This is a genomic window from Marivirga aurantiaca (assembly GCF_016679925.1).
Lineage (GTDB): Bacteria > Bacteroidota > Bacteroidia > Cytophagales > Cyclobacteriaceae > Marivirga > Marivirga aurantiaca.
The window spans coordinates 57,672-106,884 of sequence record NZ_JAEQBW010000015.1 but is presented as its reverse complement, the minus strand read 5'-3'; the positions used below and the strand labels follow the sequence as shown (position 1 = coordinate 106,884).

49 protein-coding genes (1 of these 49 running past the window's edge) are annotated in these 49,213 nt (G+C 36.4%); 15 read left to right on the top strand and 34 right to left on the bottom strand.

Features of this window, described 5'->3' with window-relative positions:
• Positions 1-229 precede the first annotated feature (229 nt).
• Positions 230-3,442, bottom strand: a complete 3,213-nt coding sequence (locus JKA74_RS19685) for a caspase family protein (protein WP_201432955.1) — start codon at positions 3,440-3,442, stop codon at positions 230-232.
• Positions 3,443-3,631: 189 nt separating this feature from the next.
• Here JKA74_RS19685 and JKA74_RS19680 point away from each other — a divergent pair, with 189 nt between their 5' ends.
• Entirely contained in the window at positions 3,632-4,990 is a 1,359-nt protein-coding gene (locus tag JKA74_RS19680) for a M28 family peptidase (RefSeq protein ID WP_201432954.1), read from the top strand.
• Positions 4,991-5,343: 353 nt separating this feature from the next.
• Positions 5,344-5,940 carry a fasciclin domain-containing protein gene (locus tag JKA74_RS19675; protein ID WP_236587958.1) on the top strand — a complete coding sequence of 199 codons (597 nt, stop codon included), beginning with the start codon at positions 5,344-5,346 and terminating at the stop codon, positions 5,938-5,940.
• Positions 5,941-6,102: 162 nt separating this feature from the next.
• Here the strand turns inward: JKA74_RS19675 and JKA74_RS19670 are convergent, their stop codons facing one another.
• On the bottom strand, positions 6,103-6,576 hold the full coding sequence (locus tag JKA74_RS19670) for a DUF4494 domain-containing protein (protein ID WP_201432953.1): 474 nt from the start codon (positions 6,574-6,576) through the stop codon (positions 6,103-6,105).
• A gap of 86 nt (positions 6,577-6,662) precedes the next feature.
• Between JKA74_RS19670 and JKA74_RS19665 the strand changes: the two genes are divergently transcribed.
• On the top strand, positions 6,663-7,826 hold the full coding sequence (locus JKA74_RS19665; protein ID WP_201432952.1) for a THUMP domain-containing class I SAM-dependent RNA methyltransferase: 1,164 nt from the start codon (positions 6,663-6,665) through the stop codon (positions 7,824-7,826).
• Positions 7,810-8,835, top strand: coding sequence for a hypothetical protein (locus JKA74_RS19660; protein WP_201432951.1), 1,026 nt, complete (start codon positions 7,810-7,812; stop codon positions 8,833-8,835). Before JKA74_RS19665 ends, JKA74_RS19660 begins: the two co-directional genes overlap by 17 nt.
• On the opposite strand, the gene JKA74_RS19655 is transcribed toward JKA74_RS19660, so the two are convergent.
• From JKA74_RS19655 to JKA74_RS19610, 10 genes are all read right to left on the bottom strand, one after another.
• Positions 8,832-12,260 carry a two-component regulator propeller domain-containing protein gene (locus tag JKA74_RS19655; RefSeq protein ID WP_201432950.1) on the bottom strand — a complete coding sequence of 1,143 codons (3,429 nt, stop codon included), beginning with the start codon at positions 12,258-12,260 and terminating at the stop codon, positions 8,832-8,834. The genes JKA74_RS19660 and JKA74_RS19655 overlap by 4 nt on opposite strands.
• Positions 12,261-12,368: 108 nt before the next feature.
• Complete coding sequence (locus JKA74_RS19650) at positions 12,369-13,241, bottom strand: nucleoside phosphorylase (RefSeq protein WP_201432949.1); 873 nt, start codon at positions 13,239-13,241, stop codon at positions 12,369-12,371.
• A gap of 168 nt (positions 13,242-13,409) precedes the next feature.
• Positions 13,410-14,381 (bottom strand): oxygen-dependent tRNA uridine(34) hydroxylase TrhO, encoded by a 972-nt coding sequence (trhO, locus tag JKA74_RS19645; protein WP_201432948.1) that lies wholly within the window; start codon positions 14,379-14,381, stop codon positions 13,410-13,412.
• A gap of 101 nt (positions 14,382-14,482) precedes the next feature.
• Complete coding sequence (locus JKA74_RS19640) at positions 14,483-15,124, bottom strand: NeuD/PglB/VioB family sugar acetyltransferase (protein WP_201432947.1); 642 nt, start codon at positions 15,122-15,124, stop codon at positions 14,483-14,485.
• Between the two features lie 93 nt (positions 15,125-15,217).
• A complete protein-coding gene (locus JKA74_RS19635; protein ID WP_201432946.1) occupies positions 15,218-16,471 on the bottom strand; it encodes a hypothetical protein in 1,254 nt (417 codons plus the stop codon).
• On the bottom strand, positions 16,471-17,772 hold the full coding sequence (locus JKA74_RS19630) for a DUF2851 family protein (RefSeq protein ID WP_201432945.1): 1,302 nt from the start codon (positions 17,770-17,772) through the stop codon (positions 16,471-16,473). Before JKA74_RS19630 ends, JKA74_RS19635 begins: the two co-directional genes overlap by 1 nt.
• Before the next feature lie 35 nt (positions 17,773-17,807).
• Entirely contained in the window at positions 17,808-18,890 is a 1,083-nt protein-coding gene (locus JKA74_RS19625; protein ID WP_201432944.1) for an aminotransferase class V-fold PLP-dependent enzyme, read from the bottom strand.
• On the bottom strand, positions 18,883-20,073 hold the full coding sequence (locus tag JKA74_RS19620; RefSeq protein ID WP_236587955.1) for an MFS transporter: 1,191 nt from the start codon (positions 20,071-20,073) through the stop codon (positions 18,883-18,885). The genes JKA74_RS19625 and JKA74_RS19620 overlap by 8 nt, the downstream gene beginning before the upstream one ends.
• Before the next feature lie 131 nt (positions 20,074-20,204).
• Positions 20,205-20,855, bottom strand: coding sequence for a response regulator transcription factor (locus JKA74_RS19615; protein WP_201432943.1), 651 nt, complete (start codon positions 20,853-20,855; stop codon positions 20,205-20,207).
• Positions 20,848-22,260, bottom strand: coding sequence for a response regulator (locus tag JKA74_RS19610; protein WP_201432942.1), 1,413 nt, complete (start codon positions 22,258-22,260; stop codon positions 20,848-20,850). Before JKA74_RS19610 ends, JKA74_RS19615 begins: the two co-directional genes overlap by 8 nt.
• A 708-nt stretch (positions 22,261-22,968) precedes the next feature.
• On the opposite strand from JKA74_RS19610, the gene JKA74_RS19605 reads away from it, so the two are divergent.
• The 9 genes from JKA74_RS19605 (at position 22,969) to JKA74_RS19565 (ending at position 33,553) form a co-directional block, all read left to right on the top strand.
• On the top strand, positions 22,969-24,870 hold the full coding sequence (locus tag JKA74_RS19605) for a methyl-accepting chemotaxis protein (protein ID WP_201432941.1): 1,902 nt from the start codon (positions 22,969-22,971) through the stop codon (positions 24,868-24,870).
• Between the two features lie 4 nt (positions 24,871-24,874).
• Entirely contained in the window at positions 24,875-25,396 is a 522-nt protein-coding gene (locus tag JKA74_RS19600; RefSeq protein WP_201432940.1) for a chemotaxis protein CheW, read from the top strand.
• Positions 25,389-25,841: a chemotaxis protein CheD gene (locus tag JKA74_RS19595; RefSeq protein ID WP_201432939.1), complete on the top strand. Its 453-nt coding sequence runs from the start codon at positions 25,389-25,391 to the stop codon at positions 25,839-25,841. The genes JKA74_RS19600 and JKA74_RS19595 overlap by 8 nt, the downstream gene beginning before the upstream one ends.
• A gap of 109 nt (positions 25,842-25,950) precedes the next feature.
• Positions 25,951-26,307, top strand: a complete 357-nt coding sequence (locus JKA74_RS19590; protein WP_201432938.1) for a response regulator — start codon at positions 25,951-25,953, stop codon at positions 26,305-26,307.
• Positions 26,307-27,344 carry a chemotaxis-specific protein-glutamate methyltransferase CheB gene (gene cheB / locus JKA74_RS19585; protein ID WP_201432937.1) on the top strand — a complete coding sequence of 346 codons (1,038 nt, stop codon included), beginning with the start codon at positions 26,307-26,309 and terminating at the stop codon, positions 27,342-27,344. Before JKA74_RS19590 ends, cheB begins: the two co-directional genes overlap by 1 nt.
• A gap of 12 nt (positions 27,345-27,356) precedes the next feature.
• The gene (locus JKA74_RS19580; protein WP_201432936.1) at positions 27,357-29,195 is read left to right on the top strand and encodes a chemotaxis protein CheA; all 1,839 of its coding nucleotides are present in this window, start codon (positions 27,357-27,359) and stop codon (positions 29,193-29,195) included.
• A 12-nt stretch (positions 29,196-29,207) separates the two neighbouring features.
• Positions 29,208-29,813, top strand: coding sequence for a hypothetical protein (locus JKA74_RS19575; RefSeq protein WP_201432935.1), 606 nt, complete (start codon positions 29,208-29,210; stop codon positions 29,811-29,813).
• Positions 29,803-32,718 carry a PAS domain S-box protein gene (locus JKA74_RS19570; protein WP_201432934.1) on the top strand — a complete coding sequence of 972 codons (2,916 nt, stop codon included), beginning with the start codon at positions 29,803-29,805 and terminating at the stop codon, positions 32,716-32,718. The genes JKA74_RS19575 and JKA74_RS19570 overlap by 11 nt, the downstream gene beginning before the upstream one ends.
• Entirely contained in the window at positions 32,708-33,553 is an 846-nt protein-coding gene (locus tag JKA74_RS19565; RefSeq protein ID WP_201432933.1) for a CheR family methyltransferase, read from the top strand. Before JKA74_RS19570 ends, JKA74_RS19565 begins: the two co-directional genes overlap by 11 nt.
• A 99-nt stretch (positions 33,554-33,652) precedes the next feature.
• On the opposite strand, the gene JKA74_RS19560 is transcribed toward JKA74_RS19565, so the two are convergent.
• Positions 33,653-33,919: a (2Fe-2S) ferredoxin domain-containing protein gene (locus JKA74_RS19560; RefSeq protein ID WP_201432932.1), complete on the bottom strand. Its 267-nt coding sequence runs from the start codon at positions 33,917-33,919 to the stop codon at positions 33,653-33,655.
• 262 nt (positions 33,920-34,181) lie between these two features.
• Complete coding sequence (locus JKA74_RS19555; protein ID WP_201432931.1) at positions 34,182-35,771, bottom strand: acyl-CoA carboxylase subunit beta; 1,590 nt, start codon at positions 35,769-35,771, stop codon at positions 34,182-34,184.
• Between the two features lie 232 nt (positions 35,772-36,003).
• Here JKA74_RS19555 and JKA74_RS19550 point away from each other — a divergent pair, with 232 nt between their 5' ends.
• Together JKA74_RS19550 and JKA74_RS19545 are read left to right on the top strand one after the other, a co-directional pair.
• A complete protein-coding gene (locus JKA74_RS19550; RefSeq protein WP_201432958.1) occupies positions 36,004-36,936 on the top strand; it encodes a Ppx/GppA phosphatase family protein in 933 nt (310 codons plus the stop codon).
• The gene (locus tag JKA74_RS19545) at positions 36,936-38,027 is read left to right on the top strand and encodes an Ldh family oxidoreductase (protein ID WP_201432930.1); all 1,092 of its coding nucleotides are present in this window, start codon (positions 36,936-36,938) and stop codon (positions 38,025-38,027) included. Before JKA74_RS19550 ends, JKA74_RS19545 begins: the two co-directional genes overlap by 1 nt.
• On the opposite strand, the gene JKA74_RS19540 is transcribed toward JKA74_RS19545, so the two are convergent.
• The 20 genes from JKA74_RS19540 to rplE all read right to left on the bottom strand — a co-directional run.
• Positions 38,017-38,625 carry a hypothetical protein gene (locus JKA74_RS19540; RefSeq protein WP_236587953.1) on the bottom strand — a complete coding sequence of 203 codons (609 nt, stop codon included), beginning with the start codon at positions 38,623-38,625 and terminating at the stop codon, positions 38,017-38,019. The two genes, JKA74_RS19545 and JKA74_RS19540, sit on opposite strands and share 11 nt — an antisense overlap.
• The gene (locus tag JKA74_RS19535; protein WP_201432929.1) at positions 38,591-38,881 is read right to left on the bottom strand and encodes an FtsB family cell division protein; all 291 of its coding nucleotides are present in this window, start codon (positions 38,879-38,881) and stop codon (positions 38,591-38,593) included. The genes JKA74_RS19540 and JKA74_RS19535 overlap by 35 nt, the downstream gene beginning before the upstream one ends.
• 138 nt (positions 38,882-39,019) lie before the next feature.
• Positions 39,020-40,294: a phosphopyruvate hydratase gene (eno, locus tag JKA74_RS19530; protein WP_201432928.1), complete on the bottom strand. Its 1,275-nt coding sequence runs from the start codon at positions 40,292-40,294 to the stop codon at positions 39,020-39,022.
• Positions 40,295-40,301: 7 nt separating this feature from the next.
• The gene (gene carA / locus JKA74_RS19525; RefSeq protein WP_201432927.1) at positions 40,302-41,396 is read right to left on the bottom strand and encodes a glutamine-hydrolyzing carbamoyl-phosphate synthase small subunit; all 1,095 of its coding nucleotides are present in this window, start codon (positions 41,394-41,396) and stop codon (positions 40,302-40,304) included.
• 146 nt (positions 41,397-41,542) lie between these two features.
• Positions 41,543-42,172, bottom strand: coding sequence for a 50S ribosomal protein L17 (gene rplQ, locus JKA74_RS19520; RefSeq protein ID WP_201432926.1), 630 nt, complete (start codon positions 42,170-42,172; stop codon positions 41,543-41,545).
• 5 nt (positions 42,173-42,177) lie between these two features.
• Positions 42,178-43,167: a DNA-directed RNA polymerase subunit alpha gene (locus JKA74_RS19515; protein ID WP_201432925.1), complete on the bottom strand. Its 990-nt coding sequence runs from the start codon at positions 43,165-43,167 to the stop codon at positions 42,178-42,180.
• Positions 43,168-43,195: 28 nt separating this feature from the next.
• A complete protein-coding gene (gene rpsD / locus JKA74_RS19510) occupies positions 43,196-43,801 on the bottom strand; it encodes a 30S ribosomal protein S4 (protein ID WP_201432924.1) in 606 nt (201 codons plus the stop codon).
• Between the two features lie 24 nt (positions 43,802-43,825).
• Complete coding sequence (gene rpsK / locus JKA74_RS19505; protein ID WP_201432923.1) at positions 43,826-44,218, bottom strand: 30S ribosomal protein S11; 393 nt, start codon at positions 44,216-44,218, stop codon at positions 43,826-43,828.
• A 10-nt stretch (positions 44,219-44,228) separates the two neighbouring features.
• A complete protein-coding gene (gene rpsM, locus JKA74_RS19500) occupies positions 44,229-44,606 on the bottom strand; it encodes a 30S ribosomal protein S13 (protein WP_201432922.1) in 378 nt (125 codons plus the stop codon).
• Positions 44,607-44,608: 2 nt separating this feature from the next.
• Positions 44,609-44,725: a 50S ribosomal protein L36 gene (gene rpmJ / locus JKA74_RS19495; RefSeq protein ID WP_188461156.1), complete on the bottom strand. Its 117-nt coding sequence runs from the start codon at positions 44,723-44,725 to the stop codon at positions 44,609-44,611.
• Positions 44,726-44,732: 7 nt separating this feature from the next.
• Entirely contained in the window at positions 44,733-44,951 is a 219-nt protein-coding gene (gene infA / locus JKA74_RS19490) for a translation initiation factor IF-1 (protein ID WP_013455172.1), read from the bottom strand.
• Positions 44,952-44,960: 9 nt separating this feature from the next.
• Entirely contained in the window at positions 44,961-46,280 is a 1,320-nt protein-coding gene (gene secY / locus JKA74_RS19485; protein ID WP_201432921.1) for a preprotein translocase subunit SecY, read from the bottom strand.
• 1 nt (position 46,281) lies between these two features.
• Complete coding sequence (gene rplO / locus JKA74_RS19480; RefSeq protein ID WP_201432920.1) at positions 46,282-46,728, bottom strand: 50S ribosomal protein L15; 447 nt, start codon at positions 46,726-46,728, stop codon at positions 46,282-46,284.
• Between the two features lies 1 nt (position 46,729).
• Positions 46,730-46,912, bottom strand: coding sequence for a 50S ribosomal protein L30 (rpmD, locus tag JKA74_RS19475; RefSeq protein ID WP_201432919.1), 183 nt, complete (start codon positions 46,910-46,912; stop codon positions 46,730-46,732).
• 5 nt (positions 46,913-46,917) lie between these two features.
• Positions 46,918-47,436 carry a 30S ribosomal protein S5 gene (gene rpsE, locus JKA74_RS19470; protein WP_201432918.1) on the bottom strand — a complete coding sequence of 173 codons (519 nt, stop codon included), beginning with the start codon at positions 47,434-47,436 and terminating at the stop codon, positions 46,918-46,920.
• A 4-nt stretch (positions 47,437-47,440) separates the two neighbouring features.
• Entirely contained in the window at positions 47,441-47,791 is a 351-nt protein-coding gene (rplR, locus tag JKA74_RS19465) for a 50S ribosomal protein L18 (protein WP_201432917.1), read from the bottom strand.
• 8 nt (positions 47,792-47,799) lie between these two features.
• Positions 47,800-48,354 (bottom strand): 50S ribosomal protein L6, encoded by a 555-nt coding sequence (gene rplF, locus JKA74_RS19460; protein WP_201432916.1) that lies wholly within the window; start codon positions 48,352-48,354, stop codon positions 47,800-47,802.
• A gap of 9 nt (positions 48,355-48,363) precedes the next feature.
• A complete protein-coding gene (gene rpsH / locus JKA74_RS19455; protein WP_201432915.1) occupies positions 48,364-48,762 on the bottom strand; it encodes a 30S ribosomal protein S8 in 399 nt (132 codons plus the stop codon).
• A gap of 92 nt (positions 48,763-48,854) precedes the next feature.
• A complete protein-coding gene (gene rpsN, locus JKA74_RS19450) occupies positions 48,855-49,124 on the bottom strand; it encodes a 30S ribosomal protein S14 (RefSeq protein ID WP_201432914.1) in 270 nt (89 codons plus the stop codon).
• Between the two features lie 2 nt (positions 49,125-49,126).
• Positions 49,127-49,213, bottom strand: the end of a protein-coding gene (rplE, locus tag JKA74_RS19445) for a 50S ribosomal protein L5 (RefSeq protein WP_201432913.1). The gene runs 471 nt beyond the window's last position; 87 of the gene's 558 nt are visible here — the last part of the coding sequence; its start codon lies off the right edge, out of view; it ends in the stop codon at positions 49,127-49,129.

The window sequence follows — 49,213 nt, the reverse complement described above, 5'->3', positions numbered from 1 at the left end:
ATACAAAAAAAAGCTCATTGAAACACATTTCAATGAGCTCTAGTCAAAATAAGTATATCTATCTTAATATCAGTTGTTTACAATCAGTTTTAAGGCATTTTACCAACTATTTTTGGCAATTAAATCCAAAAACAGGTTTTTATCTATTCTATATTCTATTATTAGCCTTCTGTTAGTGGGGTCTACTTTTCCAAAGCTTGGAACTTTGGAAAATTTTTCATCCTCAAAATCATTCCTTCAGTACTCCAATAGGAAAATCATTCCCTCTGGAAAAGGTATATGGATATTGAGGATTTCCCTTTAAACGCATATTTAATTCAGGCACTATTTCATCAATAAAGGATTTCATCTCATAAACGCTAATTCTTCCGTCTTTCGGTACAGTATCTGCTTCTCCTCGCAATGCTTTTAACACAGCGTATGTGAACAAGCCATGTCCTAAGTCAGCAAATTCCGAGGCATATTGCTCATTTCCGGCAGCAGACAGTACATGTACACCTGCACTTCGGGACAGCTGTGCAATGGCTTTTTCTTCTGTAGCACCTCTTCGGGCCAACAACTCTACCGACCCACCCGATTGACAAGCATCTATAAAAATAATTTGTTTTAAAGCTTTTAGCCGGGTCAGTTTCTGTTGCACTTCATCGGCACTTAAAGCTTGTTTTTTAAGTGCGCTACCTTCATAAAGTCGTGTGGATTCATGCGGGATAAAATAGAAAGTTTCATCATTCATACTTCCATGACCAGCAAAATATAACACAAATAGATCGTCAATTGCTGCAGTGGCTATAATAGAATCCATTGCAGACAAAATATTTTGCTTGGTGGCATCCCGATCATACAATTCATGCTTCTTAAAGGATGAAAACAAACCTTTTGTCTGCTGGCTCATTTGGCCGACAAAGGCTTCCGCATCGGCACGCGCATAATTAAGGTTGAGTTTCGTATTTTTATAATCATTTACTCCAATAGCTAAAACATGGCATGTTGCTCCCGGCACGTTATTCTGAGTAATTAAATCAATCTCAGCAGGTGCAGATTCCAGTTTTTCCCGATTGACAACTTTTGCCATAAAGCGATTATGTCCTGAAACCAGGGGTTGTACACAACTATAGATTGTGCTGTTATCCTTTTGCTTACTTTTCTTAAAATCTTGCAAGTTGATGGCCACCCTTTTCCCATTATGAAAGAGTTCCATATCTTCTATCCCTTTATCATCACTTACTTTGATATAAATAGCAGCTTCAAGCTCATCACCTGACTTAATTCCTGCTATTTTCACTTCTGGCAAGGATGAGTTCTCCAGCAAGCCCTGAATACTCTTTTTACTCTTTGTCCCGTTCTCTGAAAAAGTATTGGAAATAAGATCAGGCGTAAAGAACTCCTCAAAGAATTGATCAAGTAAATAGGCTTTGTTGTCTTTTGTATAGTGGATATATTTTTTTGCACCATCAGTAGCGTAAAAATAACCGCTGGGATTCCGAACCATCCAATTGGCTTTATCTATAATAATATGTTCCAATATTTCTTTCCCTGTTTTCAGGTCCCAAAATTTGGTAACTCCGTCAAGATCCCCGGAAATTAACAGATTATCACTTTTATGAATGTTTAAAGAACTTACTGTTGCCTGGTGCCCTTCAAATGTTTGTATTATTTTCCCACTCTTCCTGTCCCATATGCGAATTATTCTGTCTTCTCCTCCACTTAGAAAATGATCATTGTGAAACATCCCTGCCCTGATGGTTCCCATCGGATGACTGAATCTTTTGCGCATCATTCCATCATATATATTCCAGCTTATGGCAGTGCCATCATCGGAAAGGCTCATGAACTCTCCTGCTTGATCTGATAATATGATTTCGTTCACATTTTGAGTATGACCGATAAATGTTTTGACCAACTGACCTGTTGCTACTTCATACAACTCCAACTTTTTATCCAGACTTGCTACAATCAGGTACAAGTCGTCATGCGTGAAGGAAACTGCATAGGCAGATGTGTTTTGTTGATAAATATTGGAAACTATTTTCTCTGTTGTCAGGTCCCAAACCAAAACCTGACCATCCCATGAGGTGCTTACCAACTTAGTTTGATCATGACTCCAGCGTACATCAAATACAGGAGACCTGTGTCCTTGCAACAACTTTAATGATTTACCTGACTGCGTTTCCCAAACAATCACATCCCCTTCTCCGCCAGCGGTAGCCAACATTTTTTCATCAGGAGAGAGCTCAAAATCAATCACTGCTTTTTCATGCCCTGAAAATTCTATAAAAGACTTCCCTGATTTCACTTCCCACATCCGAAGGACATTACTTATCTTTCCTTTTAGGAGATAGGCATCATCGGAAGTAAGCACCTGTGAATTTTTGTTTTTGATATAGCGTGCAATATGCGATTCCCAATAGTTATTGGGGTCGTACATGAGGCCTCCCTTGTCCTGATCGTGAAGCAAACCTTCAAATTGCCTGTGGATTTCCCCGGAAGCTATATCAATCATCGTAGCTTTATTATCATTACCAGCGATGATCACTGCATCAGCCTCTTTATTAAAAATTACATCATTAATTTCTGCCCGATGGTTTAAGGTCGCAGTCAGTTTATTGGAAGCTAAACTATAGATAAATACCTGCTCTTGTGTAGCGGCAAGTAATTTCTCTCCATTTTCACTGAAAGCCACCGCCCGTATATCTTCCACTTTTTCTTTTAAAGTGTGAATGACATTTCCTGAAACAACCTCTATTAATTCTAAACTTCCATTATCAGATAACTTTGCTATTTGTTTACTGTTCGGATGAAATGCTACTAAGCTAGGACAGCCTCCACACCAACCTGTTTCCGGTTTAATTTTCTGTTTCAGCCTCCAGGTTTCTGCGTCATAAATTGATAATGTGCGGTTATCTTCCCCTACAGCTAACCATTGGCCGTCATTACTCCAATCTAATGTTACTCCATATCCTGTTCCTTTGTCACTAGCTACAGGAAAAGATAAAAGAGAATCACCTGTGGAGAGCTCATATATTATTACCTCTTTGTCGAACCCACCGGTTGCTACATACTTTCCATCCGGAGATAAAGCGACATCTGTCATGTATTCCTGACTTTTCGAACTCGTCCAAACAGCTTTAGCTGTAGTAATATCCCAAACCTTCACTGTTAAATCCGCTGAAGAAGAGGTTAGCTGCTTAGTTTTGTTATTAATTGAAAAGCCATTTATGGTGCTACTATGTCCAAAGAAGGTGTTAATTTCCCTAGCTGTTTCTACATCCCACAGCTTAATGGTTTTATCTCTGCTGCCGGTAAATAAATACTTACCATCCTGGCTGAGCTGAAGCGCTTTTACCGGCTCGCTATGTCCCTTTTGAAGGGTAATAGATAAAGATTGGGCGAATAGGCTATTCCCATAAGCAAACAAGAAAATTAATAGTAAAGGAGTTCTCATAAGATCTGCAAGATAATAGAAAGGGAAGAAACCTTACTTCCTAAGAATAGAAAATAGCTTCATCTGATCTGAAAATCCCTGGAAATGGTGAGTCACAATATGAAAAGAGCGATTTAACCTCTACCACTCAAAACATTTTTATTTATTCTCTTCTTCACATTTTGTATCTTTCCCTAAAATACCTCATCTATGAAAAATATAATTACAGCTTTATTCCTGATTTTCAGTTTTACATTATCAGCACAAAATACCGCTCCCCCACAAGTAGATCTAAGGATGTACGATGTAGTAGATGCGGTTTCGGCAGATAGATTAGAAAAGGACATTCGTACATTAGCTAATTTCGGTACTAGAAATACTTTTTCAGACACAGTCTCGGAAACGCGTGGTATAGGCGCAGCAAGAAGGTGGATAAAATCTGAATTTGAACAAATATCAAAAGAATGTAATAATTGCCTGGAAGTATTTTATCAGAAAGATTTTGTAACCAAAGAAGGAAACAGCAGAGTACCTCAAGATGCGTATGTAGTAAATGTGGTAGCCATTCAACGCGGAACCGATTACCCAAACAACTTCATTATCATGTCTGGTGATATTGATTCCCGCGCCAGCGATACGATGGACTTTACCACCGATGCACCGGGAGCTAATGATAATGCCACTGGTATGGCCGGGGCAATTGAAGCCGCACGTGTTTTATCAAAATATCAATTCAAACATAGCATTATTTATGTTGGCCTTTCAGGTGAAGAACAAGGCTTGTTTGGTGGTGCCGGACTAGCTAAGTATGCGCAGGAAAAAGAATGGAATATCATAGCTGTTTTGAATAATGATATGATTGGAAATATAGAAGGAGTTGATGGAGTAATCGACAACCGGACTTTTAGAATATTTTCAGAGCCGGTTCCTCCAACTGAAACAGAGAGAGAACGGACTATGCGCAGATATTATGGTGGAGAAGTAGACGGTATTTCCCGTCAATTAGCCCGTTACGTACATAAGCAAACCCAAACTTATATGCCGGAAATGAATCCCATGATGGTTTACAGGTTGGACAGATTTGGCAGAGGCGGTCACCACAAACCTTTTAACGATTTAGGTTTTGCAGGTATTCGTATTATGGAAGCCCATGAAAACTACAACCGTCAGCATCAGGACATCAGAGTGGAAGATGGCATTAAATATGGAGATGTAATTGAAGGAGTAAATTTTGATTATGCAAAAAAATTGACTGCTGTAAATGCCATCAGTATGGCAGGATTGGCCTGGGCGCCACCAGCTCCAAAAAACGTAGGCATTGGTGGCGTAGTACAGCCTTCCGCTAAACTGGAGTGGGATGCTATGGATGATAAGGACATTATTGGTTATAAAATCTATTGGAGATTAACTACTTCCCCTACCTGGGACAACTCCCGCTATGTAGGAAAAGTAAATCAATTTACGTTGGAAGGAATAGTGGTAGACAATTATTATTTTGGTGTAGCTGCGGTTGCTAAGAATGGAAATGAATCGGTGGTGGTATTTCCTGAAAGAGTGATAAGGGATTAGATAGAAAATAAATTTTCAGGTATAGGAATTGAATTTTGGATGCTTCACATAAGCATTTAATACAAAGTTGATTGTAGTATTAACTTTATATAGGATGAATGTGTTTCATTTTAAGTTGAGCACTATTACAAAGCAATAATATTAGTAGCTTTTTATACTCATCTTTCCGCAATCTTGTGGACAATTTCCGCTCCTAAAAAAAAATGTATATTTTATTTCATCGAACATAAGTATTTATTCATCGATGTTTTCAGTTGCTTAATCGATATAATAATTTATAAAATTAATTAATCAACATAATTGAAAATAACCATTTTACTTGTATACATTTGCTGCACTAATCAATTAAAACTATGAGAAATAATAAGTTTACAATCCTGTTAGGGATTTTTGTTGCCATGATACTTGTATCAAGTTGTGGAGATGGTGGGAAAGCTGCTGCTGAAAAAGCTACGGCCGATTCAATCCGTGTTGCTGACTCAACTGCAATGGTTGAAAAAGCGGCTCAAATGAAAGCTGATTCAATCGCTGCCTTACCAAAATCAATTGCTGAAACTGCAGTTAATACTGATCAATTAAGCACTTTGGTTGCTGCTTTAACCCAAGCCGAATTAGTAGAAACTTTTAAAGGTGAAGGAAATTTCACTGTATTTGCTCCAACTAATGAGGCATTTACTGCTGCACAATCAACTGTTGATATGTTGATGAAAGCTGAAAACAAAAGCAAATTACAGAATGTGCTAAAGTATCACGTGGTAGAGGGTGTTACTATGGCATCTGACCTTTCTGACGGTCAGGAATTAACTACCCTTCAAGGCGAAAAATTGAAAGTTACTATAGAAGAAGATAAAGTAATGATCAATGGTGCTGAAGTAGTAATTGCTGATGTAAAAGCTAGCAATGGTGTAGTACACGTTATTAACAAAGTAGTTGTGCCTGCTAAACTATAATCGAATTTATTTTATTTAAAACTTAAAAACTCAGCCATACCGGCTGAGTTTTTTTTATGTCCTTTCTATTAACATTTACTTCCCACTCTATTTCACTTTCATAATAAAAATTCCAATAACAACAGCAATAGTTTCTATTTGCGTACATTGATAAAAAACAACTTAATCTTCCTGCTCTACTTCTTCTTCCGGTTTTTCATTGGCATCAATATCCCCGCTGTAGTTAAAAACCTCTACAATAGTACTTTCAATTACTTCCGGCACCTGGAAAGAAACCAACATATTATTTAAGCTTAAATAGATACGGTCATAGGCATCTTTCACATTATCAGCTGTAACTATCATTTGATTAGTGATTTTCTTTTCCTTACCACTTTCTTCCGCCACATAGTAGGTCACCTTGCATTTGTGCCAGATGCTGGAATCTTCATAATTAAAAACATCAACAATTTTACTTTTGCTAATGCCGGTAATCATAAATTCTCCCCTTACACGCTCGCCCATTTCCTCATACATTCGTGTTTCGGCCTCAGTAAAAGAAACGGCATCTACCAAATAAGGCTCCGTTACTGACTTCAATCTACCGTTTTCATCCTCTTTCTGGTACTTTACTTTACACAAAAACCACTGCTTCATTTTATTTTTGATTAATTTGGAATGCAAATATAAGCCAAATCAAAATCGAATCGAAACCACATTAAAATTTGTTTAACTTTGCCCTCATGGATAAAAGTAAAATAGTATTGCCTTGCCCCCCTTTTATAGCTCCCGTTTTGAGAAAAGAAGTAGAGGCTTTAGGTTATTCCGTTTCACATGAAGGCCCTTTAGATATTTCTTTAATGGGCTCCATGGCTGATTGTATGAAACTCAATTTACATTTGAGATCAGCCAACAAAGTGCTTTTTCAATTGAAATCTTTTCGCGCTACATCACCTGACCAGCTTTACCAGCAATTGTACCAAATTCGCTGGGAAGATTATTTATATGAGGACGGCTATTTATGCATTACCTCCTATGTTAACAATGAAAAAATCCTCAATACCCAGTTTGCCAATGTGCGTGTAAAAGATGCTGTAGTAGATAGAATGGCAGATAAAACCGGAAGCAGACCTGACTCAGGCCCTCTTCGTAACCAGATGGTGTTATTTTTACACTGGATGGATGATCAGGCTGCCATTTACCTGGATACCTCCGGGGAAACCATTGCCAAACATGGCTATAGAAAGATTCCGGGGAAAGCACCGATGATGGAGTCTTTGGCTGCTGCCAGTATTATGGCCAGCAACTGGACTCCTGAACAATGCTTTGTAAACCCTATGTGTGGATCAGGCACTCTGGCTATAGAGGCCGCTTGCATAGCTGCCAAAAAAGCACCTGGAATAAATCGGGAAAAATTCGGTTTCCACTACTTCAAAGGATTTGATGAAAATAAATGGGAAACCCTAAAAGAAGAAGCAATTGCTGCGGAGGTAGTTCCCGAAATAAGAATAATTGCTACTGATCATAGCCGGATGGCAATGCAAGCTGCAGAGCAAAATGCTGAAGCTGCAGGCGTTGCTGAATATATTGAATTCAAGAAGTGCGATTTCCGTGACACTCCTATTCCTGAAGAGGATGGAGTAGTATTTTTGAATCCGGAATATGGAGAGAGATTGGGTGAGGAAGCTGAATTAGCAGTTCTTTATCAGCAAATAGGTGATTTCTTTAAACAGGATTGTAAAGGAAAAACAGGCTATATTTTTACAGGCAACCTCCAGCTAGCCAAGCGGATTGGCCTTCGGACAAAAAGGAGAATACCTTTTATGAATGCCAAAATAGAGTGTCGTCTGTTGGAATATGAGCTTTACCAGGGAACAAAAAAAGTAAAAGATGAAAGTAAATCGTAAGGAAAAAGAAATACTGCAAAAGGCTCTTCAACATTGGGAGTCGGTGAATTTACTAAATACGGAAAAAGCCACCGAATTAAAGAATAATCTTGAGCAAAAGCCATTCAACTGGCAAGCAGTCGCTTATTACTCTTTCATTTTTGCAGTAGTTAGTTTGTTAATAGCCATTTTAAGCATATTTGCCGATAAAGCACTTTTGGACCTAATAGATTCACTCATTTCTACTTCATACGTTACAAAATCGTTCACCTTTTTGGTACTAAGTGGCCTTTTCTTTTGGTTGGACTGGCGCTATGCCAAAACGACTTCCAAAAAGAAGTACAGTAAAGAAGTATTTGCTTTCTTTGGAGCTGTATTCCTTGCAATTGCCACAGGATTTCTGAGCTTCCTATTTCAAATGGAAGAACGTCCCGGTATCCTCATTTTTTTACTCTCACTGGTTTACTTCACCATAGCATTTTACAGAAAAAAGGAATTACTCTGGTTTTTCGGCTTAATGGCCTTAATGATTGGATATGGAGCCGTCACCTATAACCTGAGTAAAAACAATGAACTGTTTTTTGGAATGAACTTCCCGATGAGATTTGCCATTCTGGGTTTAATTATATTAGGAGCTACCTATTTTCTCAATAAAGTAAAAACACTTCATGCTTTTAAAGAACCTACCTATTTCAGTGGTCTAATTGTTTTCTTTATTTCTTTATGGATTTTGTCTATCTCAGGAAACTATAGCAGTTACGAAACATGGCTGGAGGTAAAGCAGTACCAATTGTGGTTTTATAGTTTAATACTGCTTATGGCAAGTGTCGCTGCCATTGGTATCGGTTTAAAAAAGGAAGATATAATGCTCAAAAATATGGGAATCACCTTTATTTTCCTTAACCTTTATACCCGGTACTTTGAATTCTTCTGGGACATCATGCACAAAGCAGTATTCTTTGGCATTATAGCCATCTCCTTTTGGTTGGTAGGAAAGAAAGCTGAAAAAATTTGGGATAAAGGCAGTTAAGCATATGACTTTTGGTAGTAAGGAATAGGTAACTCTATCACAAAGCAAGAACTATTCTGAAAGGAAGGATCAACGTGCACTGTTCCACCTAATTTCTTTACAGCCATTCTCACGCTGTAGAGACCTAGCCCAAAACCTTTATTATTTTCATTGGCAACAAAAAACATATCAAAAATGCTTTCAATTGTTTCCTCAGAAATTCCGATCCCAAAATCTTCAAAAAGAATTCGATATTGATTGTTCCTGTTGTCTTTTTCAAAACTAACGTGCACCGTTGCTTTCTTGCTTTTTTTGGAAAACTTCAAAGCATTACTGAAAAGATTGGAAAAGATGATATTCAATAACACATTATCGCTAATGATTTCAGTATTATTTTCAAACCCTTTGAAACTCAAATCAATAAATTGTTCCGTATCCGCATTGTCAGGTATGTTATCCTTAAGGGCTTCTTCAAATATTTCCCTTAAATTATGAGACTGAATACTTAACTCCTTTTGCTTTAGCTTATTTATTTTTTGCAGGTTGAAAAGTATTTTTGCCATATGTTCAGCAGTGGTTTGTATCTTTTGGAAATAAATCATTGCCTTACTGTCTCTTGACTCCTTTAATGCCAGATAAACAAGTCCCATAATAGTAGAAACAGGGCCTTTCAAATCGTGGGAGGCTTTATAGAAAAAAGTATCTAATTCATGATTGGCTGCAAAAAGCTCTCTATTAGTGTCTTTTAGCTCACGAGTACGTTCTTCTACCATTTCTTCCAATTGAAGATTTGACAACCTTAAATCATCATTTTGTTTTTGAATAATTTTATTTTTTTCACTGATTTCATTGTTCTGTTGAATAATTTTATCTTTCTGAGAATTAACAATTGTTTGATTCTTTACTAAAGAATTATTGGCAATAGTTATTTCCTTAGTCCTTTCCTTCACCAATTTTTCCAATTTCATTTTGGAACTGCTAAGTTTGTATGTTCTCCATTTTACATAACCATAAATAACGAAAGCTACCAGGACTATTATTAATAAACGAAACCAGTTGGTCAACCAAAAAGGTGGTACCACTTGTACAAAAACCTTTAATTCATTATCCGACCATACTCCATCACTATTAGTAGCCTTTACTCGTAATTGATAATTACCCGGAGGCAAATTGGTATAAGAAAAATGTCTTCTGTTTTTGTTATAGACCCAATCTTGATCAAATCCCTCCAATTGATAAGCATATTGATTCTTTTCAATTGCAGTAAAATCCATGGCTGCCACTTCAAATGAAATCAAATAGTCATTATAATGAATGATCAAAGTATCTGAATGAATGTCTTTATGAACATGGTTGCCATTGTGTAGCACTTCTACTGAGGTTAAATTGACATTAGGCATAAAAGAATCAACTTTTATTTTCTTAGGATGAAATACATTGAGGCCGTTATGTCCGCCCAAAAACAATCGGCCATCTGAAACTTTATAGGCAGATCTCCTGATAAATTCCTGGCCTTGCAAGCCATCTGCCTTGCCATAATTAGTGAATTGCTCTGTTATTGGGTTAAACTTGGCCACACCCTGATAGGTAGAAATCCATATGTCACCAAAATCATCCTGTAAAATTCCCGCAATATTATTATTAGGCAGCCCATGATCAGTAGTGTAGGACTTAAAACCGATATCCCCGGCTTTGTCTTCTATCATTTTAGAAATCCCTCCACCACCAGTACCTATCCAAAGCACTCCATCCTTATCTTCAAAGATGATTCTAATTATATTATAATTGAGGCTTAAGGAATCATCTTCTTTATATTTAAAATGTCTGAAATTATCCAACCCGGCCTGGTATAGGTTAAGGCCATAATCTGTACCGATCCAAATTCTATCTTTTGAATCAACAAACACAGCATGCACCCTGTCATTAGAAAGACTATGAACCCTACCTGTCTCATTCCGATAACGTTTGAATTTCTGGGTTTTCTTATCAAAAACATTCAAACCACCATCCCCAATAAGCCCTAACCATAAATTCCCATATTTATCCTCTGCTATTGATTCCACAAAATTGGTACTTATGGACTGAGGATCCTTTGGATCATTTATGTAAGAGGTAAGTTCTCCCGTTTTTCGATTAAATTTTGAAAGCCCGTAATTCCACAGCCCTACCCATAAATCATTTTCACTATCTTCAAATAGAATCCAGGCCCTGTCATCCGGCAATCCGGATTCACTTTTGATAATTTTATGAAAGCTTACTTCATTTGATTTTTCATCTTCTTTCAATATATCTACTCCAAGATCATTGGCTATGTAAATTTCCCCTTTAGAATCCTGGTAAATATAATTGATAGAATTATGTGATAATGAGGAAGGATTTCCTTGTTCATGTTTATAATGCCTGAATTTTTTGGAAGTGGTATTGAAAACATTCACCCCACCTTCATGGGTACCCAGCCAGTAATTATTGGAATTGTCTTTATAAATAGAAACTATTCTATTATCTGAAATACCCAATTCTTCCTTTGGGCCATTTCTTTTGTGATATTGAACTTTGTGTGTGGCATCCAAATGAAACAAGCCATTCCCGAAAGTGCCAATCCATAGCCCACCATTGTCATCAGGGTAAATCTTTCGAATATAAGATTTACCACTTCTACCAGGATCTAATGAAATCTGCTTAAATTGCTCGCTGCCTTTCTTCTTTAAGAATAAACCACCCAGTTTAGTACCCACCCATAAATCCCCGGCTTCATCCAGATAAAGAGTACGAATATCATCATCTGTCAACCCGTTTTTATCATCCTTATAGCGAGTGTTTTTTTTTGTTTTCAGATTAAATCTGTTGAGACCATCTCTTGTTCCCACCCATATTTCGTCCTGATGGTTGGATTTCTCTATACAATAGACCACATCATTGGAAATGGAGGTAGAATTTTGAGAGGAAACAGTGAATCTTTCAAAATGATCTGTTACCATATTAAACCGATTCAACCCATTTTTTGTCCCCAACCAAAGAATGGAATCGCTGCTCTGCAAAATGGAATACACTACATTGTCACTTATTGATCCGAGGTTATTTTTATCATAAGTGTACCTTTTAAAACTATCCTTCTTATCAAATTTATTGAGCCCTCCACCATATGTTCCTATCCACAGGTTTCCCAATTTATCTTCATAAAGTGATTTAACATAGTTATTGCTCAGGCTATTCTTATCGTTTATTTTGAAATAGTATTTCTTGAAATTAATCCCATCAAATCTATTAAGTCCATCCTGGGTGGCAAACCAGATAAATCCCGATTCATCCTGAATGATATCTTCTACTGTATTTTGAGAAAGGCCTTCATTGACTGAATAGTGAGTAAACTCAATGTTTTCATATTGAGACTGAGCTTCAAACGAAATGAAGCAGAACAATACTATTGCTAATAAGGGGTTGCGCATATTTTAATTAATTAAATAATTATAGTACTTAATTAATTAAGAAACAAAGTTTTTCGATGAATGAAAAAAGTTATCCGAACCGCATAATTATGTATTAAATAAAGGTTTTTACTCCAAAGTGAGTACTTTTTCCAATACGGTTTTGATGAGTTTATCAATCACCTTATCAGGGTTTTTGGAAAATTTATTGGTGATTCTGTTGGCGATAATTGCGTTGCAACTTAATACTTCATGCCCCATCATCCGACCCAGGGCATAATAGCCGGATGTTTCCATTTCAAAGTTTGTCAGCCATAAATCCCCATAATGAAAAACAGATAATTTATGACCTAAATCAGGATACTTTATAGGGGTTCTCAATTGCCTTCCCTGAGGCCCGTAAAAACCCGGACAGGTAACTGTATTTCCTACTATCATATCTTCAGAAAAGTGCTTTAACAAACGGGATGAACCCTCCACACAATAGGGGCGAAAAGGTAATTCTGCTTCCAACTGTAATGCCGCTTCTACATTGGCTTCAGCCTCTGTTCTTTTTAACGGATAAAAATACATTAAGGTATCCAGACCAATGGCAAATTGAGAAGCTAATAAAGAATCTACAGGGATATCTTCTTGTAGTGCTCCGGATGTTCCAATTCTAATGATTTTTAAAGATTTTTTTCTGCTTTTATTCTCTCTTTTTTTGAGGTTTATATTAGCCAGGGCATCCAGTTCAGTCATTAATATTTCCACATTATCAGTACCCATACCTGTAGACATTACCGTAATTTTCTTGCCTTTATAAGTACCTGTATGGGTAATGAACTCCCTTTTGTTCATTTCAAAAGTAATATCATCAAAATACTGGCTTACCTTGTGAACTCTAGTAGGGTCTCCCACAGTAAGGATTATATCAGCAATATCCTGAGGCCTTAAGCTTAAATGGTAAACAGAACCATCTTTATTCAATATTAACTCAGACTCAGGATAGAATGCTTTCATGTGTATATAATTGTTTTTAAGTTGTCACCCCGATATAGTCAGGGCAGGCTATGCTCCAAAGGAATCCCTTCGAGAGAATTCGCGGTAAATAATCATCCGGTAGTTGATTCCCCCAATAGCTATCTGAGCTATCAGGATTCACCCTCGAATATATCTGCTAATTTAATGTCATTTAACTTTATCTAATTTTCCTTGAAATCCTTTCAAGGGATTGTAACCATTGGTTGCTTTTTGGTAATATCCTGTTCCGTTATAGGGCCTTTTCTCCGGGTGTTCCTTGCATTCCTGAGAACACGCCCCCTCCATTTCTTCCCCACATTTTTCGCAAATAGGCACATGTACATTACAAGTCGGATTGGCACAATTCACCATCCTATCTGAGGTGGTATCACAAACAAAGCATTTGGAAACAATGGTAGGGTTTACTTTATTAACATCTACTGCCAATCTGTTATCAAAAACATAGCACTTCCCCTCAAAATCTTCCCCTTCTGCTTCCAGTCCATACTTGATAATTCCACCATGCAACTGATATACATTATCAAATCCTTGTTCTAATAAATAGGCGCTTGCTTTCTCGCATTTAATACCACCTGTGCAGTAAGTTACTATCTTCTTGCCTTTATACTGCTCTAATTCTGTGATTTTTTCAGGAAAATCACGAAAGTTTTCTATGTCCAAAGTAACTGCGTTCTTAAACCTTCCCAGCTCATGCTCATAATTGGATCGAACATCTAAAATGACCAGATCCTCTTCCTCTTTAATCATTTTACGAAATTCTTCCGGCTCCACATAAGCTCCTGTTCTTTTTCGAGGATTTAAATGGGAAAGTCCTGAATGTACGATTTCAGGTTTTACACGTACATTCAATTTCTTGAAAGTATGGGATGGGTGAAATTCTTCTTTGAATTCCACATGACTGAAGCGAGGATCTGATTTCACAGCTTCCATATAAGCATCGCATGCTTCTATGCTACCTGATACAGTGCCATTTAAACCTTCTTTCGCAATGATGATCCTGCCTCTTACATCTAATTTAATGCAGAATAAATGATGCTCATCCCTGAATTCATCCGGGTTTTCAATCTCTGCATAGCAGTAATAGAGTATTACCTTGTAGTTATTTGTTGTGTTTTCCATAATTTCTGCCCTAGTGTAAATAAGGTGATTTTGTGGTTGATTTGATTTTTATTTTAATATACTATTATCTACTAACTTTAAAGTCTGAAAATAACATCTTTTTATAATTTAATAGCTTCAGCCGGATTACCAAATACTGTTTCTCCATCTTTCACATCTCTGATTACTACCGAACCCGCACCAATATTGGCTTTTTTACCGATTTTAACACCAGAAACTACTGTAACACCTGATCCAATAAAAGTTTCGTCTCCTACGGTAACGCCACTATTTATTTGGCTTCCTGTGCCAACTTGCACAAAATCGCCCAGGCTAACATTAAAATCTATAATAGCTCCTGCGTGTAATATGCAATGATTTGGCACTTTTGCATTGGCACCAATTACTACACGGGCATCGATATAATTCCCATATCCCAGATGGGCCGAAGCTGAAACAATCGCATGGGCATGCAGAGCATTTCCCGGCATCACCTTTCTTCGATCATTCAATAAGTTGACCATTTTCTTCCGTGCTTTCATATTATCTTCTGCCACGAAAGCATCACACTTCTTACCAATGTATTTTAAAAATCCATCATCATCTGTATTGCCCAACACTGAGATGAAATCTATTTCCGTTCCATGTAATTTTTTATCATCATCCAAAAAACAATACACCTCCACCTGATTGCTTTTGAAAATCTCAGCTACTGAGGGGCCTATGCCTTTTGCTCCTAATATTATTACGGGTTTTTTATCCATTTCATTTTTTTAAGACTGCAAAGTTAAGGCTAATTCAAGCTTTCCACAAAAAAGATTTACTCGTTACAATTAAATATCTCCTGAAGTAAATAACTATCCTCTTCTTTGATTTAATCTTTTCCCTATAAACCACAATACCAGAAACCATATGAATGGCATATAGGCAACCTGATAACGAATGAGCGTGCCAAAATTTGGAGTGGAAATACTAATCACAACAGCCAAAACGGAGCAATAAATCAATACTCCTATGATCCACCATATTTCGTTTTGAGAGATTTTAACTACAAAAGCCAGGCGGATGGCATAAAGGAATAGTAGCAGGAAAAGGAATTGCTCAATAGCTGCTATATGGGAAAAAAGGCTAAAAGCTTCCCAGGGAAACGGTCTGAAAAAACCGGTTACCCATGCTAAAGGAATATTTTTAAGAAAGAAAAGGAAATCTGATCCGGCATCCAAAAAAACGATTCCGGCTTCACTGGAATTTGCTAAAATAACATCGTGGCTAATTCTGATAAGCTCATAAAACCTTCCACTATAAAACACCGGGTGAAGAAATGCAAGAACCAGACCTCCCAACAACATCAGGGAAAAGTAAATAATAACTTTCCATTGAAAGCGTATATCTTTTAGAAATCCGGGTTGAACTGAAAAAAGTAGTGTGAGGATCAAAACAGGCATCAATACAATAGCCACATAATATTTAAGCAACCACAAGCCCCAATAACAAATTAAAATAGGTATAAAAAGAAGCCACTTAGACTTTTCCTGATGCCATCTAATAATAAAATACGCCATGAAGTAAAGTAAGGTCATCATAAAAGTTTCCTTCATCAATCCTGAGGACCAAAAGGTAACGGAGGGAATAAACAGAAAAGCAATATAAATGGCCGTTTTGTTTTCTGGTAAAATGCCGGTGAGCCGCTTTACAAATTTCCAGGCCGCAAAAATGGAAAAAAGACTTAAATAAATGGCCATCGTAAAATATTCTCCCTGTGTGACAGCAAATAAATAGCTCATCCATCTTACAAAAAAGAAAGTACGGGGTTCACTCTGGGCAGAAAACTCTTCCATTGTCAGATGGATAGACTGAAAACCAAGCCATTCAGCAATGGAGATTTTCCCTATCTGGAAATAGTGGTACAACTTGCCTGCTTGTTCAAAAAAGTAAAGTGTATCCCCTGTGCCACCATAATATCCCCAATACAACCATCCCAACAAAACGCCACAAACAATTTTGACAAAAACAGCCGTACTGAAAATAGCCCTGTCAATGACATTTAATTTTCGCTGAAAAAGCAAAATAAGAATAAAAACAATAACAATATGGATAGCTATACTAATCATTATTTCAAAATAGAAAGCCCCACACTACATGAAAGACATTTTTTTGGTTGGCAATAGGCATTATGTAGTTGGATTAAAGCCTGAGAATCCGAAGCTGTAGAAATTTTCATTCCCAAAGATTCAAATTTTCTGCTAATAAAATTCTTTTCCGCTTTTAAAGTGTTCATTAATTGAATGGCCTGATCCACATACCTTTCCTCTCCAACCCCCTTGGCATAAAATGCCAATAGAGGAGGTACTGTGTTCATTAATAAGATATCAACTGAAGACCGTCCCAGTTTTTTGCTTTTCCGGGGGCTTTCCACATCAAATTGAAAATGGTTTTCCCAATACTCATGGGGAGTAACTCTAAAGTTTTTCATAAGCTCTTTGGTATTCATCTCCAAAACAAAAGCATCAAATAACGATGGCAACTGATGGAGTAACTGAGCCAACTGAGCCAATCGTACAGTGGGGAAATTGGTAGGTCTCAGTCTTAGGAATCTCCATTCATGCTGCTGCATAGTATCCTGAAGTATACTCGAATGCTTATGTCGTAAAAACTTCCAATCCTTTTTTAATTGATTCGGGTAGTCATCTATAAACTCCTGTTCAAGAAAACCGGAAGCACCAAAAACAACTGCTTCCAACAACTCCGGGTGATGTTTTATCTTTTTCACAAATGAATAAGGCAAAACTGTTGCCAATCTTTCAAAAGGATGTTGGTTGACTTTAAAACCCATGGCCGAAAGAAGCATAAAGTAACTTACCTCCTCCCAATCCTGTTTTACTTCATTAAAATATTTTCTTGCCTTTTCAGATTTATCGTTCAAACGTTCAACCAAAACCCGCTCCAGCATTTCAGACTTATAAACGTCTCCTATATCTTCCCAATGTTGGGCGCAGGCAATCTCGTCAGATGATTGAACGAGCTTTTTATAAGAATCTATTAAACTTAAGTCTACTTTATCCTTTAGCTCCAAAGTAGGAATAGCCGTTCCGTCAGGATGTAATATAGCTTCGTCTGCTTGCCAAACCACATGTAGCACCACATTTTGATAATTTGGATCCGACTGATGATAATGTCTGTTCCAATCAGAAGCTTTAATATGAATTTCTACTGCACCAGCCCATTCCATTTCACCTATTTTCACTTTAGCTTGCTGAAAATCAGGACCTGCATTAGTATGAGCAAATCCGGTTTTTATCACATGAATTGGGACACCCTCCACTGTTTGCAGGTCTGTTGAAGCAAATTTCTGGTAACGCCATATGTAATGTAGAAAATCCTCTTGCATGAAGAACCAAATTACTAAATTCACTTTTAATGTGATAGTAAATAAATAAAATATATGAATCAGACTTTAAATGCTGAGATCATATCTACCAGCATTTCCATTTGCTCTTTAGAGTGTGTAGGGAAATTTGCAATCCGAATATGCTCCGGCTTATACTTTCCATAACCCGTACCAATCTGAATATGCTTTTCTTTTAGATGATTAATTAATTTAGAATTCTCAAATGATGTTTTAATAACAGATACTGTTTTGCTTCTATACGCTGGGTTTTCAATAAAATGGGATAATTGCGGATGCTCTTCCACTGCAATATTTAAAATAGCCGCTTTATAGTCTATTTCCCTTCTAATGGCCGTAACACCTTTTGTAAGCATATCTTCTGCTACTTTGGCCAAAGTATATATACCCAGTATGTTTGGAGTTTCCGTAGTTTGATATTCCATAGCTTTTTCCACCATCTCAGGAAGCTGATGGTAAGAACCTATCATCAATCCCTCATTTGCAAGCTCTACTGCTTTGGATAAACAACGCTCATTAGCGATCCATATACCAAGTCCTGCCGGTAAGCCAAAAGCTTTCTGTACCGAAAAATAAAGGGTATCTATTTTTGTAAAATCTACAGGTGTCACCGGAACTGCCGATACACCATCAATGGCAATCAATTTTTCAGGATACTTTTCTCGGATTTGGTTAATGAGAGCTAAAGGGAAAGCTGCTCCCGTACCTGATTCATTTAAGCAAATAGTTACAATTTCTGCCTTCTCAGGCACATCGATCTGCTCTAAAGAAGGAATCCCTCCATCTGCCAGTTTCAAGTCATGGGTTCTCTTCTGAAGCTGGGAAGCCACTTTCTCAAAACGGGCTGCAAAAGGACCGTTACTAATATGATAACTATCGGAACGTACACAATTTTGAATAATCCTTTCCCATGCTTCATTCGCGGAGGAAGTAATTAATACATGGTAATTATCCGGAATATTCATTAACTCTTTCAGGTTATCAGCACAGGCTTTGTAGATATCCTTGAATTGTTGCCCTCTGTGAGAAGTGCTTACTACTCCATTTCGAATCGCATTTTTAATATGTTCTTCGGCAGTAAAATAAAGGGCTGTAGGGCCGGGGGTAAAATAAATATCAGACATTGGTGGCAGCTGTTAAAATTTCTATCTTTTTCTTATAATCCTTAAGCGTGATACCGAAAAATAAAACCATCGGAATAACTGTAATAAAGGCACAGAACAAATACATCTGCGAAAGAGAGAAAATTTCAGCGATATTTCCAAGTAAAAAGGCGCCAATTCCAATTCCTAAATCAATGGAGGAGAAAAAAGTACTAGTAGCTACTCCTCTTTTATGCGGCCTTACCATATTAATAACCATAGTTTGGAGAGTAGGCATCACAATTCCATTGCCCAGGCCCAGCACAAAGGCTGCAATAAGGAAGCCGTAGATTTCCTCACTTTGCGAAAGTAAAACAAGTCCTGAAATGGTCCCTGCAAAACTTAACACCATCACAAACCCAGGCCCTTTTTTATCCATCATTTTTCCCGTAAGCGGACGAATGATACTTACTCCTGCTGCATAAATCAGAAAGAACAAGCCAGTACTTTCAAGAGAAAGTTCCTTGGCAAATAAGGTAATAAATGACATTACTCCTGCAAATGGAAATGCCAGAAACAACATCACTAATGACACTTTCAATACTTTGGGTTCAAATACATTTGCCCACTCCAGTTTGTTCTGCCTGTTCCCTATCGCAGGATGGTTCACCATAAATGACATTCCAACTGCTATCAAACAAAGTACACCGGCAGTCACAAACAAAACACTATAACTGCCACTTTCTTTCAAAATTTGTAAGCCTATCAGTGGGCCAACAGCCATGCTCAAAGTCATCGACAACCCAAAAATACCAATCCCCTCACCTCTTCTTCCTTCAGGCACTATATCCGAAGTAATAGTACCTCCACCAGTGGTCACTACTCCCCATACACCACCATTTATTAGTCTCAGGAATAACAAAAAACCAAAAGAAGCAGCTAATCCGTAAGAAGCCATTACCACCGCATACAAAAGCATGGAAATCAAAAACAATTTTCTACGTCCATATTTATCGAACAGGTAGCCACTAATAGGCCTTACTAAAAGAGCCGATAAAGCATAAATTCCAATAATATAGCCTACCTTATCCTTGTTTTCGCCTAATACATCAGTCACAAAAGTGGGCAAAGTGGGTAAAAGCAAATAGAAAGAAACAGCCATAATCAGATAGCTGAAGCAGTGTAGGAGGAAATCCTTAGTGTATAATGGCGTTTTTCGCATCATTTTGTAGTCCGCAAAATTAACTTATTAGGGGAATTTATGGTTATAGCATTAGGATAAATATTCAGGTTGATTTAAAGGAGCTTTTTCAATACTTGCTGATCAACTAATTTATTTCTTCAAAATCTCCTTTGCTACTCGATTAAGTCGAGCTCTGTCACCTTATTTATAAGTTCGATGGAATTTTTCACTCCCAGTTTTTGCATGAGATTTGCTCGGTGAGTGTCAACTGTTCTATTACTTATATATAAGGTATCAGCTATTTGTAAACTGGAATAACCTTTCATAATGAGTTTAATTACTTCTAGTTCCCTTTTAGTAATTACAATCTTCTCCTGAGTAAGCATTTTCTTTTTTTGTTTGAGGTTACGAATGTAATTGCTCACCATCACCTCTCTCACCTCTTTGCTATAGAAATTTTGGCCTTCCATCACTTTTTTCACACCTTCTAAAAGTTCTTCTTTTGCAGCTCCTTTATGAATGTAGCCATGAACCCCGTTTTCCATGCATGTATTAATGTATTTTTCATCTAGGTACATGCTCAACATAATTATTTTGGGCACATATTTATTCATCAGAATTTCTGTAGCAGCCTCTATCCCATTTTTTTCAGGCATGGAAATGTCCATCAATAATAGGTCAGGCTCCAAAATATTGCTCATTTCAATGGCTTCTTGTCCATTTTTGGCCTCTCCTATTACTTTAATTCCTTTATCAGATTCTAAAAACATTTTAATTCCATCCCTCATTAAGTGATGATCATCGGCCAATAAAACTTTAAGCATAATTTTCTCCTTTCAAATGGATGATAATACTGGTACCAAATTGGCTATCAGAGTTCAAGTCCATCTCTCCATGCATTGCATTTACCCTATCTTTAATATTAACTAAACCATGGCATTGTAATTTTGAATTCCCTTCACGCATTCTGCAAGTATCGAAACCAATGCCATCATCTTCTATAGTAATTTGAACATTACTATTATCCTTGTAAATCTGTAGGGATATTTTCTTTGCATGGGCATGTTTTAAGCTATTGTTAAAAGCTTCTTGCACTATTCTGTAAATATTAATTTTGTGCACTTCTAATTCCTTGGGTTTCAAGTTAGAATTGAAGTCTACCGCAACACCAAAACCTTTAAAAGTTTCACATAATTGAAATAAGCAGCTCTGAAGATCAAATTCCCTTAATTTGGAAGGCATTAAATCATTAGATATTTTCTTAGTTTCTTCTATGGTTTGATTAAGTAAGTGAGTAATCTCAGTATTGATTGCCCCTTTATCTTCTAAAGAACTCATTTTCATTTTTATTAGATTTAACATTTGTCCAATGCCATCGTGTAAATCTCTACTAATCCTTGCTCGCTCATTTTCTACTCCTTCTAATTGTGCCGCAAGCTTTTGCTGTTCCCTTAATTTAGTATTTCTCAATCTTTCTAATTCAAGAGTAGCATCGGCAAACATAATTAAAAATTGATCTTGCTCAGCTTTAAAAAAATTTGCGGTAGTAATATAAATATTATTGATAGGATACTTATTCTCTCCAAAGTTCATGTTCAGAATAAGATTATTATCTAATTCTGAATTTAACATTTTCAGCTCTTTTCCTGAAATAAGGTTGTCATCTAAACTACTCAAATGTAGTTTCGCTCCTAAAACATAGTCTGTTACTACATCAGCAGAAATATTTAACAACTTACTCCCAAAATTATTTATATATTTAATTCTAAAGTCAACATCTACCACCACCACCCCGCTTTCCATTTCACTTAATATTGTTGAAAGCAAATTTTGAGATGCCTGATTCGCAAGTTCATATTGATGTTTAAAAAGAGTAAGTTCCATATTTGCCAATAATTCCATTTCGGCAAATGGCTTATATATAAAACTATACGGAAAGGTGATTTTAGCCCTATTAATACTACTGCTATCATTTAAGCCGGTAAGATAAATTACAGGAATATTTTTAAGCTTGTTGATTTCAATTGAGGTTTCTATTCCATCGTATAAACCTTCCAGCATTACGTCCAATAAAATAATATCCGGAGTATGTAGTTTTACAAAGTTTATAGCTTCCAAACCACTAGTTAACAATCCCAATATTTCATAATTAGCTTTTCTGAGTACACTTTCTAAGTACATACCCACCATGGGTTCATCCTCAACAATTAAAACTTTATTTGATTGCATATTTTAAGCATACCTAACCCTTGTGCCAATTGAATAATTACGACTCTTAAGTTATTGATTAGTCTATTAAAATCAAATTTATCAATGAATTGAACCAAAGTTAATTTAGTAACTTTTGCTGATATTCTAATTTTTACCTAGAAGTTTTAGCATACTTTCTATGAATCATGAACTGATCATAAAGTTGTCCATGGCATTTACAAATTTCTAAAAGTCTCGGAACAAGTTATATCAGCTGAACCAAAAGAAGTATCGGGCAGTGAATCTGATGAAAAAGTTTTTGACCAACTGAATGTGGCGAAAACTTAAGCTCTGAAGCAATCAAAAGTCAAGTTGAAAAAGAGGTAAATTAAAGATTCCACTGTAATAACTAATAGCTGGTGTGGGTACATTTATTTAATAAGATAAAAAATGTATCAAACTACTGGCTGAATGGCCAAAAAAGGCAGGAAAATTATTCTCATATGTGCATATGGTTATCAGCAATAGTAAAGGAAGAATCCTAGGTGTAATTCTTGAAAAAATCATAACTCTTTTTGACGAATTCTTTTAATACACTGATTTATAATAATTTAAAATATTATATAAGTAAAGTTACCTACTAATAAACTCTGTATTTATTACTATAAAAAATACAGAAATATATGGATTGATTACCATTTCTTCCTTGACTAGCTTCACCCTATCACTAAAAATTAAGATAATATTATGGTAAAAGCAGCCACTAATTTAAAAGAAAACATAGTTACCAAGCCCACTGGAACAGTAGCTATTGATACCGATTCCGAAAACCTTAAAAACTACCTTGAGGCTATTGATAATGCTTTCGCCTCCATTGAATTTAACCCTGAGGGAATTATTTTAAATGCCAATGCTGATTTTTTAACCGCCACAGGTTATAAGCTAAAAGAAATCAAAGGAGAGCATCACCGGATTTTTGTATCAGATGAATATGCCAACAGTAAAGAGTATAAAGCCTTCTGGAAAGCATTGGCTGACGGACAATCACAAACAGGTGAATTTTTGAGGTATTGTAAAAATGGCGATGAGCTGTGGCTGCAAGCTTCCTATACAAGTATAAAAGATGAATCCGGTAAAGTAGCAAAGGTAATTAAATATGGACAGGATATTACTAAAAGAAAACAAGCAGAACTTGCAGGTGAAAAAAACCTCAAAAATTATCTTTCCGCAGTGGATAAAGCCTTTGCTACTATTGAGTTTGATCCTAAGGGCAACATTTTGAATGCAAATGATCAATTTTTAAATGCAGTAGGCTATTCTTTGAATGAAATCAAAGGAAAACATCATAAAATATTTGTTTCGGCTAAACATGCTCAAAGTAACGACTATACAACCTTCTGGAATGCTTTAGGGTCCGGAGAATCTCAAACAGGTGAATTTCTACGCTACCGAAAAGATGGTAAAGAGCTTTGGTTACAAGCTTCTTATACCGCCATTCCTGATGAGAATGGCAAGGTCGTAAAGGTAATGAAGTATGCCCAGGACATCACCGCAAGAAAACATGCAGAAATAGCCGGTAAAAAATCTACAGAGGAACAATTGGAAATCATTGAGGTCATCCGTGCCATGGCTAAAGGTGATTTAACCAAACGTGTAGATAGTAACTCAGAAGTAGCGGGAGAAGTAAATTCTGCCTTAAACGGACTGAATGAGGTGCTTTCTAAAATCAACACCAGTGCTGATTATGTAGCCAAATCATCCGATGATTTGCTATCAAGAAGTGAAAGCATCAAAAACAGCTCAAATGAAGTAGCTTCCGCAATTTCTCAAATGGCTAAGGGTGCACAAGATCAGGCTTTAAGAACTGATGAATCTTCAAAACTGGTAGATGGTGTAATGACGTCATCTATGGAAATGCAGGGAAAGGCAGATATTATTAAAAAGACTGCTGAAGACGGGCAAAAACGTTCTGAAGAAGGTTTGAAAATCATCAAAAACCTTGTCGCTAATATGACGGGTATTGATAGCTCAGCAGAAAAAACTTCTGCTTCTATAGCCATCCTTACTGAACGTGCTGAAGAAATTGGCAGAACACTTAATGTAATTACCGATATAGCTGCACAAACTAATTTATTAGCCCTAAATGCTGCAATTGAAGCTGCCAGAGCTGGTGATGCAGGTCGCGGATTTGCAGTAGTGGCAGAAGAAATTAGAAAATTGGCTGAAGACAGCAGAAAATCAGCAGTGGACATTGAAAAAATCATTAGCGATGTGCAAAAAGATACTGTTTCTGCAGGAAAAGCCATTGAGAGTATGCAAAGCAGTGTGAAAGAAGGTGGAAGTGCTACCAAAGATGCCGAAAGCATTTTCGTGGAAATTGCCAGCTCAAGTGATGTAACTTTCCAGCACTCAAAAGAAATACTTTCCTCTTCATTAGGCCAGAAAGAGTCAATTGATGCAGTGGTGAAAAATATTGAACAAATTGTGGTAGTAGCTGAAGAAACAGCAGCAGGAACACAACAAATTGCCAGCTCTTCTCAGGAATTAAATGCTGGAATGGAGGAAATTACCGCATCAAGCACCCAACTAAGTAAAATTGCAGAAGACTTAAAAGCAGGAATCGAAAAATTCACTTTAACTAAAGCCTAATCTGATGGAAACGATAAAAGAAAAAAATCAAAAATCGGAAAATGGGCAGAAGTCACAACTGATCGTTTTCCGCCTTGGAGACGAGGAATATGGTCTGCAGATAGGACAAATTAAAGAAGTAGTGCCAACTCCTCATATCACGCGCTTGCCACAAACACCGAGCTATGTGAAAGGTGTGGCCAACATAAGAGGTAACATCATCGCAGTGGTAGATCTTGAGGAGAAGTTTGGTCTTAAAAAAGAAGATCAGCAGGAACAAAAAGATAACTACACCCTCGTGATTGAAAGCAATGAAGTAAAGATGGGCGTTTTAGTACGGGAATTACCTAACACCCTGAATGTAACACAATCACAAATTGAAGATGCCGGCAATATCATCCAGGATGGCAATTCCGATCAATCCTACATTAAAGGAATAGTAAAGCTGGAAGATAGGCTAATTATTATGCTGGATGTATTCAAGACCATGAGTGAAAATGAATTAAGCAGTGTATTTAAACACAATAAAAGTAATGAGAATGCTTGAGCACGCACTTAATTTAGGAGATTTCATTGTCACTAAAGAGGCTGTTAATATAGCATGCTACGGTTTAGGTTCCTGCGTTGGCCTCTTTCTTTATGATCGGTTAAATAAAATTTCAGGAGCTGCTCATGTGGTTTTAGCCGATGAACTGGAAAAAGGCACTACCTATAATGCTAAAACTGCTTTCGAAAAACTGATAGAAGAGATTGAAAAAATCGGAGGCAATAAAGATGCTTTGAGAGCTAAAATTGTAGGGGGTGCCAATCTTTCTAATACAGGATTTAATATAGGCCAAAAAAATGTGGACACTTTAGTAAAACTCATAAGAGACAATAAAATATTTATGGCCGGGCAAGATGTAGGTGGCTCCAAAAGCCGCACTGCCCGCTTTAACACCTTAAATGGAGACCTAATGGTTTCCTCACAAAATACACACTACGAAATTTAAATAGAGCCTATTAGGCAATTACACGAGAATCATTTGCAACTAATTGAAATTCAGAATCAAATGAAAATATTTTGTATAAATATAAGAAACCATATAAAAAATTAAGATAATGGGAAAGAAAGTTTTAATAGTAGATGACTCGCTTTATATGAGGACACTCATAAAAGATGCCCTGGAAGAAGGGGGATACGAAATTGTAGGACAAGCCGCCAACGGAGAGGAAGCCATTGACCTCGCATTTGAGCTACAACCCGATATTATTACGCTGGATAATATCCTACCTGATATGATAGGTACTGATATTCTAAAAGTATATAAAGACGAAGGACTTCCTTCAAAAGTATATATGATCAGTGCAGTAGGCCAGGACTCAGTAATTAAAGAAGGCCTTAGTTTGGGTGCGGAGGATTATATAGTAAAGCCATTCACCTCTGAGCAACTTATAAAAGCTTTAGCTAAAGCCTAATGAGCTCACTTAATAAAATATCGGTTTTGGTGGTGGAAGATTCTGCCCTAATGCGCATTTTACTTTCCGACATAATTAATGCTGATAAAAGTATTGAATTAATAGGAACCGCTAAAAATGGGTTGGAAGGCGTGGAAAAAGCACAGAAACTACGCCCGGATGTAATCATTTCCGATATGATAATGCCGGAATATGATGGGCTCTATCTTGTGAAGAGGATAATGAATGATAATCCTACTCCGGTTATTTTACTAAGTGCATTGGATAAAAATAATGAATTAATTCTTGATGCCTTACAGAAAGGGGCTTTTGATTTTTTAGATAAACCCAAGGAGGATATCACAAAATCTATAAAAGCTAAAAATTATCCTTTGACCGATTTGGTTAAAGTTGCCGCTCAATCCAACATTAAAAACTTTAAAGTAAAGGAGAATAAAAACAGCCATGCTTTTAACGGCAGTTTAAATTATAAGCTGATCGTGATTGGCGCCTCCACAGGTGGTCCGGGGGCAATTGAAAACATAATTTTACAATTGCCTAATAACCTAATACTACCAATTATTATAGCACAGCATATGCCTGAAAGCTTTATTCAATCTTTTGCTAAGCGGCTAAATTTACTTACAGAATTGCAGGTTAAAGTAGCAGAATCAGGAGAGGAATTAAAGCCAGGATATATCTATCTGGCACCAGGAACTGCAAATTTGGAGTTGAGGAAAAACCCGCATTCAGATGGTGTTATCACTCATTTTTCAAAAAAGCAATATGTAGAATTTAATTATCCTTCTATTGATTGTATAATGGAATCCGCAGCTAAAATATACGGCAGCAAAATGATTGGTGTAATATTGACCGGCATGGGAAAAGATGGTTCAGAAGGCTTAAAAAAAGTGAAAGAAAAGGGTGGCATTACCATAGCTCAGGATGAAAAAACCGCTGTAGTGTATGGTATGCCCAAAAATGCATTTGATACAGGTGCCACAGACAGATTAGTACCTATCGATCAAATGGGTGGCTATTTAGTAAGTTGTTTATAGAATATTCTAGAGATGTCGAACAAAGAAAAAGAATATAAAGATTTATTTATTTCGGAAGCTTCCCAGATGGTGGGCGAATTAGAAAATTTCCTTACCAAACTGGAAAAAGAACCTTCCGATACAAAAACGATTGATAGCATTTTCAGAATCACTCATACACTAAAGGGAAATGCAGCAGGTATGGGTTATGAGGTAATTTCAAAATTCGCCCATGCCCTGGAAGATTTGTTTTCAGAAATTAAAAACAAGACAATTCTTTTAGAAGCAGATATCTTCAATTCGCTTTTCAAAGCCACCGATACTTTAAATGAACTAGTAAATGCGTTGTCAGATGAAACCTTAGTAGTAAAACACAGAGGAATTCAGCGCAAACTGGAGGTTATAGTAGAAAACAATAAAAAAACTATAGCAGCAAATAAAAGCCCACAAAGCAGCACTAAAAAAGCTATTACAGGTAAAAACCTACAAACAAAAACACCTGGTAAAACTCAGGAAACATCTGACAAAGAAAAAAAATTAGAACAATTACAATCTCAGTTAGACTCCCATCATCAGGAAAATAAAAAAACTGAGGAGCTACAAACCGAAGCTTATGATGAAAACCACCAAATGATTCAAGCTTGTGAAAATGAACCTAAAAAAATCAGCTTTTCGGACATGGTGCAAGTTCCGGTTCAGAAACTTGACAACCTCTTAAACTTAGTAGGAGAATTAATAATTGAAAGAGACCGATTAATTACCACTCATGAAGCCAATGTATCGCGTAATGAATTTAACCGATTACGCAGGGTAACTTCCGATCTGCAATATTCAGTCATGGATGTAAGACTGGTTCAGGTAGGCTTTCTCTTCAATAAATTTCACAGAGTGGTGAGAGATGCTGCTTCAACAGAGAAAAAACAAGTGGATTTAGTGATTGAAGGCAGTGAAACGGAAATAGACCGTAATATACTGCAAATCATTTCTGACTCCCTTATCCACCTGATTCGCAATGCAATTGGTCATGGATTGGAAAGTGAAAAAGATAGACTTGCACAAAAGAAACAAGGAGTAGGAAAACTGACCCTATCGGCTCGTAATGAGAGCGAAGGAGTAGTAATAGATATTAAAGATGATGGAAAGGGCATTGACATTGAGCGGATTAAAGCTAAAATTGTCCAAAAAGGATGGTTGGATACTATTACTGCCGAAAAAATGTCTAAAGAAGAAATTATCTCTTTCATATTCGAGCCGGGCTTTTCAACTAATGAAACTGTTAACAGCATTTCAGGCAGAGGCGTAGGCATGGATGTGGTAAAAAAAGCAATAGATTCCGTAGGAGGTAATATCAAAGTGAGTACCGAGGCCGGAAAAGGATCTACATTTACACTGATTTTACCGTCATCAATGGCTGTAAAAGCTACTTTACTATTTGAAGTTGGGCATGCGCAATATGCAGTACCATTGGCCTATACCGATGCGGTTCTTTCACTTGAAAGAAAGAAAATACATAAAATACAAAATCGTCTAATGATTAACCATCAGGGCAACACCATTGAAACTATATTTTTACGTAATCTTTTCTTCCCTGAAATGAGCTTAAAGAATGAATTACACGACCAATCGGCAGCAAAATGGAATGTGATATTGGTGAATTACAATGGCCGAAAATTAGGTTTAGTGGTGGATAAGCTCCTTCAACAAAAAGAAATAGTGGAGAAACCTCTCAAAAAACCTGTAGATTTTGTCCGTTTCATTAGTGGGGTTACTATTTTAGGAAATGGTAAGGTTTGCCTTGTCATCAATATCCCTCAGGTTATTCAAAAATTATTTAATCATTCACTTACAGTTAACGCTACCGCAGTAGCATAGAATTATAAGATCATGATAATCAATAAAGAACTTAAAACCCTATCTCAAAAGATATTTTTGAAAGGTTACCAAAATGCCAGCAAATCATTTTCAAGCCTTTCGGGAGATCAGGTCACTGTTAAAAATTTTGAGTTGCATTTTGGAGAGGCACCTGACTTATTGTATAAAATAATTAAAACACGAAATCCAACAGTACTCATCACTGATATTATTGGAGAAGTCAAAGGAAAAAGTTATCTGGTTTTCAATGAAACTGACGCCAAAGCTGTACCTGAAATGCTTATAAGTAAAATGAAAACTTTAGAAACTAACCCGGATTTTTGTGAAATCATACTCAAAGAAGTAGATAATATGGTTTCAGCCTCAGTCATTACTGAATTATCCAATCAACTGGATTTAAAAATTTATGGTGATGTGCCTAAATATTTTTCACCGGATATTGTGAATAAAGAATGGTTATTGGAAGAAATGGAAAATAATAAAGAAATGTTTGCTATACTTTCATCGGCTAATTTTGCCTTTAAAGGAAACTACAAAATTAGCCCATATTTTATCTGGATATTAGACAAAGATTTCTACAAAACACTAAGCGGGAAAAAACTAAACCATGCGAATTGATCTCTACCATCGTTTCTTAATTGTTGGGTTTATCGGTATGTTGATGGCCTTTTCAGCAAGCATCGCCTTAACAATATTTTTAAAAGATATAAATGCTGTTTACCACTTAAGTATTTACGGACTGGCACTTATCTTCATTATAATAATAGTGAGAAATTACAAAAAAGAGAGGAATGGAATCAAAGAAATTTCAGATTTAGCGACCGATTTAGAGGTGAAAGATGAAGCCTTAGAATATAATTCATCCAACCAATGGACAAGAAATTTCTATACTGATCTTTTAGCAAATAGAAAAAAAATTCAACAAGCAACTGAATGGATTAACGCAATAGCAAAAGGTGAACAGCTGGAAATTGAGCAGGATCAGTCCAATCATTTAGCAGGAGCTATCAAAAATTTGCAATCTGAATTAATCAAATTCAGGACAAAAGAAGAAAAACGTACCTGGCAGGCGGAGGGCCTGGCAAAATTTGCTGAATTATTAAGAACCTACAATGATAATATGCGAGATTTTGCTTTTCATATCATCAGTGAAACTATCAAATACGTGGGCGGTAGTCAAGGTGCTATTTTCTTAGTTAAAAAGGAGGACGAACAGGAATATTTAGATATGGCAGGCTGCTATGCTTATGAAAGAAGGAGGCAAGCTAAAATGCGTATTGAAAAAGGGGAAGGCCTGGTAGGGCAATGCTTACAAGAGAAAGATCTGATTTACATAACAAATGTACCCGAGCAATATGTGAAAATCACATCAGGTTTAGGCCAATCATTACCTCGTCATATTTTGGTTTTACCATTAATCAATAACGAAATCATGGTAGGAGCCATTGAAATAGCCTCATTCAAACTTCTCGAAGATTACCAGATTGAATTCCTGAAAGATTTGGCTAAAAATATTGCTGCATCTATTTCCATCATTCAAGTAAATGAAAGTACGCAGCATTTACTTGAAGACTCACAAAAAATGGCCAATGAGTTGCAAGCCAACGAAGAGGAAATGCGGCAAAATATGGAAGAGATGGAGGCCACCCAAGAAGAAATGGCACGAAATCAAGTGGAGCTGGACAGCGTGTTTAATGCTATTAATAATACGTTACTGAAAGCAGAGTTCTCAACTGAAGGACAAATACTCAACTTAAATAAAAAATTTATCGATTTTCTGGAATGGGATAATGTGGATATTCAAAGTAAGAATCATCAAAATATTTGCACAGATCCTAAACAAGCTGAAAAAATTTGGTCTAAGATACTATCCGGTGAAAATTTAATTATAGAGTACCCAACCTATAATAACAAAATGGAAAAAATTTGGTTAGAGGCCTCTTATTCACCTGTAGTAGATGTAAATGGTAAAACAAGTAAAATACTTCTTTTGGGAGAGGATATTACACAAAAAGTAGCTAATGAAGAAGAACAAAAAAGGCTTTCATTAGTAGCAGATAATACTGATAATTCAGTAATTATCACAGATGAGAATGGCTTAATTGAATATGTAAATACAGGTTTCGAAAAAATGACCGGCTATGTATTAGCCGAAATTAAAGGAAAAAAGCCCGGTGAATTTCTTCAGGGGCCTGAAACCAACCAAGAAATTAAAAGAAAAATTAGTCAACTACTTAAAGAAGAAAAGCCTATTTATGAAGAAATTCTCAACTATAACAAAGCAGGAAACACGTACTGGGTTTCATTAGCCATTAACCCTGTGAGAGATGAAGAAGGTAAATTAAAAAATTACATTGCTGTACAAGCAGACATTACCCAAACCAAAAAGTCTGCTCTTGATGCCAAATATAAGCTGGAAGCCATAAGTAGATCCAATGCGGTGATAGAATTTGACACTAATGGAATTATACTTGAAGCCAACGATAATTATTTAACTATTATAGGTTATTCCAGAGAAGAATTAATCGGGCAATCGCACGAAATGCTTGTTAGCAATGAACTAAAAAAAGAAAAAAAATACCAACAGTTATGGAAAGACCTATCTGAAGGTCAATTTATTTCAGGAGAATTTGATCGAGTGACTAAATCCGGAAAAAACGTGATTTTAAAAGGGGTATTTAATCCAATTTTCGATATCAACGGAAAGGCTATAAAAATAGTGCAGTTCGTGACAGATATCACCCAGGAAAAATTACTTGAAAAAGAAAATAAAAGGCATCAGATTGACTTACTGAATCACATGGAAGCCATTAATAAAACCATTGGTTCACTTGAGTTTAATGGGGAGGGGAAAATAATCAATGCCAATGAAATCTACTTAAGCATCACAGGCTTCAAATTAGAGGACATTCAGGGAAAATCCTATTTCGATTTGTTGCCTGAGCAAGATCGGTTTAAGCCACAATATCAATTAATGTGGGAAAGCCTTCAAAATGGCAAGTTTTTTTCAGGTGAATTTAAACAGGTAGATAAACAAGGACATGAAGTTTGGCTTTCAGGCACTATCAACCCTATTTACAATGACGAGAATGGTTTGAGAAAAGTACTAATGCTTGCACAGTTTACCACACAATCAAAACAAAAATTGAATGAACTCAGTGGATCTGTTTCGGCCATGAAAGGGGTAATTCCTATTTTGGAATTGAATATTGATTTTAGTTTAAAAAATGCCAACCCTCTATTTTTTGAAACTTCAGGTTATAGCAGAATGACCCTTAAAAATATATCCTTTGAGAATCATTTTAAGCTTGACAAAAGTATAACAGCCCAAACAATTTTAAGCGAACTCAGAAATGGTAAACGCATAGAAACCAGCTTACAATTTAAAACCCTTGGTGGAAATTGGATCAGCTCAAAAGTAAGCTTAGCAGGTGTACAGAACCTAGATCTGGAATTAGATAAAATCATTATCCTTTTTACCGGATTGATGGAAAATCAAATAAAAATAAAAAATGTCAATTGAAAATGATTTTACGCCCACCATAAATATTACGGATGAAGAAATGCGCTCCATTCAGGATGCCATTATGCAACGATATGGTATCGATTTTCACAACTACGAACCAAAATCATTCAAGCGCAGAATTCAGCGGATTTATCGCAAATTCGGCTTTCAATCTAGCTTTGATTTGTGGAGCCGTGCATTGAAAGATAAAGATTTTGTGCATGATTTCATCAATGAAGTCTCGGTAGGCCTCACTTCTTTATTCCGAAATCCGGAATTTTGGCAAACATTTAAAACTCTATGCGAATTACAATTTTCTAAAACTTACCCACTCCATGTATGGCATGCAGGCTGTTCATCCGGAGAAGAAATTTACACCACTGCCATAGTATGGGATGAATTAGGTTATACACGAAGAGTAAAAAGCCTGGCAACAGATATTTCTTCCTCTGCATTAGAACAAGCACAAAGCGGTAAAATTAACCGCGCCAAATTACCCGAATATGAGCGAAATTTAAAAAGCTACAACCCCAAAATATCATTAAGTCAGTATTTTTCCGAAACTGAAAAAGAAGTGACTTTTAAGCCCGAACATCTACGGCATGTAACATTTCGTAATTCCAACCTCATTATGGAGGATTATGGCAATGAACAGTACAATATAATTTTTTGTAGAAATGTACTAATTTATTTTGATGGCCCGGCTAAAGCAAAAGTGATAGAAAAAATATATCAATCGCTAAAACCAGGAGGGTTTTTAATAGTTGGTTTCCTGGATTCCATGTTGAGCTACCTGGATGAAAGCAAATTTGAGTATTTTGATTTATCTAATAGGATTTTTCGAAAGCTTTAGAGGTTGGTTTATATTTTAAAAATATCTCTTTTAACATCCGTAAAGGAAACTGAATTGACTATCAGTAGATATAGATCAGGCCATGTTTAAACAGGAGGCCTAAGAAGATGGTTTTTCAAATAGTTTGTTCAAAATGGCTTTGGCCTCTCTACTACTTACTTTATGATATAAGTGATCCTGTACAATAAGATTAGGACCTGATTTACAAAAATCCATACACTTGGTTTTTATAATCCTTACCTCATCTTTCAGGTTATTTTCTTTTATCAATTCTTTCAGCGCACTTTTCAGTTGTTCGCTGCCATTTTTCTGGCAATCTTTTGATCCACAGATAAATATATATTTTTGATTTTGGTTTGATCGCATCACTAATCTTCAAAAATAAGAAATCGATTGCTTTAATAATCGTTTCTTATCAAATTAAGTTGGGGTGAATTTATTTTGAAGACCTGGTATCGGATTAATCAATTTAAATAGACGGCACAGATAGATGTATTAAACAAGTGGAATTATGAGCCCAAAGCTCATCAGTTAGGAAACTGTTACCACTTGTATAAAGGAAAAAAGGATTTAAGAGATTAAAGATATATTAAACTCTTAAATCCTTTTTTAAGTAATTCAAAACATTTTATAAAGGGATATTGCCATGTTTCTTTTTAGGCAAAGTATCTACCTTATTCTCCAACATCGCAAAAGCTTTAATTAGTTTGGTTCTGGTATCCTCAGGCATAATTACTTCATCAATATAGCCTCTATGAGCCGCACGATATGGATTAGCAAATTTTTCGGTATACTCATCTACCTTTTCTTTTAATTTTGCCTCTTTATCATCCGCTTCAGCTATTTCCTTTCTGAAAATAATTTCAGCCGCCCCTTTGGCCCCCATTACCGCAATTTCTGCTGTTGGCCATGCATAATTCATATCTGCTCCTATATGTTTGGAATTCATCACATCATAGGCTCCACCATAGGCTTTTCTGGTAATTACCGTTACACGTGGTACTGTAGCCTCGCTAAATGCGTATAATAATTTTGCTCCATTGGAAATTATACCATTCCATTCCTGATCTGTACCAGGAAGAAAGCCTGGAACATCTTCAAAAACCAACAAAGGGATATTAAAGCAATCACAAAAGCGTACAAATCTTGCTGCTTTTTTACTGGCTTCATTATCCAGGACTCCTGCCAGGGAAGCTGGCTGATTACCCACTATCCCGATACTTCTACCAGCCAGATGTGCAAATCCTACTACTATATTTTCAGCATAGTTTTTATGTACTTCAAAAAAGCTTTTTTCATCCACTGTACCATTGATCACTTCCCTCATGTCATACGGTTGGTTAGGGTTGTCAGGGATAATTTCATTTAATTGCTTCCTGCTCTCATCTTCTTTCTTACTGTATGGAATGGAAGGTGGGGCATCTTCGCAGTTCTGAGGAACATATGTTAATAATCGTTTAATATTATTAATGCATTCCAGTTCATTGGCACAAGAAAAATGGGTGACCCCACTTTTGGTGCTATGAGTACTTGCACCACCCAACTCCTCAGCAGTAACATTTTCCTGGGTGACGGTCTTCACAACATTAGGTCCGGTTACAAACATATAACTGGTATTTTCTACCATCATGATAAAATCTGTCATTGCAGGCGAATACACCGCCCCTCCGGCACAAGGTCCCATGATAGCCGAAATTTGAGGTACAACTCCTGAAGCCCTCACATTTCTATAAAAAATATCTGCATAGCCTCCCAATGACACCACACCTTCCTGAATCCTGGCACCACCAGAATCATTCAATCCAATAACTGGCGCTCCATTTTTCATGGCCATGTCCATTATTTTTACAATCTTCTCAGCATGAGTTTCTGACAAAGAACCTCCAAAAACCGTGAAATCCTGAGAATACACATATACTAATCTACCTGAAATAGTTCCATAACCAGTCACTACTCCATCTCCTGGATAATGCTCATTTTCCAGGCCAAAATCTTTACAGCGATGCATAACAAATTTACCTATCTCTTCAAAAGATCCCTCATCCATCAATAAGTCGATTCTTTCACGGGCAGTAAGCTTTCCTCTCTCATGTTGCTGAGCTATTCTTTTATCACCACCTCCCTTTAAAGCATCCTTACTTTTTGTTCTTAATAATTCAAACTTCTCCACTGAAGTGGGTTTTGTATAAACAGGTTTTACTTTATCGCCTTTAGCCATTATTCTTAGAATTGATTAACACTCAAATATAGGGGAGCCATGGCGAAAAACGAATTTTTAACACATCATTAATTCCAAAAACATTCTAAGTGAAGTGGATTATGAGGAACGTGGTAAAATCACCTTATTTATAAGTGAAAGAATGAAAATGAATTAACTGGATCTAATATACTTTAATTGTTGATTTGTTATTAAGTGGTATATTGCGCAAAATTTCAGCCTCGTGGATAAAATGGACAAAATAGCAGTTATAGATATTGGCACTAATACATTTCATTTATTGGTAGTGGAAGTGGCAGGAGAGGACATACAAGTTATCCATAAAGAAAAAATTTCAGTGATGCTGGGAAAAGGAGGTATAAGCGAGGCCAGAATTACTGATGCCGCACAAAGCCGCGCTCTTGAAACCTTAAAATATTTTAAAGGAAAAATTGAGGAGTATCAGGTAGGGAAAGTTTTTGCCAGTGCCACCAGTGCTATGCGAAATGCTATCAATGGAAAAGAATTTGTACAGAAAGTTCTAAAGGAAACTGATATAAAAATCAATGTAATTTCAGGCAAAGAAGAAGCTCAATTCATTCATAAGGGAGTGAAAAAAGCAATGAGAATTGGTCAAAAGCCTGCTCTGATTATGGATATAGGAGGTGGAAGTGTAGAATTCATTGTCTGCGATGAGCAAAATATTTTTTGGTTGGAAAGCTTTGAAATTGGCGCTCAGCGTTTATTAGATAAATTCCATAAACATGACCCTATTTCCAAAATAGATATTAATAACCTCTATGGCTACCTTGAAGAAGAGTTAAAGCCATTGCTCAATGAATTGAAGAATTGGAACCCTCATGAGTTAATTGGCTCATCAGGTACATTTGATACTTTAGTTGACATGGCTTACGCCAGAAAAAATAAGGCAAAACCTAATAATAATTCTTTTTCATTGGGTCTTGATGAATTCCAACTGCTTTTTGACGAAATTATCCATAAAAACAGAGAAGAAAGAATGGCCATTCCGGGCATGATTGAGATGAGAGTCGACATGATAGTAGTGGCTATTTGCCTGATCCAATTTTTACTACAGCATCATGAATTCAATGTCATACAAGTATCTACTTATGCCTTAAAAGAAGGCGTTTTAGAAGCTATCATTCAAAAAGAAATTACAGTATAATGAAACACATTGCCTATCAGTCGCTAAAGTCGTTCACTGAAAAAGTATTCCTCGAAATGGGATGTCCCACTGAGGAAGCAAAAGAAGCTTCTGAAGTTTTGTTAAGTGCTGATTTAAGAGGAGTTGACTCTCACGGAGTAGCCCGTTTAAACGGCTACATCAGACTCTGGGAGCAAGGCAGAATCAATGCAAAGCCGAACATTAAAATAGTACATGAAACCCCCAGCACTGCGGTGGTTGATGGTGATAAAGGGCTTGGGCTTGTTGTTGCCCCTTTCGCCATGCGTTTGGCAATGGAAAAAGCCAGGAATGTTGGAACAGGCTGGGTTTCAGTAAAAAACTCCAATCATTATGGAATTGCAGGTTATCATAGCATGATGGCCTTGGAAAATGACATGATTGGCTGGTCTATGACCAACGCCAGCCCCCTTGTTTCCCCTACTTTTTCAACAGAAAGGCTTTTAGGTACAAATCCTATTTCAATAGCTATTCCTGCTGCTAAACAGCCGCCATTTGTTGCAGATTTTGCCACAACCACTGCTGCCAATGGAAAGCTGGAAGTTCTAAAAAGAAAAAATGAAAAAGCTCCATTTGGCTGGGTGCAGGATGCCAATGGTAAACCCACGACTGATGTGGATGCTTTAAAATCAGGAGGTAGTATGTTGCCTTTAGGTGGAGATAGAGAACATGCCAGTCACAAAGGTTATATTCTTGGTTCTATAGTTGATATCTTTTCTGCAGTACTGTCAGGGGCAAATTATGGCCCCTGGGCACCACCGTTTGTAAGTTTTCTTCCGCTACGGGAAGACCCTGTAGGCGAAGGTCTGGGCCATTTTTTAGGAGCCATGCGCATTGATGCGTTTAGGCCTGCCAATGATTTTAAGGCTCACATGGATAACTGGATTGAAACATTTAGAAAGTCAGCTGTAACAGAAGAAAATGACAGGGTTATTATTCCCGGAGATCCGGAAAGAGAAATATCAGAACAAAGAATAGCAAAAGGCATCCCTTTGATGGACTCAGTTATAGAAGATTTAAGTCAGATAGGCAACCGCTTTGAAATTGATTTCGGAAAATATTTTAAAGAGTAAATCCCAACCTTAGGTTGAAGGCACTGTTATAGGGGGATTTCAAAGGATCATAGGCCAGATTGTATAGTAACATTAAATTCACACCAGACCTTCTTCCAATGGGCTGAAAATAGCCTGCACCTACAAACAAACCTGGCACCCAGTCCCTTTCAATTTCGCTGGTATTAAGATTAACTACATCCAGATTAATATTTTCATACTCTGTATAAGCAAATAAGAAGTCTGTAATATTATATCTTCCGAATAATTTACCTCCGTAAATATTGGTTTTAATTTCATAAACTCTGTTTTGAGTTTGGATATTGGCACTAAAATACTGGTAAATAACCCCAACACCGGCCGATGCTTTTTGATTAATCATATAACCAACAGCAGGTGACACCTCTATTTGGGTGATATTAGTCCCAATTTGAAGTCCAAAATTTCCTCCAATATATAATCGCTCAAAGAAAGTACTTTCTTCATCTACATATTTTTGGGCATGACTTGAAAAGGAAATAGCAGAGAGAAATAGAAACAAAAGGAAACACCGTCCTATGGAAAGAAATGTCAGTGTGGAGGGTTTAGTCTTTCTGTACAATAATGAATAACTCTTCATTCTCTTTTTTCATTAAATAACGCTCACGAGCAAATTTTTCAAGTAACTCATCATCACTTAATAATCCTTGCCTGTCCACTTCAACTTCCTTTATTTTTTCCTGATAATATTCCTTTTCCTTTAGAAGATCATTGTACTTGGAAGATAATCTTAACTGGGAAATCAAGTCGTTATTATCTAAAAAAATCATCCAGATCACAAATACCAGACCTGCGATAAAATAAAAGTTTTTAAATATTTTAGGGATTCTGTCCATAGCAAGTAGTTGCTAAATTAGTGAATATGAATTAATGTTTAAAGATATCTACGCTATAAAAAAGAAAAAAGTCACATTTTTAATAAATGTGACTTTCCAGAACCTATTTAAATGGTTCTAAACCACTTAATTGTTCAATTAGAAATTAATACCAGGGAAATAAGCCATTTCACCTAATTCCTCTTCAATTCTAAGTAATTGATTATACTTAGCCATTCTATCGGAACGGGAAGCTGAACCAGTTTTAATTTGTCCTGAATTCATGGCTACTGCCAAATCTGCAATAGTAGTATCTTCAGTTTCACCTGATCTGTGCGAAATAATATTTTTATAAGAAGCTTTATCCGCCATTCTTATTGCATTGATCGTCTCAGTTAAAGTGCCAATTTGATTTACTTTGATCAAGATTGAATTGGCGATCTTTTCATCAATACCTTTTTGTAATCTTTTAGTATTTGTTACAAACAAATCATCTCCTACTAGTTGTACGGTCCTGCCAACTTCCCTTGTCAATTTCTCCCAACCATTCCAATCATCTTCATCCATACCATCTTCAATAGACAAGATAGGATATTTATCACACCAAGTTTTCCAATAAGCTACCATTTCCTCAGAAGTAAGCTCTTCACCTGTACTACCAAAAACATATTTCTTTTTATTGCCATCATAAAATTCAGATGCAGCGGCATCCATGGCAATATAAATATCTTCCCCAGGCCTGTAACCTGCTTTCTCGATGGCTGTTAATACCACTTCAATAGCCTGCTCATTAGATTCTATATTGGGAGCAAAACCACCCTCGTCACCCACATTAGTCGATAAACCTTTGCTTCTCAATACTTCTTTCAAATGATGGAAAACAGAAGTTCCCATATGCAAAGCCTGAGAGAAAGAATCGGCATTTACAGGCATTACCATAAATTCCTGAAAATCAATTTTATTATCCGCATGACTACCACCATTCAGGATATTCATCATTGGGACAGGTAAAGTATTGGCATTTACTCCACCAATATATCTGTATAATGGCTGGTTGCTCAATTGAGCAGCTGCTTTGGCCACTGCAATAGAAACTCCTAATATCGCATTGGCACCTAATTTTGATTTATTATCAGTACCATCCAGTTCAATCATTAATTTATCGATCAGGTTTTGCTCATAAACGGAAAACCCAATTAATTCTTCAGCAATCGTAGTGTTCACATTGTTAACTGCTTTCAATACTCCTTTACCCATGTAAACAGACTTTTCCTTATCCCTAAGCTCTACAGCTTCATGAATACCTGTACTGGCACCTGAAGGTACTGCAGCTCTACCAAAGCCACCGTTGGCTGTAAAAACCTCAACCTCAACTGTGGGATTGCCTCTGGAATCTAAAATTTGTCTTGCGTGAATGTTTTCGATTATACTCATAGTTTTATTAGTTGATTAATGAAATAAACTGGTCAAATAAATAACGGGAATCATGAGGTCCCGGTGATGATTCTGGGTGGTATTGAACTGAGAAAACTTTTTTGTTCCTCATTTTCAATCCCTCAACTGTATTATCGTTAAGATTAATATGTGTAATTTCTACTAATTCAGATTTATCCACGTCCTCTGAGACAACACTAAACCCATGGTTTTGTGATGTTATTTCACCTTTTCCTGTCAATAGATTTTTAACGGGTTGATTTAATCCCCTGTGTCCATTATGCATTTTATACGTACCTATGCCGTTTGCTTTTGCAATTAACTGATGTCCGAGACAAATACCAAATAAAGGTTTGTCACTGTCTATAATTTGTTTGGCTGTTTCAATGGCATAATCCATTACAGCCGGGTCTCCCGGTCCGTTGGACAGAAAGTAAGCATTAGGTTCCCATTTCTCAGTCTCTTCAAATTTAGTTTTTGCCGGGTACACTTTACAATGAAACCCACGACCAGCCAATTGGTTTAAGATACTTGTTTTGATACCATAATCCATCACTACCAGTTTAATACCGCCAGGTTCACCTATTTCATATGGTTCCGTTACAGACACTTTAGAAGAAAGTTCCAGTCCCTCCATGGAAGGAACCTCATCCAGATGCTTCTGTAGTTCAGAAATATCATGAATTTCGGAAGAGATAATACAGTTCATTGTACCTTTATCGCGTATATGGCGAACAATTGAACGTGTATCTACATCGCAAATCCCGGGAATTTGATGTTGCTCCAGATAAGACTGTAAACTACCATCGGCTGTAAACCGACTAAAATTTTCAGAAAAAGAATTAATTACAACCCCAAATATCTTCGGTGAACCTGATTCGGTTTCATCAATCATTGTTCCATAGTTACCTATATGGGCATTGGTATTTACCATTATCTGGCCATAATAGGATGGATCTGTATAAACTTCCTGATAGCCGGTCATGCCTGTATTAAAGCAAATTTCTCCGCCTCTGGTACCATGAAATCCAATGGATTTCCCTCTAAAAACCGTTCCATCCTCTAATAATAAAACAGCATCAGTCTTATTAATATATTTCATTTATATTTAGTTTGATAATTAAGTTAACTATTTAAAGCAACTACTTGCTCGACAAAGTGAATTTCACGAAACAAAAATAAAAAAAAAGGGATTGAATATAAATCCAATCCCTTTTAATAATTAATTTAAATCTCTTAAAAAGATATTTATGCATCTTCTTTTTTATCATCAGAATCCTCAGACTTTTTATCCTCCGCTTTCTTAGCTTTTGGCTCAGTTGCAGTTGCGTCAGAATCTTCAGATGATTCTGCTTTTACTTCCTTAGCTTCAGATTTCTTGGCTTTTGATTTTTTCTCAGTGTCATCTTTAGCCTCAACATCATTGGATTTCTTTTCAGCAGTCTCTTTAGAACCACCACCTCTTCTACTTCTACGAGTAGTTGGCTTTTTCTTCTCAGCTTTTTCGCCTAAAAGATTTTCATTGTAGTCCACCAATTCAATCAATGCCATTTCTGCATCATCTCCCAATCGAGAACCTAATTTGATAATCCTGGTATATCCACCTGGTCTGGAAGCAATTTTTGCTCCTATCTCATCAAATAATTCCTTTATAGACTCCTTGTTTTTCAAGTATGAAAAAACAATTCTTCTATTGTGGGTAGTATCTTCTTTCGATTTTGTCAACAATGGTTCCACATATTGACGTAAAGCTTTTGCCTTTGCTACCGTAGTAGTTATCCTCTTAGAGGCTATTAAAGAAGAAGCCATATTGGCTAACATCGCTTTACGATGAGGAGCCGTTCTACTTAAATGGTTAAATTTCTTACCGTGTCTCATTTTCCTTATTCTTCGTCAAGTTTGTATTTGGATAGGTCCATTCCAAAAGTAAGTCCCTTGTCAGCCACAAGTTGCTCAAGTTCTGCAAGAGATTTCTTACCGAAATTTCTAAATTTCATCATATCAGAAATTTCAAGGCCAACCAAATCACCTAATGATTTAACATCTGCTGCTTTCAAACAATTATAAGCTCTTACAGAAAGATCTAAATCATTCAATGCAGTTTTCAATAATTTACGCATGTGAAGCATTTCCTCATCCACCGCTTCAGGTTCGTCAGATCCACCTGCATCCAATACCATATTCTGATCAGAAAACAACATAAAGTGTTTTATCAAAATATTAGCAGCTCCTTTTAAAGCTACTTCAGGATGAATACTTCCATCAGTTTCGATATCCAAAACTAATTGTTCATAATCTGTTTTCTGCTCAACACGTGTATTTTCAACACTGTATTTCACATTTTTAATAGGCGTAAAGATGGAATCAATAGCTATATAACCCACTGATTGCTCACCATTTTTATTATCTTCAGAAGATAAATAGCCTCTTCCCTTTTCAATGGTCATTTCCATTTCAAAGTTTACAGACTCATCCATATGACAAATCAATAAATCAGGGTTAAGAATTTCATACGCTGAAGTGAATTTGTTGATATCACCAGCTCTGAATTCCTTCTGATTCTTCAATGAAATTGTTAATTTGTTATCAGCGCTTTCCGAAATTTTCTTGAAACGAACCATTTTAAGGTTAAGAATAATCTCAGAAACATCTTCAACTACACCCTCAATGGAAGAGAATTCGTGCAATACACTAGGTATTTTAATACCTGTTATCGCATATCCCTCCAAGGAAGACAATAAGATTCTCCTCAATGCATTACCAACGGTAACTGCATAACCTCTTTCTAATGGTTTGAATGTAAAAAGCCCGTGAAAATCATCTGCTTTTTCCATTGCAACCTTTTCAGGCATTTGGAATGCTAAAATGGACATATTATAAAATTTTCTATTATTTGACTAATTACTTAGAGTACAACTCAACTATAAGCTGCTCATTAATGTTTTCCGGTATATCTTCTCTTTGAGGAACATTTACAAATCTACCTGTCATAGAAGATTTATCGAATTCCATCCAAGAATATTTAGATACCGAATTCAGTGACAGACTATCAGTAATAGCCTCCAATGATTTAGATTTTTCTCTCACACCAATTGTATCACCTTCCTGTACTTGATACGAAGGAACATTTACAATTTCTCCATTTACCAATATATGTTTGTGCGACACAAATTGTCTTGCAGCCCTACGAGTAGGAGCAATACCTAAACGAAATACAATATTATCTAATCTGGACTCCAATAATTGCAACAATACTTCACCAGTAATACCTTTTTTCCCGGAAGCTTTCTCGAAAAGATTAGCAAATTGCTTTTCCAATACACCATAAGTATATTTAGCTTTTTGCTTTTCCATCAACTGAATAGCATATTCAGATTGCTTTCTTCTTCTTCCACGTCCGTGCTGACCAGGAGGATAAGCTTTTTTAGTAAGCGCTTTACTAGCACCAAAAATAGGCTCATTGAACCTTCTAGCTATTTTGGATTTTGGACCTTTATATCTTGCCATTTCTTAAATATCTTTGACTGTATATTAAACTCTACGTCTTTTAGGAGGACGACATCCATTGTGTGGTAACGGAGTCACATCCTTAATAACTGTTACCTCAATACCAGTATTTTGAATGGTTCTGATGGCAGAATCCCTTCCTGCACCCGGACCTTTAACAAATACTTCTACTTTTCTTAAGCCTAAATCATAAGCAGTTTGAGCAGCATTTTGAGCAGCAACCTGTCCAGCATAAGGAGTATTCTTTTTGGATCCTTTAAAACCCATTTTACCAGCTGATGCCCACGAAACTACTTGTCCAGTAGAATTAGTCAAGGAAACAATGATATTATTGAACGATGCCTTGATATGCGCTTGTCCAATAGCCTCAACATTTACTACTCTCTTTTTAGCTTTATCTTTTCTTTTTTGAGCCATGATCTATTAATTACTTAGTAGCTTTCTTTTTATTAGCAATAGTCTTTCTCTTACCTTTTCTGGTACGGGAATTGTTTTTGGTTCTTTGACCTCTCAAAGGAAGACCTTTTCTATGACGCAATCCTCTATAACAACCAATGTCTAGCAATCTTTTGATACTCATTTGTACCTCAGATTTAAGAACACCTTCAGTCTTAAAATTCTCACTGATGATGTTTCGTACCAAATTGGCCTCATCTTCAGTCCACTCACTTACTTTTTTATGTTCATCAATACCTGCTTGCTCTAAAATTTTTAGAGCAGAACTTCTACCAATACCAAAAATATAAGTCAATGATACTGCTCCCCTTTTATTATCAGGAATATCTACACCGGAAACTCTTGCCATAATTACCCTTGTCTTTGTTTGAAACGTGGATTCTTTTTGTTGATCACGTAAAGTTTGCCATTTCTTCGGATCACTTTACAGTCAACACTTCTTTTTTTGATTGAAGCTTTAACTTTCATATTCGCCTTATTTATATCTATAAACGATTCTACCCTTTGTTAAATCATAGGGGGACATCTCTAATTTTACTTTATCTCCGGGAAGAATCTTAATATAATTCATCCTCATTTTACCGGAAATATGTGCAATCACCTCATGACCATTACTTAACTCAACGCGAAACATTGCATTCGACAAGGCTTCGGTTATCGTACCATCTTGCTCTATAGAACTTTGTTTTGCCATAATTAATTTTTATGCTACCGCACTTGTCTGCGATGATCTACCTTTTAACTTACCTGACTTCATCATACCTTCGTAATGACGCATCAGTAAATAACTCTCAATTTGTTGTAATGTATCTAAAATAACACCTACCATAATAATAAGTGACGTTCCACCAAAAAATTGAGAGAATGAAACTCCTACTCCGGCTCTGGCCACAAAGGCTGGTAATATTGCTATGAGTGCCAAAAATATAGAGCCTGGCAATGTTATTTTAGTTAATATATTATCTATAAAGTCAGAAGTCTGTTTCCCAGGCTTAATTCCAGGAACAAACCCTCCATTACGTTTCATATCATCCGCTATTTGGCTAGGATTAATAGTAATAGCCGTATAAAGGAATGTGAAAATAATGATGAGCAATGCAAAAGTCAGGTTATACTGCCAGCTCTGGAAATCAGAAAACACATTACCTATATAAGATGCTGTATCACTTTCATCAGACCATAGATTAGCTAATAAGGCAGGTAAAAACATTAACGACTGTGCAAAGATAATAGGCATTACACCTGAAGCATTCACTTTTAAAGGAATGTATTGTCTTTGTCCACCATATACTCTACCACCTACAACTTGTTTAGCATATTGAACAGGTATTCTTCGTGTAGCCTGTACTAACATTACTGTTACCATTACTACAAAGAATAATGCTACAATTTCCAATATAAAGAACAATAAGCCACTCATGCCCAATGATATTGCTTCCGATACTATTGCACGAGGGAAACTTGATATAATTCCAATCATTATAAGCATGGAAATACCATTTCCAATTCCCTTATCTGTGATTTTTTCACCTAGCCACATGCAGAAGATGGTTCCTGAAGTCAATACAATTACAGAAGTAATGGTAAAGAATGTCTGACTCATCATAATAGCTTCAGCCGGAATAGCACCTGCTACATAGCCTGCTCCCTGCACAAATGTGATAGCAATTGTTAAAACCCTGGTAATTTGTGTAATTTTCTTTCTACCTGACTCTCCTTCCTTTTGCAATTTCTGAAAGTAAGGAACAGCAACTGTAAGCAACTGTATAACAATACTTGCGGAAATATAAGGCATAATACCCAATGCAAAAATGGAGGCATTAGAAAATGCTCCACCTAAGATAGAATCCAATAAACCGAAAACACCTTGTGCATCACCGGATAATTTACTTGGATCTACACCGGGTAAAACTACGAAAGAACCTAAACGGAATATGATTAAGAAACCAATGGTATTCAGAATCCTATCACGAAGTTCTTCGATAGAAAATATATTCTTTATGGTAGAAAAAAAACGATTCATATTATAATGTTGATGCAGTTCCTCCAGCTTTCTCAATCGCTTCAATAGCAGATTTAGAATAAGCATTAACCGTTACAGTTAATTTAGCCTTTAGTTCACCGTTCCCTAAAATTTTAACTAAGTCTTTTTTTCCAGCAAGGCCACTTTCTTTTAATAGAGCAGCATCAATGGTGTCTACATTTAATTTCTCATGTAAACTTTGAAGATCACTTAAGTTAATAGCTTTATATTCCACTCTATTTGGATTGTTAAATCCAAACTTAGGCACACGTCTTTGAAGTGGCATTTGACCACCTTCAAAACCAGCTTTTCTTGAGTAACCACTTCGAGACTGAGCTCCATTATGTCCTCTTCCAGCTGTACCGGCAGAACCAGAACCTTGTCCTCTACCTATACGCTTACGATCTTTTGTTGAACCTTCTGCAGGTTTTAATGTATGTAATTTCATTTTATCCTTCAGTTACAGTGACCAAGTGACTTACTTTTCTTATCATTCCCTCTATTTGAGGTGTAGCAGTCTTTTCAACCGTCCTATTAATTCTACCCAAACCTAAAGCCTGAATAGTTAATTTTTGATCGTTCGGTCTTCCGATGACGCTTCTAATTTGAGTTACTTTTATTGTCTTTGCCATCTTTATTATCCGTTAAATACGTTAGATAATGATATTCCTCTGTCTTTTGCTACAGTAAATGGATCTCTCATTTTAGTTAGTGCATCAAAAGTTGCTTTTACCACGTTGTGTGGATTTGAAGATCCTTTAGACTTAGCCAATACATTGTGTACACCAGCACTTTCAAAAACAGCACGCATCGCACCACCTGCAATTACACCTGTACCAGGTGAAGCCGGCTTAACCAACACAAAACCACCACTATATTTACCTAAAGATTCATGAGGAACAGTACCTTTCAAAATAGGAACTTTCACCAAGTTCTTCTTTGCATCATCTATACCTTTTGTTATTGCATCAGTAACTTCGTTGGCTTTGCCCAATCCATACCCAACCACACCATTGCCATCTCCGACAACAACGATAGCTGAAAAACTAAATCTTCTACCACCTTTTACAACTTTAGCTACTCTTTTTATTGCAACAACCTTTTCTTTAAGGTCAATTTCGCTTGCTTTTACAGATTTAATATTACTCTGAGACATATAATTAAAATTTTAAGCCACCTTTACGAGCACCGTCCGCCAATGCTTTAACTTTACCATGGAACCTGTAACCACCTCTATCGAAGACGATAGTGCTAATACCGGCATCCTTAGCCTTGGCAGCTAATGATTCACCTACCTTAGCGGCAGTCTCTAAATCCGCGTTACTCTTTGCGCCTAACTCAATAGAATTAGTAGCTGCAAGTGTATGTCCTTTAAGATCATCTACTATTTGAGCATATATTGCACGGTTGCTTTTAAAAACAGTTAATCTAGGAATATCAGATGTACCTGATATTTTCCTACGAATTCCTTTTTTTATTCTAGCTCTTCTATCTGTTTTATTAATAGCCATTCTTATTATTATTTAGCGGCAGTCTTACCTGCTTTACGTCTAATATACTCACCAACAAAACGAATACCTTTTCCTTTATAAGGTTCAACTGACCTTAAGGATTTAATTTTAGCAGCTACCTGGCCGATAAGTTGTTTATCAATACTTTCAAGAGTAATCTTTGGGTTTTGACCTTTAACAGTTTCAGCAGTTACTTTGATTTCATCTGGCAACCCTAAGAAAATACTGTGGGAATACCCAACATTTAATTCTAAAACGTTACCCTGAACAACAGCTTTGTAACCAACACCTACTAACTCTAACTCTCTCTTGTACCCTTCAGATACTCCTTCAACCATATTGGCTAAAAGCGCTCTGTAAAGACCATGCATCGCTTTGTGTCTTTTAGATTCAGTTGGTCTCTCAAGGCTTACCACATTGTCTTCAACAGACATTTTTATTGCAGGATTGACCTGTTGCTGTAAAGAACCTTTAGAACCTTTAACAGTTACTAAATTATCTTTGGCAATCTCCAGGGTTACACCCTGTGGCAAATTAATCGGACTTTTACCTATTCGTGACATTTCAATTTTTTAATATACGTAGCACAAAACTTCACCACCAACTTTCAAATTCCTTGCTTCCTTATCGGTAATTACACCATTGGAAGTAGATAAAACAGCGATACCCAGACCATTTAATACTCTAGGTAATTCCTCTGAATTACAATATTTTCTTAAACCTGGTTTAGATACCCTCTCCAGTTTTGTAATGGCAGAGGTTTTACTAACAGGATCATATTTCAATGCAATTTTAATACTTCCTTGGGCGCTAGTCTCCTCGAATTTATAATTCAAGATATAACCCTTTTCATGAAGCACTTTTGTCAGACTCTTTTTAAGATTAGAGGCCGGTACTTCAACGATTCTATGTTTTGCTTTAATAGCATTACGAACCCTTGTTAAATAATCAGCTATTGGATCAGTTACCATTTCTTATAATATTAATAATTTTAATACCTCTGCCGAAACAGGCCTGCAAAGATAAGAAAATATTTTGTTAATTAAAATTTACTAATAAAAAATCACCAACTAGCTTTAGTGACTCCCGGAATTTTACCACTTGAAGCCATTTCTCTAAAGGTTACTCTGGAAACACCAAATTTCCTCATATAACCTTTAGGTCGCCCAGTCAATTTACATCTATTGTGTAATCTTACTGGAGAAGCATTTTTTGGTAATTTATCAAGTGCCTCATAGTCGCCATTAGCTTTTAATTCGGCACGTTTAGTTGCATATTTGGCAACCGTTTTCTCTCTTTTTCTCTCTCTGGCAATTACTGCTTTTCTAGCCATGATTAGTTATTGTTTTTACTTGCAAACGGCATTCCAAAAGCTTTCAATAATTCAAAGCTTTCTTCATCTGTATTTGCTGTAGTGACAAA

Bases quoted from the DNA above. Each gene is read 5' to 3' on its own strand.
- JKA74_RS19685 (WP_201432955.1), bottom strand. From the start codon at position 3,442: ATGAGAACTCCTTTACTATTAATTTTCTTGTTTGCTTATGGGAATAGC.
- JKA74_RS19680 (WP_201432954.1), top strand. From the start codon at position 3,632: ATGAAAAATATAATTACAGCTTTATTCCTGATTTTCAGTTTTACATTA.
- JKA74_RS19675 (WP_236587958.1), top strand. From the start codon at position 5,344: ATGAGAAATAATAAGTTTACAATCCTGTTAGGGATTTTTGTTGCCATG.
- JKA74_RS19670 (WP_201432953.1), bottom strand. From the start codon at position 6,576: ATGAAGCAGTGGTTTTTGTGTAAAGTAAAGTACCAGAAAGAGGATGAA.
- JKA74_RS19665 (WP_201432952.1), top strand. From the start codon at position 6,663: ATGGATAAAAGTAAAATAGTATTGCCTTGCCCCCCTTTTATAGCTCCC.
- JKA74_RS19660 (WP_201432951.1), top strand. From the start codon at position 7,810: ATGAAAGTAAATCGTAAGGAAAAAGAAATACTGCAAAAGGCTCTTCAA.
- JKA74_RS19655 (WP_201432950.1), bottom strand. From the start codon at position 12,260: ATGCGCAACCCCTTATTAGCAATAGTATTGTTCTGCTTCATTTCGTTT.
- JKA74_RS19650 (WP_201432949.1), bottom strand. From the start codon at position 13,241: ATGAAAGCATTCTATCCTGAGTCTGAGTTAATATTGAATAAAGATGGT.
- trhO (WP_201432948.1), bottom strand. From the start codon at position 14,381: ATGGAAAACACAACAAATAACTACAAGGTAATACTCTATTACTGCTAT.
- JKA74_RS19640 (WP_201432947.1), bottom strand. From the start codon at position 15,124: ATGGATAAAAAACCCGTAATAATATTAGGAGCAAAAGGCATAGGCCCC.
- JKA74_RS19635 (WP_201432946.1), bottom strand. From the start codon at position 16,471: ATGATTAGTATAGCTATCCATATTGTTATTGTTTTTATTCTTATTTTG.
- JKA74_RS19625 (WP_201432944.1), bottom strand. From the start codon at position 18,890: ATGTCTGATATTTATTTTACCCCCGGCCCTACAGCCCTTTATTTTACT.
- JKA74_RS19620 (WP_236587955.1), bottom strand. From the start codon at position 20,073: ATGATGCGAAAAACGCCATTATACACTAAGGATTTCCTCCTACACTGC.
- JKA74_RS19615 (WP_201432943.1), bottom strand. From the start codon at position 20,855: ATGCTTAAAGTTTTATTGGCCGATGATCATCACTTAATGAGGGATGGA.
- JKA74_RS19610 (WP_201432942.1), bottom strand. From the start codon at position 22,260: ATGCAATCAAATAAAGTTTTAATTGTTGAGGATGAACCCATGGTGGGT.
- JKA74_RS19605 (WP_201432941.1), top strand. From the start codon at position 22,969: ATGGTAAAAGCAGCCACTAATTTAAAAGAAAACATAGTTACCAAGCCC.
- JKA74_RS19600 (WP_201432940.1), top strand. From the start codon at position 24,875: ATGGAAACGATAAAAGAAAAAAATCAAAAATCGGAAAATGGGCAGAAG.
- JKA74_RS19595 (WP_201432939.1), top strand. From the start codon at position 25,389: ATGCTTGAGCACGCACTTAATTTAGGAGATTTCATTGTCACTAAAGAG.
- JKA74_RS19590 (WP_201432938.1), top strand. From the start codon at position 25,951: ATGGGAAAGAAAGTTTTAATAGTAGATGACTCGCTTTATATGAGGACA.
- cheB (WP_201432937.1), top strand. From the start codon at position 26,307: ATGAGCTCACTTAATAAAATATCGGTTTTGGTGGTGGAAGATTCTGCC.
- JKA74_RS19580 (WP_201432936.1), top strand. From the start codon at position 27,357: ATGTCGAACAAAGAAAAAGAATATAAAGATTTATTTATTTCGGAAGCT.
- JKA74_RS19575 (WP_201432935.1), top strand. From the start codon at position 29,208: ATGATAATCAATAAAGAACTTAAAACCCTATCTCAAAAGATATTTTTG.
- JKA74_RS19570 (WP_201432934.1), top strand. From the start codon at position 29,803: ATGCGAATTGATCTCTACCATCGTTTCTTAATTGTTGGGTTTATCGGT.
- JKA74_RS19565 (WP_201432933.1), top strand. From the start codon at position 32,708: ATGTCAATTGAAAATGATTTTACGCCCACCATAAATATTACGGATGAA.
- JKA74_RS19560 (WP_201432932.1), bottom strand. From the start codon at position 33,919: ATGCGATCAAACCAAAATCAAAAATATATATTTATCTGTGGATCAAAA.
- JKA74_RS19555 (WP_201432931.1), bottom strand. From the start codon at position 35,771: ATGGCTAAAGGCGATAAAGTAAAACCTGTTTATACAAAACCCACTTCA.
- JKA74_RS19550 (WP_201432958.1), top strand. From the start codon at position 36,004: ATGGACAAAATAGCAGTTATAGATATTGGCACTAATACATTTCATTTA.
- JKA74_RS19545 (WP_201432930.1), top strand. From the start codon at position 36,936: ATGAAACACATTGCCTATCAGTCGCTAAAGTCGTTCACTGAAAAAGTA.
- JKA74_RS19540 (WP_236587953.1), bottom strand. From the start codon at position 38,625: ATGAAGAGTTATTCATTATTGTACAGAAAGACTAAACCCTCCACACTG.
- JKA74_RS19535 (WP_201432929.1), bottom strand. From the start codon at position 38,881: ATGGACAGAATCCCTAAAATATTTAAAAACTTTTATTTTATCGCAGGT.
- eno (WP_201432928.1), bottom strand. From the start codon at position 40,294: ATGAGTATAATCGAAAACATTCACGCAAGACAAATTTTAGATTCCAGA.
- carA (WP_201432927.1), bottom strand. From the start codon at position 41,396: ATGAAATATATTAATAAGACTGATGCTGTTTTATTATTAGAGGATGGA.
- rplQ (WP_201432926.1), bottom strand. From the start codon at position 42,172: ATGAGACACGGTAAGAAATTTAACCATTTAAGTAGAACGGCTCCTCAT.
- JKA74_RS19515 (WP_201432925.1), bottom strand. From the start codon at position 43,167: ATGTCCATTTTAGCATTCCAAATGCCTGAAAAGGTTGCAATGGAAAAA.
- rpsD (WP_201432924.1), bottom strand. From the start codon at position 43,801: ATGGCAAGATATAAAGGTCCAAAATCCAAAATAGCTAGAAGGTTCAAT.
- rpsK (WP_201432923.1), bottom strand. From the start codon at position 44,218: ATGGCTCAAAAAAGAAAAGATAAAGCTAAAAAGAGAGTAGTAAATGTT.
- rpsM (WP_201432922.1), bottom strand. From the start codon at position 44,606: ATGGCAAGAGTTTCCGGTGTAGATATTCCTGATAATAAAAGGGGAGCA.
- rpmJ (WP_188461156.1), bottom strand. From the start codon at position 44,725: ATGAAAGTTAAAGCTTCAATCAAAAAAAGAAGTGTTGACTGTAAAGTG.
- infA (WP_013455172.1), bottom strand. From the start codon at position 44,951: ATGGCAAAACAAAGTTCTATAGAGCAAGATGGTACGATAACCGAAGCC.
- secY (WP_201432921.1), bottom strand. From the start codon at position 46,280: ATGAATCGTTTTTTTTCTACCATAAAGAATATATTTTCTATCGAAGAA.
- rplO (WP_201432920.1), bottom strand. From the start codon at position 46,728: ATGAAATTACATACATTAAAACCTGCAGAAGGTTCAACAAAAGATCGT.
- rpmD (WP_201432919.1), bottom strand. From the start codon at position 46,912: ATGGCAAAGACAATAAAAGTAACTCAAATTAGAAGCGTCATCGGAAGA.
- rpsE (WP_201432918.1), bottom strand. From the start codon at position 47,436: ATGTCTCAGAGTAATATTAAATCTGTAAAAGCAAGCGAAATTGACCTT.
- rplR (WP_201432917.1), bottom strand. From the start codon at position 47,791: ATGGCTATTAATAAAACAGATAGAAGAGCTAGAATAAAAAAAGGAATT.
- rplF (WP_201432916.1), bottom strand. From the start codon at position 48,354: ATGTCACGAATAGGTAAAAGTCCGATTAATTTGCCACAGGGTGTAACC.
- rpsH (WP_201432915.1), bottom strand. From the start codon at position 48,762: ATGGTAACTGATCCAATAGCTGATTATTTAACAAGGGTTCGTAATGCT.
- rpsN (WP_201432914.1), bottom strand. From the start codon at position 49,124: ATGGCTAGAAAAGCAGTAATTGCCAGAGAGAGAAAAAGAGAGAAAACG.